Origin of the sequence: Xanthomonas sacchari, assembly GCF_024266585.1 — a bacterium.
Taxonomy (GTDB): Bacteria; Pseudomonadota; Gammaproteobacteria; order Xanthomonadales; family Xanthomonadaceae; genus Xanthomonas_A; species Xanthomonas_A sacchari_C.
Genome location: NZ_CP100647.1, coordinates 4257456 through 4314069, shown reverse-complemented (window position 1 = coordinate 4314069; position 56614 = coordinate 4257456). Strand labels below are relative to the sequence as shown.

General features: G+C 70.7%; 51 protein-coding genes, 1 other RNA gene and 1 riboswitch (2 of these 53 only partly in view). Of the genes, 41 read left to right on the top strand and 11 right to left on the bottom strand.

Annotated features, from left to right (window positions below):
* Both NKJ47_RS18145 and NKJ47_RS18140 read left to right on the top strand, forming a co-directional pair.
* Positions 1 to 335, top strand: the end of a protein-coding gene (locus tag NKJ47_RS18145; protein ID WP_254459138.1) for a cellulose synthase subunit BcsC-related outer membrane protein. 4147 nt of this gene lie to the left of the window's left edge; the window shows 335 of its 4482 coding nt (coding positions 4148–4482); its start codon lies beyond the left edge, outside the window; it ends in the stop codon at positions 333 to 335.
* A gap of 466 nt (positions 336 to 801) precedes the next feature.
* On the top strand, positions 802 to 1317 hold the full coding sequence (locus NKJ47_RS18140; RefSeq protein WP_254459137.1) for a peptide deformylase: 516 nt from the start codon (positions 802 to 804) through the stop codon (positions 1315 to 1317).
* Between the two features lie 356 nt (positions 1318 to 1673).
* Here the strand turns inward: NKJ47_RS18140 and ettA are convergent, their stop codons facing one another.
* Both ettA and NKJ47_RS18130 read right to left on the bottom strand, forming a co-directional pair.
* Positions 1674 to 3335, bottom strand: a complete 1662-nt coding sequence (gene ettA / locus NKJ47_RS18135) for an energy-dependent translational throttle protein EttA (protein ID WP_254459136.1) — start codon at positions 3333 to 3335, stop codon at positions 1674 to 1676.
* Positions 3336 to 3472: 137 nt separating this feature from the next.
* The gene (locus NKJ47_RS18130; RefSeq protein ID WP_254459135.1) at positions 3473 to 4939 is read right to left on the bottom strand and encodes an MFS transporter; all 1467 of its coding nucleotides are present in this window, start codon (positions 4937 to 4939) and stop codon (positions 3473 to 3475) included.
* A 212-nt stretch (positions 4940 to 5151) separates the two neighbouring features.
* Between NKJ47_RS18130 and NKJ47_RS18125 the strand changes: the two genes are divergently transcribed.
* The 22 genes from NKJ47_RS18125 (at position 5152) to NKJ47_RS18020 (ending at position 29527) form a co-directional block, all read left to right on the top strand.
* Positions 5152 to 6075: a helix-turn-helix transcriptional regulator gene (locus NKJ47_RS18125; protein ID WP_254459134.1), complete on the top strand. Its 924-nt coding sequence runs from the start codon at positions 5152 to 5154 to the stop codon at positions 6073 to 6075.
* Between the two features lie 110 nt (positions 6076 to 6185).
* Positions 6186 to 6701, top strand: a complete 516-nt coding sequence (locus NKJ47_RS18120) for an RcnB family protein (RefSeq protein ID WP_254459133.1) — start codon at positions 6186 to 6188, stop codon at positions 6699 to 6701.
* Between the two features lie 123 nt (positions 6702 to 6824).
* Positions 6825 to 8093, top strand: a complete 1269-nt coding sequence (gene glyA, locus NKJ47_RS18115; RefSeq protein ID WP_254459132.1) for a serine hydroxymethyltransferase — start codon at positions 6825 to 6827, stop codon at positions 8091 to 8093.
* 103 nt (positions 8094 to 8196) lie between these two features.
* Positions 8197 to 8727, top strand: coding sequence for a transcriptional regulator NrdR (nrdR, locus tag NKJ47_RS18110; RefSeq protein ID WP_254459131.1), 531 nt, complete (start codon positions 8197 to 8199; stop codon positions 8725 to 8727).
* Between the two features lie 2 nt (positions 8728 to 8729).
* Positions 8730 to 9212: a GNAT family N-acetyltransferase gene (locus NKJ47_RS18105; RefSeq protein WP_254459130.1), complete on the top strand. Its 483-nt coding sequence runs from the start codon at positions 8730 to 8732 to the stop codon at positions 9210 to 9212.
* On the top strand, positions 9209 to 10309 hold the full coding sequence (ribD, locus tag NKJ47_RS18100) for a bifunctional diaminohydroxyphosphoribosylaminopyrimidine deaminase/5-amino-6-(5-phosphoribosylamino)uracil reductase RibD (RefSeq protein ID WP_254459129.1): 1101 nt from the start codon (positions 9209 to 9211) through the stop codon (positions 10307 to 10309). The genes NKJ47_RS18105 and ribD overlap by 4 nt, the downstream gene beginning before the upstream one ends.
* Positions 10310 to 10391: 82 nt before the next feature.
* Entirely contained in the window at positions 10392 to 11231 is an 840-nt protein-coding gene (locus NKJ47_RS18095; protein WP_254459128.1) for an AraC family transcriptional regulator, read from the top strand.
* Positions 11232 to 11318: 87 nt separating this feature from the next.
* Positions 11319 to 11708 carry a cupin domain-containing protein gene (locus NKJ47_RS18090; RefSeq protein ID WP_254459127.1) on the top strand — a complete coding sequence of 130 codons (390 nt, stop codon included), beginning with the start codon at positions 11319 to 11321 and terminating at the stop codon, positions 11706 to 11708.
* Between the two features lie 175 nt (positions 11709 to 11883).
* Positions 11884 to 12047: riboswitch (FMN riboswitch) on the top strand.
* A 79-nt stretch (positions 12048 to 12126) separates the two neighbouring features.
* A complete protein-coding gene (locus NKJ47_RS18085; RefSeq protein WP_254459126.1) occupies positions 12127 to 12726 on the top strand; it encodes a riboflavin synthase in 600 nt (199 codons plus the stop codon).
* Between the two features lie 106 nt (positions 12727 to 12832).
* Complete coding sequence (ribB, locus tag NKJ47_RS18080; protein ID WP_254461467.1) at positions 12833 to 13960, top strand: 3,4-dihydroxy-2-butanone-4-phosphate synthase; 1128 nt, start codon at positions 12833 to 12835, stop codon at positions 13958 to 13960.
* 108 nt (positions 13961 to 14068) lie between these two features.
* Complete coding sequence (ribH, locus tag NKJ47_RS18075; protein WP_254459125.1) at positions 14069 to 14536, top strand: 6,7-dimethyl-8-ribityllumazine synthase; 468 nt, start codon at positions 14069 to 14071, stop codon at positions 14534 to 14536.
* Positions 14533 to 15003: a transcription antitermination factor NusB gene (gene nusB, locus NKJ47_RS18070; protein WP_254459124.1), complete on the top strand. Its 471-nt coding sequence runs from the start codon at positions 14533 to 14535 to the stop codon at positions 15001 to 15003. Before ribH ends, nusB begins: the two co-directional genes overlap by 4 nt.
* 134 nt (positions 15004 to 15137) lie before the next feature.
* Positions 15138 to 16112: a thiamine-phosphate kinase gene (gene thiL / locus NKJ47_RS18065; protein WP_254459123.1), complete on the top strand. Its 975-nt coding sequence runs from the start codon at positions 15138 to 15140 to the stop codon at positions 16110 to 16112.
* Positions 16113 to 16338: 226 nt separating this feature from the next.
* A complete protein-coding gene (locus tag NKJ47_RS18060) occupies positions 16339 to 17922 on the top strand; it encodes a CocE/NonD family hydrolase (protein ID WP_429002453.1) in 1584 nt (527 codons plus the stop codon).
* Between the two features lie 1148 nt (positions 17923 to 19070).
* Positions 19071 to 20579 (top strand): outer membrane beta-barrel protein, encoded by a 1509-nt coding sequence (locus NKJ47_RS18055; protein WP_343237519.1) that lies wholly within the window; start codon positions 19071 to 19073, stop codon positions 20577 to 20579.
* Between the two features lie 308 nt (positions 20580 to 20887).
* The gene (locus NKJ47_RS18050; RefSeq protein ID WP_010341961.1) at positions 20888 to 20980 is read left to right on the top strand and encodes a potassium-transporting ATPase subunit F; all 93 of its coding nucleotides are present in this window, start codon (positions 20888 to 20890) and stop codon (positions 20978 to 20980) included.
* Positions 20981 to 20996: 16 nt separating this feature from the next.
* On the top strand, positions 20997 to 22682 hold the full coding sequence (gene kdpA, locus NKJ47_RS18045) for a potassium-transporting ATPase subunit KdpA (RefSeq protein WP_254459121.1): 1686 nt from the start codon (positions 20997 to 20999) through the stop codon (positions 22680 to 22682).
* Between the two features lie 10 nt (positions 22683 to 22692).
* On the top strand, positions 22693 to 24762 hold the full coding sequence (kdpB, locus tag NKJ47_RS18040) for a potassium-transporting ATPase subunit KdpB (protein WP_254459120.1): 2070 nt from the start codon (positions 22693 to 22695) through the stop codon (positions 24760 to 24762).
* Between the two features lie 39 nt (positions 24763 to 24801).
* Complete coding sequence (gene kdpC / locus NKJ47_RS18035; RefSeq protein WP_429002452.1) at positions 24802 to 25431, top strand: potassium-transporting ATPase subunit KdpC; 630 nt, start codon at positions 24802 to 24804, stop codon at positions 25429 to 25431.
* A 60-nt stretch (positions 25432 to 25491) separates the two neighbouring features.
* Positions 25492 to 28170: a sensor histidine kinase gene (locus NKJ47_RS18030; protein ID WP_254459119.1), complete on the top strand. Its 2679-nt coding sequence runs from the start codon at positions 25492 to 25494 to the stop codon at positions 28168 to 28170.
* The gene (locus NKJ47_RS18025) at positions 28160 to 28888 is read left to right on the top strand and encodes a response regulator (RefSeq protein ID WP_254459118.1); all 729 of its coding nucleotides are present in this window, start codon (positions 28160 to 28162) and stop codon (positions 28886 to 28888) included. The genes NKJ47_RS18030 and NKJ47_RS18025 overlap by 11 nt, the downstream gene beginning before the upstream one ends.
* Positions 28889 to 29026: 138 nt before the next feature.
* Complete coding sequence (locus NKJ47_RS18020; RefSeq protein WP_254459117.1) at positions 29027 to 29527, top strand: AAA family ATPase; 501 nt, start codon at positions 29027 to 29029, stop codon at positions 29525 to 29527.
* 470 nt (positions 29528 to 29997) lie between these two features.
* On the opposite strand, the gene NKJ47_RS18015 is transcribed toward NKJ47_RS18020, so the two are convergent.
* Genes NKJ47_RS18015 through NKJ47_RS18000 form a run of 4 tightly spaced genes read right to left on the bottom strand, consistent with a single transcriptional unit; the run spans position 29998 to position 34015 of the window.
* Complete coding sequence (locus tag NKJ47_RS18015) at positions 29998 to 31383, bottom strand: FAD-binding oxidoreductase (protein ID WP_254459116.1); 1386 nt, start codon at positions 31381 to 31383, stop codon at positions 29998 to 30000.
* Complete coding sequence (locus tag NKJ47_RS18010; protein ID WP_254459115.1) at positions 31380 to 31931, bottom strand: metal-dependent hydrolase; 552 nt, start codon at positions 31929 to 31931, stop codon at positions 31380 to 31382. The genes NKJ47_RS18015 and NKJ47_RS18010 overlap by 4 nt, the downstream gene beginning before the upstream one ends.
* 1 nt (position 31932) lies before the next feature.
* On the bottom strand, positions 31933 to 32301 hold the full coding sequence (locus NKJ47_RS18005) for a YraN family protein (RefSeq protein ID WP_254459114.1): 369 nt from the start codon (positions 32299 to 32301) through the stop codon (positions 31933 to 31935).
* Positions 32291 to 34015, bottom strand: a complete 1725-nt coding sequence (locus NKJ47_RS18000) for a penicillin-binding protein activator (RefSeq protein ID WP_254459113.1) — start codon at positions 34013 to 34015, stop codon at positions 32291 to 32293. Before NKJ47_RS18000 ends, NKJ47_RS18005 begins: the two co-directional genes overlap by 11 nt.
* An 81-nt stretch (positions 34016 to 34096) precedes the next feature.
* Between NKJ47_RS18000 and rsmI the strand changes: the two genes are divergently transcribed.
* Entirely contained in the window at positions 34097 to 34921 is an 825-nt protein-coding gene (gene rsmI / locus NKJ47_RS17995; RefSeq protein ID WP_254459112.1) for a 16S rRNA (cytidine(1402)-2'-O)-methyltransferase, read from the top strand.
* A gap of 61 nt (positions 34922 to 34982) precedes the next feature.
* On the opposite strand, the gene NKJ47_RS17990 is transcribed toward rsmI, so the two are convergent.
* The 4 genes from NKJ47_RS17990 to NKJ47_RS17975 form a co-directional block, all read right to left on the bottom strand.
* Positions 34983 to 35447 (bottom strand): DUF2442 domain-containing protein, encoded by a 465-nt coding sequence (locus NKJ47_RS17990; RefSeq protein WP_254459111.1) that lies wholly within the window; start codon positions 35445 to 35447, stop codon positions 34983 to 34985.
* Entirely contained in the window at positions 35444 to 35674 is a 231-nt protein-coding gene (locus NKJ47_RS17985; RefSeq protein ID WP_254459110.1) for a DUF4160 domain-containing protein, read from the bottom strand. The genes NKJ47_RS17990 and NKJ47_RS17985 overlap by 4 nt, the downstream gene beginning before the upstream one ends.
* Positions 35675 to 35820: 146 nt before the next feature.
* An RNA gene (rnpB, locus tag NKJ47_RS17980) (RNase P RNA component class A) lies at positions 35821 to 36187 on the bottom strand.
* 87 nt (positions 36188 to 36274) lie between these two features.
* Positions 36275 to 37081, bottom strand: a complete 807-nt coding sequence (locus NKJ47_RS17975) for an NRDE family protein (protein ID WP_254459109.1) — start codon at positions 37079 to 37081, stop codon at positions 36275 to 36277.
* A 326-nt stretch (positions 37082 to 37407) separates the two neighbouring features.
* Between NKJ47_RS17975 and mraZ the strand changes: the two genes are divergently transcribed.
* The 15 genes from mraZ to lpxC all read left to right on the top strand — a co-directional run bounded on the left by mraZ (position 37408) and on the right by lpxC (position 55130).
* A complete protein-coding gene (gene mraZ / locus NKJ47_RS17970) occupies positions 37408 to 37854 on the top strand; it encodes a division/cell wall cluster transcriptional repressor MraZ (protein WP_026144304.1) in 447 nt (148 codons plus the stop codon).
* Between the two features lie 14 nt (positions 37855 to 37868).
* The gene (gene rsmH / locus NKJ47_RS17965) at positions 37869 to 38981 is read left to right on the top strand and encodes a 16S rRNA (cytosine(1402)-N(4))-methyltransferase RsmH (protein WP_254461464.1); all 1113 of its coding nucleotides are present in this window, start codon (positions 37869 to 37871) and stop codon (positions 38979 to 38981) included.
* A complete protein-coding gene (gene ftsL / locus NKJ47_RS17960) occupies positions 38978 to 39241 on the top strand; it encodes a cell division protein FtsL (protein ID WP_254459108.1) in 264 nt (87 codons plus the stop codon). The genes rsmH and ftsL overlap by 4 nt, the downstream gene beginning before the upstream one ends.
* Positions 39238 to 41103, top strand: a complete 1866-nt coding sequence (locus NKJ47_RS17955) for a peptidoglycan D,D-transpeptidase FtsI family protein (RefSeq protein ID WP_254459107.1) — start codon at positions 39238 to 39240, stop codon at positions 41101 to 41103. Before ftsL ends, NKJ47_RS17955 begins: the two co-directional genes overlap by 4 nt.
* Positions 41104 to 41111: 8 nt before the next feature.
* Positions 41112 to 42584: a UDP-N-acetylmuramoyl-L-alanyl-D-glutamate--2,6-diaminopimelate ligase gene (locus NKJ47_RS17950; protein WP_429002550.1), complete on the top strand. Its 1473-nt coding sequence runs from the start codon at positions 41112 to 41114 to the stop codon at positions 42582 to 42584.
* On the top strand, positions 42581 to 44074 hold the full coding sequence (locus tag NKJ47_RS17945) for a UDP-N-acetylmuramoyl-tripeptide--D-alanyl-D-alanine ligase (protein ID WP_254459105.1): 1494 nt from the start codon (positions 42581 to 42583) through the stop codon (positions 44072 to 44074). Before NKJ47_RS17950 ends, NKJ47_RS17945 begins: the two co-directional genes overlap by 4 nt.
* A complete protein-coding gene (mraY, locus tag NKJ47_RS17940; RefSeq protein ID WP_010344435.1) occupies positions 44064 to 45149 on the top strand; it encodes a phospho-N-acetylmuramoyl-pentapeptide-transferase in 1086 nt (361 codons plus the stop codon). Before NKJ47_RS17945 ends, mraY begins: the two co-directional genes overlap by 11 nt.
* Positions 45149 to 46468: a putative lipid II flippase FtsW gene (gene ftsW, locus NKJ47_RS17935; protein ID WP_209032373.1), complete on the top strand. Its 1320-nt coding sequence runs from the start codon at positions 45149 to 45151 to the stop codon at positions 46466 to 46468. The genes mraY and ftsW overlap by 1 nt, the downstream gene beginning before the upstream one ends.
* On the top strand, positions 46465 to 47730 hold the full coding sequence (murG, locus tag NKJ47_RS17930; RefSeq protein ID WP_254459104.1) for an undecaprenyldiphospho-muramoylpentapeptide beta-N-acetylglucosaminyltransferase: 1266 nt from the start codon (positions 46465 to 46467) through the stop codon (positions 47728 to 47730). The genes ftsW and murG overlap by 4 nt, the downstream gene beginning before the upstream one ends.
* Positions 47727 to 49163: a UDP-N-acetylmuramate--L-alanine ligase gene (gene murC, locus NKJ47_RS17925; protein WP_254459103.1), complete on the top strand. Its 1437-nt coding sequence runs from the start codon at positions 47727 to 47729 to the stop codon at positions 49161 to 49163. Before murG ends, murC begins: the two co-directional genes overlap by 4 nt.
* Positions 49160 to 50101 carry a D-alanine--D-alanine ligase gene (locus tag NKJ47_RS17920; RefSeq protein WP_254459102.1) on the top strand — a complete coding sequence of 314 codons (942 nt, stop codon included), beginning with the start codon at positions 49160 to 49162 and terminating at the stop codon, positions 50099 to 50101. The genes murC and NKJ47_RS17920 overlap by 4 nt, the downstream gene beginning before the upstream one ends.
* 121 nt (positions 50102 to 50222) lie before the next feature.
* Positions 50223 to 51077 (top strand): cell division protein FtsQ/DivIB, encoded by an 855-nt coding sequence (locus NKJ47_RS17915; RefSeq protein WP_254459101.1) that lies wholly within the window; start codon positions 50223 to 50225, stop codon positions 51075 to 51077.
* Positions 51074 to 52309 (top strand): cell division protein FtsA, encoded by a 1236-nt coding sequence (gene ftsA / locus NKJ47_RS17910; protein ID WP_010340121.1) that lies wholly within the window; start codon positions 51074 to 51076, stop codon positions 52307 to 52309. Before NKJ47_RS17915 ends, ftsA begins: the two co-directional genes overlap by 4 nt.
* Positions 52310 to 52599: 290 nt before the next feature.
* Positions 52600 to 53826: a cell division protein FtsZ gene (gene ftsZ / locus NKJ47_RS17905; protein WP_254459100.1), complete on the top strand. Its 1227-nt coding sequence runs from the start codon at positions 52600 to 52602 to the stop codon at positions 53824 to 53826.
* 389 nt (positions 53827 to 54215) lie between these two features.
* Complete coding sequence (lpxC, locus tag NKJ47_RS17900; RefSeq protein WP_254459099.1) at positions 54216 to 55130, top strand: UDP-3-O-acyl-N-acetylglucosamine deacetylase; 915 nt, start codon at positions 54216 to 54218, stop codon at positions 55128 to 55130.
* A gap of 143 nt (positions 55131 to 55273) precedes the next feature.
* On the opposite strand, the gene NKJ47_RS17895 is transcribed toward lpxC, so the two are convergent.
* Positions 55274 to 55750, bottom strand: coding sequence for a DUF721 domain-containing protein (locus NKJ47_RS17895; protein WP_254459098.1), 477 nt, complete (start codon positions 55748 to 55750; stop codon positions 55274 to 55276).
* Positions 55751 to 55760: 10 nt separating this feature from the next.
* Here NKJ47_RS17895 and NKJ47_RS17890 point away from each other — a divergent pair, with 10 nt between their 5' ends.
* On the top strand, positions 55761 to 56614 hold the 5' portion of the coding sequence (locus tag NKJ47_RS17890; protein WP_254459097.1) for a M23 family metallopeptidase. 94 nt of this gene lie beyond the right edge of the window; only the first 854 of its 948 coding nucleotides appear in the window; it begins with the start codon at positions 55761 to 55763; the stop codon falls past the right edge of the window.

Genomic DNA, 56614 nt, shown 5'->3' with positions numbered 1-56614 from the left:
GCAGCGACGACAGCCCGTACTTCCCGACCAGCGCGCAGATGCAGCAGGCCGCCTACGACGCCGCTTCGCTGGCCGCGCTGCTGGGCCTGACCGACCGCTACGTCGCGCCGGTCTATGCCGGGCAGAGCAAGACCGGCATGTCCTACAACATCGCCGGCGCGGCCGAATGGCAGATCGCCCCCCAACTGTTCCTGGGCGGCCGCCTGCTGTTCAACAACGCGCGCGACTACACCCAGTTCAGCACCAACCTCTACGTGCGTTTCGTGCTCGACCGGCTCGGCGCCGGCCTCGGCCGCCGCCCGCAGGTGCTGGCCTCGCCGTACGTGCCGGAGTAGGGCGCGCCGCGCGGATACCGGCGCAGGAGTCAACTGTCATGCAGCGGCGACAAGCGAGGCCGAAAGTCGACTGACACCCTCCGTCGTCGGGACTGAAGTCCCTCCCACAAGGATGTCCAGCCCATCCTGTGGGAGTGACGTCAGGCGGGCGTCACGTGTGGACATCCGTCTGGGCGGATGGCCCACGGCGATGTGGAACCACTTGTGATGGAACGCGCGATACGTTGGCTGGGTGCACTGTGGGAGGGACTTCAGTCCCGACGCATTGCGTCATCGGGAAGCGCGCCACGCCGCGCGTCGCGGCTGCATGACAGTTCACTCCTGCAGAATGTCGCCAGCGCTTCGCCGCAACGCGGGGATTGCACCGCGGCAGGCCGCAGTTGGGGCAGGGGACGCCGCCGCCCCGCTGCACGCGCCGCCGCCACGGCGGATAATCGCGGCCATCCCCATTGCCAGGAGCCCGCACATGATCCGCGACATCATCCGCATGGGCGACCCGCGCCTGCTGCGCCAGGCGCCGCCGGTCACCGACTTCGACAGCGCGCAACTGCATGCGCTGGTGGCCGACATGTTCGAGACCATGGACGCCGCGCGCGGCGTCGGCCTGGCCGCGCCGCAGATCGCGGTGGACCTGCAACTGATGGTGTTCGGCTTCGAGCGCAACGCGCGCTATCCGGACGCGCCGCCGGTGCCGCGCACGGCCCTGGCCAACGTGGAAATCGAACCGCTGTCCGACGAACTGGAGGACGGCTGGGAAGGCTGCCTGTCCATTCCTGGCCTGCGCGCGGTGATTCCGCGCTACCGGCACATCCGCTACCGCGGCGTGCTGCCGGACGGCACCCCGCTGCAGCGCGACGCCGAGGGTTTCCATGCCCGCGTGGTGCAGCACGAGCACGACCATCTGATCGGCCGGCTGTATCCTTCGCGCATCCGCGACTTCGACAAGTTCGGCTTCGAGGACGTGCTGTCGTACGACTTGTAGCGCGCGGGATGCGTGGCGTGGCCGACGCAAGCCTGGCCGTCCGCGCCGCATGCACGCGGTGCAGCGTTCCTTGTAGGAGCGACTTCAGCCGCGACCGGCTTTACCGGTAGAGCCCGTCGCGACTGAAGTCGCTCCCACAGGGGCTTGCGGCGAGTTCGCCGGGTGCACTGTGGGAGGGACTTCAGTCCCGACGCATGGCGCCATCGGAAAGCACGCCACTTCGCGCGTCGCGGCCGCATGACGGTTGACTTCCACCGGGCTCCCGGAGCCCGAACGCGTCCCAAGCCAGCCGTCGCCCAAAACGCACACGGCCCGCACGAGGCGGGCCGTGGCGGGGACAACGTGGGGCGAGCGGCTTACTTCAGCGCCTTGAAACGCAGGCGCTTGGGACCGGCGTCGTCGCCCAGGCGGCGCTTCTTGTCTTCCTCGTACTCGCGGTAGTTGCCCTGGAAGAACTCCACGTGCGAATCGCCCTCGAAGGCGAGGATGTGGGTGGCGATGCGGTCCAGGAACCAGCGGTCATGCGAAATGACGAAGGTGTTGCCCGGGAACTCCAGCAGCGCGTCTTCCAGCGCGCGCAGGGTTTCGATGTCCAGGTCGTTGGACGGTTCGTCGAGCAGCAGCACGTTGCCGCCCTGCAGCAGGGTCTTGGCCATGTGCAGGCGGCCGCGCTCGCCGCCGGACAGCGAACCGACCATCTTCTGCTGGTCCTGGCCCTTGAAATTGAAGCGGCCGATGTAGGCGCGCGACTGGATCTCCACGCCGTTGATGTTGAGGATGTCCAGGCCGCCGGAAATCTCCTGGAACACGTTGTGGTTGCCTTCCAGCTTGTCGCGGCTCTGGTCCACGTACGACAGCTGCACGGTCGGGCCGACCACGATCTCGCCCGAGTCCGGCTTCTCCTGCCCGGTGATCATCTTGAACAGGGTCGACTTGCCGGCGCCGTTGGGGCCGATGATGCCGACGATGGCGCCCGGCGGCACGATCATCGACAGGTTGTCGATCAGCAGGCGGTCGCCGAACTTCTTGGAGACGTTCTTGAACTCCATCACCGAGTTGCCCAGGCGCTCGCCCGGCGGGATGAAGATTTCATTGGTCTCGTTGCGCTTCTGGTAGTCCACCGACTGCAGTTCGTCCAGGCGCGCCAGGCGCGCCTTGCCCTTGGAGCGGCCGCCCTTGGCGTTCTGCCGCGCCCACTCCAGTTCCTTCTGGATCGCCTTCTGCCGTGCCTTTTCCTGGTTCTCTTCCTGCTTCAGGCGCTCGTCCTTCTGCATCAGCCATTCGGTGTAGTTGCCCTTCCACGGAATGCCGCGGCCGCGGTCCAGTTCCAGGATCCACTCGGCGGCGTTGTCGAGGAAGTAGCGATCGTGGGTGACCGCCACCACGGTGCCGGTGTAGCGCGCCAGGAACTGCTCCAGCCACTCCACCGACTCGGCGTCGAGGTGGTTGGTCGGTTCGTCGAGCAGCAGCATGTCCGGCTTCTGAAGCAGCAGCCGGCACAGCGCCACGCGGCGCTTCTCGCCGCCGGACAGATTGGCGATCTTGGCGTCCCACGGCGGCAGCCGCAGCGCGTCGGCGGCCACGTCGAGCTGGTTCTCCAGGGTGTGCGCATCGCCGGCGGCGAGGATCGCCTCCAGGCGCTCCTGTTCCTTGGCCAGCGCATCGAAGTCGGCGCCTTCCTCGGCGTAGGCGGCGTACACCGCTTCCAGCGCGGCCTGCGCCTGCAGCACTTCGCCCACGCCTTCCTCGACCGACTCGCGCACGGTCTTGTTCGGGTCCAGCTCCGGCTCCTGCGCCAGGTAGCCGACCTTGGTGCCGGGCTGCGGACGCGCCTCGCCTTCGAAATCGGTGTCCACGCCGGCCATGATCTTCAGCACGGTGGACTTGCCGGCGCCGTTGAGGCCGAGCAGGCCGATCTTGGCGCCGGGGAAGAACGACAGCGAGATGTCCTTGATGATCTGGCGCTTGGGCGGCACGGTCTTGCTGACCCGGTTCATGGTGTAGATGTATTGCGACATGGCGGCTCCAAAGGCGCAGGGCGCCCGCCGGCCGGCGGCCGGAGGGCGTCGAAAGGGATGGCGGATTATAGCCGCACGGCCGCCGCCAAGCTGGGCCGCACGGGTGCGCGCCAGCACGCGCGGGCCGCGCCGCGCGGCTACTCGGCGATCGGCGGCAGCGTCGCGGTCGTCGCCGTCGCCGATGCGCCCGCACGGCGCTGCCGGCGCAGGTAGAACACCGCGCAGAGCACCAGCAGCAGCATCGCCAGCCACTCGCTGGTCAGCGCCGCCTGCATCGCCGCCAGGCTGCCGCCGCCGCGGGCGTGGGCATAGATCGCGCCGAGCGCCGCCGGACCCAGGCCCATGGCCGCCTGCAGGATGGTGGAGAGCATGGCGCTGCCCGCGCCAGCGTGTTCGGTGGGGACCTGCGACAGGCCGATGCGGTAGAAGCTGGCCACGATCCAAGCCTGGCCGGCGCCGATCAGCGCCGTCGCCGGGGCCAGGTTGAGCGCGCCCGGATGCGGCCACACGGCGTGCAGCGTCCACGCCAGCGCCAGCAGGCCCAGCATCTGCAGCATGCAGCCGAGCAGCAACGTGGGCACCGGGCCGCAGCGCGCCGCCACGCGGGCGCTGACCAGCGCGGAGACGAAGTAGGCGGCCCCCAGCACGATGAAGGCGTTGCCCGAGTGCAACGGCGAGAGCCCGGCGCCGGTCTGCAGGGTCAGCGCCAGCACGAACATGAAGCCGCTCCAGCAGGTGAAGAACACCCCGCCCAGCAGCAGCGCGAAGCGCACGCTGGGCAGCCGCAGCAAGGCCGGCGGCAGCAGCGGCGTGCGCCCGCGGCGTTCCTGCCACAGTTCCACCCGCGTCAGCGCCGCCAGCAGCGGCAGGCAGGCGGCTAGCACCGCCAGGCACGCCGGCGGCCAGTGCAGCGCCGGGCCCAGCGCCAATGGCAGCAGCAGGCAGGCCAGGAACAGCCCCAGCAGCCCGGCGCCGGCCAGGTCGGGCGGCATCCGCCGCGCCGCGCGGGTCTCCGGCACGGCGCGCAGGCTGGCCAGCGCCAGCACGCAGAACGGCAGGTTGATCAGGAACACGCTGCGCCAGCCGGAGCCGCCGATGTCTGCGCTGACCAACGATCCGCCCAGCACCTGGCCGATGACGAAGGCGATGCCGCCCAGCGAGCCGTACAGCGCCAGCGCCCGCGCGTGCGCCTTGCCGTGCAGGCTGACGTGGATGGTGGCGAGAATCTGCGGCACCGCCAGCGCCGCGCCGAGTCCCTGCAGGACGCGGCCGGCCAGCAGCGCCGTCACCGAACCGGCCACCCCGCACAGCAACGAGGCCAGGCCGAACAGCAGCACGCCGGCGCCGAACACGCGGCGCCGGCCGAGGTTGTCGCCGAGCCGGCCACCGGCCGCCAGGCCCACCGCGAAGGCGACGCCGTAGACGGCCACGATCAGCTCCAGTTGCATCGCCGAGGCATGCAGCGTGCGCGCGATCGAGCCGAGCGCGACGTTGAGAATGGAGAAGTCGATCAACGGCAGCATCTGCCCGATCAGCAGGATGCCGAGGCCGCGGTGGCTCAGGGTGGGGGAAGGGACGAGGGCGGGGGAGGAAGGCGTGGTCATGGCGCGCAGTATGGAGCGCGGATAAACTGGTACAAGGAGTGATTTATCCTGGTACTGAAGCTACCTCCCTGGGGGCCGGATGTGCGCTCGGCGGCGCAACCGACGCGTCGTCGGCGACCGCCGCCGGCCATGCCTGGCGGGGCGCCGCGGCCGCCGAATCATCCGGCGCGCGGGCGATCGGCCTGCGCGGCCGCCGAACAACGGAGAACATCATGCAAGTGCAGGTCGAGCGTTCCCTCCCCACGCCGCCGCCCGCGGCGGCGCCCAGCGACACCGGGCCGGCCCTGGCCGCCGAGCGCGCCCGTGCGCTCGGCGCCTTCCTGCGCGCGCGCCGCGAGAGCCTGGACCCGGCGCGGCTGGCGCTGCCGCGCGGCGGCAGGCGCCGTACCCCCGGCCTGCGGCGCGAGGAGGTGGCCCTGCTCGCCGATGTCGGCGTGACCTGGTACACCTGGCTCGAACAGGGGCGCCCGGTCCGCGCCTCCGCGCGCGTGCTGACCGCCATTGCCGCGGCCTTGCAGTGTTCGGAGGTCGAAACCGCGCATGTGCTGGCGCTGGCCGGCGTGGGTGGGGCGGCGGCCGCGGCGGCGCCGCGGTGCCAGCGCCTGACCGGCACCGCGCGCATGTTGCTGGACCAGCTCGGGCCATGGCCGGCGATGCTGCAGACCCCGCGTTTCGACATCCTCGGCACCAATCCGGCCTTCGAGCGCCTGATGGGCGTGACCCTGGCCGACCTGCCGGACGCCGACCGCAACTGCGTCTATCAGGCCTTCACCAATCCGCGCTGGCGCGACGCGCTGCTCGATCGGCAGGAGGTGCAGCAGCACATGGTGGCGTTGCTGCGCGCGGCGATGGCCGAGCATCTGGGCGAGCCGGAATGGGAGGCGTTGCTGGCGCGCTACCGCGCCGCCTCGCCCGAGTTCGATGCGCTGTGGCGGCAGCGCCGCGAGGTGCGCGCCGTGGAGAACCAGCTCAAGCGCTTCCGCCACCCGCAGGCCGGCGAGCTGCGCCTGCAGCAGGTCAACTGGTGGTCGGCGCCGCGCAACGGCAACCGCCTGGTGGTCTATTTGCCAGCCGACGACACCGCGCAGGCGGCGCTGTTGCGCTTGCACGCGCAGGCCGGAAACGCCGCTGGATGAACGCTTTCTTAGCCCGATCTGGAAAGCTGAATAGGTAACCGATTCCAGCAGGAGGCGGTTCAGACGGCAACGGTCTAAATGCGATCGCCACACCACGTGACGGAGTTGCCATGAACATGAAACGCCTTGCCACAATCGCCCTCTCGTCCGCGCTGGCGCTGGGTTTCATGGCGCCGCCCGCCTTCGCCTGGGGTCCCGCTGGTCCGGGGCCGGGCCCTGGTCCCGGGCCGGGCTGGGGCCCGCCGGGGCCGCCGCCCCCGCCGCCGCCGCCGGGTCCCGGCCCGCGTGCGGACCGCGACTACGACCGCGGTTACCGCGACGCCGATCGCGAGCGCTACTGGCGCGACCGCGAGCGCGACCGCCGCGATGCCCGTCGCGCCTACGACCGCGGCTACCGCGACGGCTACCGCAACGGGCCGGACGTCGTCTACTACCGCCCGGGCCCGCCGCGCTGGGCGCGCGGCCAGCGCTATTACGGCCCGAACTACGTGGTCTACGACTACGACCGCTACCAGCTCCGGCGCCCGCCCTACGGCTACCGCTGGGTGCGCGACGACGGCGGCAACCTGCTGATGGTGGCCATCGCCACCGGCATCATCGCCGACCTGGTGCTCAGCGGCCGCTGAGCACGGCCGCGGCACACCGCCAGACGGCCTCCTTCGGGAGGCCGTCTGCGTTTTGGTTCGCCCTCGGGCGCGCGCGGGGCTTAAACTAGTCGTCTGCCTTCTGTCCATGCCCCTGGAGACCCGATGTTCCCGCGCGACGCCCGCATCGAAACCTACGATCCCGACCTGGCCCGCGCCATCGCCGCCGAAGCCGGCCGCCAGGAAGACCATGTCGAGCTGATCGCCAGCGAGAACTACTGCAGCCCACTGGTGATGGAAGCGCAGGGCAGCCAGCTGACCAACAAGTACGCCGAAGGCTATCCGGGCAAGCGCTACTACGGCGGCTGCGAATTCGTCGACGTCGCCGAGCAGCTGGCGATCGACCGGGTCAAGCAACTGTTCGGCGCCGACTACGCCAACGTGCAGCCGCACAGCGGCTCGCAGGCCAACCAGGCGGTGTACTTCGCGCTGCTGCAGCCAGGCGACACCATCCTCGGCATGTCGCTGGCGCACGGCGGCCACCTGACCCACGGCGCCAAGGTCAACGCCTCCGGCAAGCTGTTCAACGCCGTGCAGTACGGCGTCAACGACCAGGGCCTGATCGATTACGACGAAGTCGAGCGGCTGGCCCTGGAACACAAGCCGAAGATGGTGGTGGCGGGCTTCTCCGCCTACTCGCAGGTCATCGACTGGGCGCGCTTCCGCGCCATCGCCGACAAGGTCGGCGCGTACTTCTTCGTGGACATGGCGCACGTGGCCGGCCTGGTCGCCGCCGGCGTCTATCCGACCCCGCTGCCGCATGCGCACGTGGTCACCTCCACCACCCACAAGACCCTGCGCGGCCCGCGTGGCGGCATCATCCTCGCCAGCGCCGCCGGCGCCGGCGACACGCTCGAGGACCTGTCCAAGAAGCTGCAGTCGATCGTGTTCCCCGGCATCCAGGGCGGCCCGCTGATGCACGTGATCGCGGCCAAGGCGGTGGCGTTCAAGGAAGCGCTGGAGCCGGGGTTCGCCAGCTACCAGCAGCAGGTGGTGAAGAACGCGCAGGCCATGGCCAAGACCCTGATCGCGCGCGGCTACAAGATCGTCTCCGGCGGCACCGAGAACCACCTGATGCTGGTGGACATGATCGGCCGCGACGTCTCCGGCAAGGACGCGGAAGCGGCGCTGGGCAAGGCCCACATCACCGTCAACAAGAACTCGGTGCCCAACGACCCGCGCTCGCCGTTCGTGACCTCGGGCCTGCGCCTGGGCACCCCGGCGATCACCACCCGCGGCTACCAGGAACAGGACTGCGTCGACCTGGCCAACTGGATCGCCGACGTGCTCGACGCCCCGGCCGACGACGCCGTGCTGGCGCGCGTGCGTGACGCGGTGACCGCGCAGTGCCGCAAGTATCCGGTGTATGGCTGATGCGGGAATGGAGAATGGAGAATCGGGAATGGTCAGAAGCGCTAAGCTGGCGCTGTTGACGTTCCCATTCTCCATTCCCGTTTCCCCATTCCCGGCCCCCTGAATGCACTGCCCCTTCTGCCAGCACACCGATACCCGGGTGATCGATTCGCGCGTGTCCGAGGACGGCGCGACGATCCGCCGTCGTCGCGAGTGCGAGGCCTGCGGCGAGCGCTTCAGCACGCTGGAGACGATCGAACTCAAGCTGCCGACGGTGATCAAGAGCGACGGCGGCCGCGAGGCGTTCGATGCGCGCAAGCTGCGCACCAGCTTCGATCGCGCGCTGCAGAAGCGGCCGGTGTCCGAAGAGCAGATCGAGGCGGCGGTGCGCGCGGTGGTGCACCAGCTGCGCATGTCCGGCGAGCGCGAACTGCCCTCGATCCGGGTCGGCGAGTACGTGATGGCCGAATTGCGCAAGCTCGACCACGTCGGCTACGTGCGCTTCGCCTCGGTGTACCGCAGCTTCCAGGACGTGGCCGATTTCCGCGAGGAGATCGAGAAGCTCGAGCGCGAGTTGCCGGTGGGCAGCGAGCAGTTGCCGCTGCTGGACCTGGTGCGCGCGGCCAAGCCGGGCGACAAGGCCGGCAAGCGCTGAGCATGCGCATCGTCTGTCTGGCCGAGGCCGCGCAGCACATCCCCGCGCTGGCGCAGGAGCATTTGCAGGCGTTCGGCCCGCTGCTGCCGGAATGGAACGTGGTGGAGGCCGAGGCCGACCTGCGCAGCCATCGCGACGACACGCGCATCCCCACCACCTGGATCGCGCTCGATGGGCAGGACTGGCTGGGTTCGGTGAGCCTGCTGCAGAACGACGACGAACGCATCCGCCAGTTCTCGCCGTGGCTGGCCACGTTGTACGTTCGGCCGCAGGCGCGCGGTGCCGGCGTCGGCGCCGCCCTGGTCGCGCACTGCGTGCAGGCTGCCGCGCGCTTCGGCGTGCAGTGGCTGTACCTGTACTGCGAGCCGGTGCTGGTCCCGTTCTACGAGCGGCTCGGCTGGCAACGCCACGCCGACCTGCCGCTGGGGCCGCTGCAGATCGTGGTGATGCGCCGCGACGCCGGCGCTGCTGCCGCATCCACATGAGCGCCGACGCCGTTCCCGGCTTCTCGGCCGAGGACCATCGCTGGATGGCGCAGGCCCTGCGCCTGGCCGAGCGCGGTGCCTACACCACGCGGCCGAACCCGATGGTCGGCTGCGTGATCGTGCGCGACGGCGCGGTGGTCGGCGAGGGCTTCCACCAGCGTGCCGGCGGCCCGCACGCGGAGGTGTTCGCGCTGCGCGCTGCCGGCGAACGCGCCCGCGGCGCCACCGCCTACGTGACCCTGGAGCCGTGCGCGCACTACGGCCGCACCCCGCCATGCGCGCTGGCGCTGATCGAGGCCGGCGTGGCGCGGGTGGTGGCGGCGATGGCCGACCCGTTCCCGCAGGTCAACGGCGGCGGTTTCGCGCTGCTGCGCGAGGCGGGTATCGCGGTGCAGGCGGGCCTGATGGAAACGCAGGCGCGGGCGCTCAACCGCGGTTTCCTGTCGCGGTTGGAGCGCGGTCGGCCGTGGCTGCGGATCAAGCTCGGCGCCAGCCTGGACGGACGCACCGCCCTGGCCAGCGGCGAATCGAAATGGATCACCGGCGCGGCGGCGCGCCAGGACGTGCAGCATTGGCGCGCCCGCGCCGGCGCCATCCTCACCGGCGCCGGCACCGTGCTGGCCGACGATCCGGCGCTGACCGTGCGCCTGGATGCGGCGACCGCAGTGGAGCCGCCGCTGCGCGTGGTGCTGGACGCGCAACTGCGCAGCCTGGCGCAGGCCAAGGTCCGCGACGGCAGCGCGCCCACGCTGTACCTGCACGCGCCGCACTGCGTGCCGCCGACGCTGGATCACGCCGCGTTCGCCGCGGTGCCACAGCACGACGGCCGCTGCGACCTGCACGCGGCGTTGCGCCTGCTCGGCGAGCGCGGCATCAACGAGGTGCAGGTCGAGGCGGGGGCGACACTGAGCGGCGCACTGCTGCGTGCCGGCCTGGTCGACGAGCTGCTGGTGTACATGGCGCCGCTGCTGCTGGGCGACAGCGCCCGACCGCTGCTGGCCGGGCTCGGTATCGATACGATGGCGCAGCGCGTGCCGCTGCAATGGCAGGACGTGCGCCAGCTTGGCGATGACCTGCGCCTGCTGCTGCGGCCCTGAGCGCTCCGGCGCGGCGGCGTTCGCCGTTGCCGCAGTGCCGGCTACCGCGCCGAACGCGGCGCGATCCTGGAGGGAATGAAGCATGGCGCAGACCATCGTGGGACGCGACGGCGGACTGCCGGGCCAACGCGACTGGGTGCATCGCGTCGCCTCGACCAGCAGGCTGGAGCGCATCGAGGCGTTCTTCGGCGGCCATGGCTATGCCATGCACCGGCACGACACTTACGCGATCGGCCGCACCCTGGCCGGTGTGCAGAGCTTCCACTATCGGCGCGCCATGGCCCACGGCACGCCCGGCGCGACGATCGTGTTGCATCCGGACGAGCCGCACGACGGCCATGCGGGCACGCAGGCCGGGTTCCGCTATCGGATGGCGTATATCGAACCGGCATTGATCCAGCGCGTGTTGGGCGGCGTGGCACTGCCGTTCATCGCCATGGGGACCTCGCAGGATCGGCGCCTCGGCGCGGCCGCGGGTGCGCTGCTGCAGTCGCTGGACGCGCTGGATCCCTTGCAGGAAGCCGATGCCCTGTTCGATCTGGCGCACGCCCTGGCCGCTGCCGCCGGCGTCCGCCGGGCCCGTGCCGGCGTGGACTATCGTGCGGCCGAACTGGCCCGCGGCTACCTGCTCGACTGCCTGGAACAGCCGATCGCGCTGCAGGATCTGGAGCGGGTCAGCGGCCGCGATCGCTGGCGCCTGTCGCGGGATTTCAGGGCGCTCTACGGCACCAGTCCCTATCGCTACCTGACGATGCGGCGGCTGCAACGGGCGCGCGATCTGGTCGCGGCGGGCCGGACGCTGGCGCAGGCGGCGCTGCTGGCCGGTTTCACCGACCAGAGCCATCTGACGCGGCAGTTCGTCCAGGCCTACGGAATGGCGCCGGGACGCTGGTCGCGGATGCTGCGGCCAGCGCGCGCCTGAGCTGCGGCGCGGCGTGCACGATCGTACAAGACCATCCTGGGACGCGACGCCAGACTGGGCCTCCGCCGTCCAGACCAGGTCCAGCCCATGCCCGCGTCCCCGTCCGCCGCTGCGCCATCGCGCGCCATCAACTTCGCCCACAAGCTCGGCCTGATCGCCGAACACTGGCAGCCGCGGGTGATCGCCGAGCTGAACGACTACCAGTTCAAGCTGGTCAAGATCCTCGGCGATTTCATCCTGCACACGCATGCGCACACCGACGAGGCCTTCCTCGTGCTGCAGGGGCGGCTGCGGATCGACTTCGTCGATCGCCACGTGTTCGTCGACGCCGGCGAACTGTACGTGGTGCCCCGGGGCGTCGCGCACCGCACGTCCGCGCTGGAAGAGGTCAGCATGTTGCTGATCGAGCCGCGCGGCGTGGCCAATACCGGCGAGCAGGGCGGCAGCCGCACGGCGCCGAACGACGTGTGGATCTAGCCGGCCGGCGCGTCCCTGCCGAAACGTGCGCGACCGCCACACAAGCGTTTCGCGGCCACGTGCACGGGGGTTGCCGTCGTCGCCGCGACGCTTTGTCCCATGCGCGGCGCGCTGGCGGCGGCAGGCGGCCGGGCCACGCCTGCTAGAATGCCCAGGCCGGTTCGCCGGCGACCACAAACGTCTTCAGGGCGGGGTGCGATTCCCCACCGGCGGTAGGTGCGTTCGCGCACGAGCCCGCGAGCGCTTCCCGGTGCCGGCGCGACCCGCCGAATCGGGAAGGTCAGCAGATCCGGTGCGATGCCGGAGCCGACGGTATAGTCCGGATGAAAGAAGACGGCCTTCGCGCAGCCTCGCGGCTGTGCGCGTGCCTGTTTGCCTTGTGGCGTTTTTCGCTCACCCCATTGCGAGAAACGTAGCTATGTTCACCGGAATCATCGAAGGCGTCGGCCATCTCGCCGCACGCCAGCCGCAGGGCGGCGATCTCCGCTTCACCTTCGCCACCGGCAGCCTGCCGTTCGCCGACGTGCGCCTGGGCGAGAGCATCGCGGTCAACGGCGTGTGCCTGACCGTGATCGCCTTCGACGCCGCCTCGTTCCAGGCCGATGCCTCCACCGAAACCCTGGCGCTGACCACGCTCGGCCGCCTGGCCGAGGGCGCGGCGCTGAACCTGGAGCGGGCGATGCGCCCCAGCGACCGCCTCGGCGGGCATCTGGTCAGCGGCCATGTCGACGGGCTCGGCGAGGTGCTGTCGATCCACGACGACGCGCGCGCGCAGCGCTGGCGCTTCGCCGCGCCGGCGGCACTGCTGCGCTACATCGCCAAGAAAGGCTCGATCTGCGTGGACGGGGTCAGCCTTACCGTCAATGCGGTCGACGCGGAAGGCTTCGAGGTCGCGCTGATCCCGCACACCGTGGCGCACACCGCGTTCGCGCACACCGCGGTCGGCGCGGCGGTGAACCTGGAGATCGACCTGGTCGCGCGCTACGTCGAACGCCTGCTGCAGGGCCGCCAGGACTGATCCTGGCCGCGTCCATCCTTCCGCCACGCGGCGCCGCTGCCTGCGGCGCGCGCGGCATCCTCCGTCTTTGCCGAGTGTCCGCATGTCGCCTTCCGTCACCCCGAGCCTGAATTTCGCCTCCGTCCCCGAACTGCTGGAAGAACTCCGCGCCGGCCGCATGGTGGTCATCGTCGACGACGAGGACCGCGAGAACGAGGGCGACCTGATCATGGCCGCCGAGCTGGTCAAGCCCTCGGACATCAACTTCATGGTCACCCACGCGCGCGGCCTGGTGTGCCTGTCGCTGACCCGCGAGCGCTGCGCGCAGCTGGGCCTGGCGCCGATGGTCCAGCGCAACACCGCGCAGTTCCATACCAACTTCACCGTCAGCATCGAGGCCGCCGAGGGCGTGACCACCGGCATCTCCGCCTACGACCGCGCCCACACCGTGCGCACCGCGGTCAAGCCGGACGCCAAGCCGCACGACCTGAGCCAGCCCGGCCACATCTTCCCGCTGATCGCCCAGCCGGGCGGGGTGCTGACCCGCGCCGGCCACACCGAGGCCGCCAGCGACCTGCCGATGCTGGCGGGGCTGGAGCCGGCCGGCGTGCTGGTGGAGGTGCTCAATCCCGACGGCAGCATGGCGCGGCGTCCGCAGTTGGAGGAATTCGCCCGCACGCACGGCCTGAAGATGGGCTCGATCGCCGACCTGATCGCCTACCGCCTGGCCACCGAGCACACCGTCGAGCGCATCGACGAGCGGCCGATCGACACCGAGTTCGGCGGCTTTACCCTGGTCACCTATCGCGACCGCATCGCCCACGACCTGCATTTCGCCCTGGTCCGCGGCACCCCGGACGCCGAGACGCCGACCCTGGTGCGGGTGCAGGTGGAGAACCCGCTGGCCGACCTGCTGCACTGGCGCCGCGAGGACTTCGGCGTGGCCGCCAGCGATGCGCTGCGCGCGATCGCCGCCGCCGACCGCGGGGTGATGGTGGTGCTGTCGGCCCCGCGCGACAGCGAAGCGCTGCTGGCGCGGCTGCGCGCGCAGCCGGAGGCGGCGCACGGCAAGGACGTGGGCCAGTGGCGGCGCAACGGCGCCGGCAGCCAGATCCTGGCCGACCTGGGCCTGGGCAAGCTGCGCGTGCTCGGCACCCCGCGCCGGCAGATCGGGTTGGCCGGGTTCGGGTTGGAGGTGGTGGAGCATGTGGAGCCGGGAATCGGGAATCGGGATGGGGGAATTGGTAAAAGCTGATTCCGCGCGATTCCCGCCATTGGCGGTCTGCACGGCCCCCAGACCGCTTTCCCGGGGCGCGGCCCCACCGCCTGCTAAACTCTCCCACCCCCTCAAGCTGCCACCGCCATGTCCCACTACGAAGGCGACCTCCGCACTCCCGAGTCGGCGCGTTTCGCGATCATCGCCAGCCGCTGGAACGCCCGCATCACCGACGTGCTGGTCGCCGGCGCGCGGCAGAGCCTGGCCGGCAACGGCATCGCCGAGGACGCGGTGGACGTGATCCGCGTGCCGGGCGCGTGGGAACTGCCGCTGGCCGCCGCGCGCCTGGCCGCGGCCGGCAAGCATGCCGCGATCATCGCCCTGGGCTGCGTGATCCGTGGCGATACCCGCCACTACGAACACGTCGCCGACGGCTGCGCCGAGGGCCTGCTGCGCGTCTCGCTGGACTTCCGCATCCCGGTGCTCAACGGCGTGCTCGCCGTGGAGCAGGTCGAGGATGCCGAGGCGCGCGCCGGCGGCAGCCACGGCAACAAGGGCGAGGAAGCGGCGCTGAGCGCGCTGGAGATGGTCAACCTGCTGGAGCTGCTGCCGTGAACAAACCCGCTGGCCACAAGCACCCCCCACGCCGCGACGGCGTCGATCCGGTCCTGCGTTCGCGCGCGCGCCGGCGCGCGCTGCAGGCGATCTACGCCTGGCAGATTTCCGGCGGCAACGCCCAGCACGTGATCGCGCAGTTCGCGCACGAGCAGGCGCACGAGATCGCCGACCTGGTGTACTTCGAGAACCTGGTCGAAGGCGTGCTCAAGCACCGCGCCGAACTGGACGAAGCGCTGGTCGGCTACCTGGACCGCACGGTCGAGGAAGTGGACGCGATCGAACGCGCGGTGCTGCGCCTGGCCGCCTACGAACTGCTGCACCGCATGGACGTGCCGTACCGCGTGGTGATCAACGAAGCGATCGAGACCGCCAAGCGCTTCGGCTCCGAACACGGCCACACCTACGTCAACGGCGTCCTGGACCGCGCCGCGCTGCAGTGGCGCGCGGTGGAGTCGGGGGGCTGAGGGGCCGGGAATGGGGAAACGGGAATGGGGAATGGCAAAAGCAGATGCCGTTCTCCTTCGAGATCGCCGACGTTCCGGCTTTCGCTCCTGCTTCTCACCATTCCCGACTCCCCATTCCCGATTCCCAGCCCCCAATGCCTGAATTCGATCTGATCGAGCGCCTGCGCGCACGCAGTCGGGCGCGTGCGGACCTGCCGCTGGGCATCGGCGACGATGCGGCGCTGCTGCTGCCGCCGGCGGGGGAGTTGCTGGCGATCACCACCGATACGCTCAATGCCGGGGTGCATTTCCCGGCCGAGACCGCGGCCGCCGACATCGGCTGGAAGACCCTGGCGGTGAATCTGTCCGACCTGGCGGCGATGGGCGCGCAGCCGCGCTGGTGCACCTTGTCGCTGTCGCTGCCGCAGGTCGACATGGCCTGGGTCGATGCGTTCGCTGAGGGGTTCTTCGCGCTTGCCGACGCGCACGCCATCGGCCTGGCCGGCGGCGACACCACGCGCGGGCCGCTGGCCTTGTCGGTCACCGCGATCGGCAGCGTGCCGGCGACGGCGGCGCTGCGCCGCGATGCCGCGCAGGCGGGCGACGAGGTCTGGGTGACCGGGCAGCCGGGCGAGGCTGCCGCGGCGTTGGCGCTGTGGCAGGCCGGGCGGTTGGGCGTGGCCGCGCCGGCCGCCGATCCGGTGCACGAACACCTGCGCCAGCGCCTGCTGCGGCCGACGCCGCGCGTGCAGGCCGGCCTGCGCCTGCGCGGCCTGGCGCGGGCCTGCGTGGACGTCTCCGACGGCCTGCTGGCCGACCTGGAGCACATCTGCGCGCGCAGCGGCGTCGGCGCCGAATTGGACCTGGCCGCGCTGCCGGCGGTCGCCGCGCCGAGCGATGCGGATGCGGCGCAGGTGCACGCCTGGCAACTGGGCGGCGGCGACGACTACGAACTGTGCTTCACCGCCGACCCGGCGCAGCGCGCGGCGATCGTGCAGGCGCTGCAGGCGGTCGGCGTGACGGCGACGCCGATCGGGCGCATCGTCGCCGGCCGCGGCATCGTGGTGCGCGATGCCGGTGGCCGGCCCTGGCAGCCGCCGCGGCGCGGCTACGAGCACTTTCTGAGCTGATCCGGCCTGCGCCTGCGCGCAGCGGCCCTGTCAATGGCGCTGCCCGTGGGGCGGATGCCGCAGCGGCAGCCTCCCTTTCCATACCGTGCCGCACTGCGGCGTGAAAACGTCCGTACCTGGTGGTACGGTCCGCCTGCCCGGCTCCGTGTCGAGCGTTCGTCACCGTTCTGGCGTAACCGTTCCGGCAGCCGGCCATTCCGGTCCGGCGCCGCTTGGGAGGCAGTCCATGCGTATGTCCGTGTCACGTCGCATCGCCCTGTGCGCGATGCTGCTGGTGTTCTCCGCCGCCGCGTCCGCGGCCGGCTTCAGCAAGCAGTACCAGCGCATTTCCAGTTTCGACGGCACCACGCTCGGTGCGCTGGTCCTGGTACCGCAGGGGCAGGGACCGGGGCCGTTCCCGCTGGTGGTGATGCCGGCCAGTTGGTCGCTGCCCAACCTGGAGTACGTGGGCCGCGCCAGCGAGCTGGCCAACGACGGCTACGTGGTGGTCAGCTACACCTCGCGCGGCTTCTGGGATTCCCAGGGGCTGATCGACATCGCCGGGGCGCCGACGGTGGAGGACGTCAGCGCGGTGATCGACTGGGCGCTGGCCAATACCCCGGCCGACGCCAAGGCGATCGGCGTGTCCGGCATCTCCTACGGCGCCGGCACCAGCCTGCTCGCCGCCGCCCGCGACCCGCGGATCAAGGCGGTGGCCGCGCTCAGCGGCTGGGCCGACCTGCAGGCTTCGCTGTACGCCAACAGCACGGTCAGCCAGCAGGGCGTCGCCCTGCTGGTCGGCGCCGGCACGCTCACCGGCCGGCCCGGTCCGGACTTGGCGCGGATCACCGCGCACGTGGCGGTGGGCGACTACGACGGCGCGGTGCAGGGCTTCCTGCCCAAGGCCGCCGAGCGCGGGGTGATCAACGAGCTGCAGGCGCTCAACCGCAACGGCCCGGCGGTGCTGATGGCCAATGCGTTCAACGACGGCCTGTTCCCGCCGAACCAGTACATCGACCTGTACAACCGGCTGAGCGTGCCCAAGCACCTGATGTTCAGCCAGGGCGACCATGCCACCGCCGAGTTGCCGGGCGCGCTGGGCCTGCCGAACCAGGTCTACACGGTCGCCACGCGCTGGTTCGACCATTACCTGAAGGGCCGCGACAACGGCGTGGACCGCGACGCGCCGGTGCAACTGTCCACCGTCGGCGGCGACTGGCTCAGCTACGCCGACTGGAACAGCGTGCAGGCCGGCGCCACCCGCTACGGCCTGAGCGGTCCCAGCGGCGTGCTGCTGCCGACCGGGGCGCTGACCAGCGGCAACAGCAGCGGCTGGACCTACCGCATCGCCACCGGCGTGCCGACGCTGGCCGATTCCGGCGTGGTGCTGGTCAGTGGCCTGTTGCAGGGCTTCGGCCAGCCGGTGACCACCTCGATTCCGCTGGTCAGCCGGGTGGGCGCCGCGGTGTGGAGCGGCCCGGTGCTGCCCAGCGCCAAGCGCCTGGTCGGTGCGCCGTCGCTGCGGTTGACGGTGACCCCGAGCCAGCCGAACGTGTCGCTGTTCGCTTATCTCTACAGCATGGACGGGGCGGGTTCGGCGCAATTGCTGAGCCATGTGCCGTACACCCTGCGCAACGCGACCCCGGGCACGCCGGTCACCCTCGACCTGGCGCTGCAGGCGACCGCGGCCGAGATCCCGGCCGGCCGCCGCCTGGTGCTGGTGGTGGACACCACCGATCCGCGCTACACCTCGGCCAGCCGCTTCGGCGGCACCGTGAGTTTCAGCTCGCCGGCGGCGACGCCGTCGTTCCTGAGCGTGCCGCTGCACTGAGGCAGTTCGCTTCTCCCTTCGGGACCATGGCCCCGAAGGGGGAAGGTGCCCCGCAGGAGCGGATGAGGGTACGGGTGAAGCGGCGTGTGGACAGATCGACGTGGCGCTGCGCGCGCCGACCCTCACCCCAACCCCTCTCCCGGCGGGAGAGGGACTTTGGCTTCTCCCTTCTCCCCTCGGGAGAAGGTGCCCCGCAGGGGCGGATGAGGGTACGGGTGAAGTGGCGTGTGGACAGATCCACGTGGCGCTTCGCGCGCCGGACCCTCACCTCAACCCCTCTCCCGGTGGGAGAGGGGCTTTGGCTTTTCCCTTCTCCCCTCGGGAGAAGGTGCCCCGCAGGGGCGGATGAGGGTACGGGCGCAGCGGCGCGTGGACAGATCCACGTGGCGCTGCGCGTGCCGGACCCTCACCCAAACCCCTCTCCCGGCGGGAGAGGGGCTTTGACTTCTCCCTTCTCCCACCGGGAGAAGGTGCCCCGAAGGAGCGGATGAGGGTACGGGCGCAGCGGCGCGTGGACAGATCCACGTGGCGCTGCGCGCGCCGGACCCTCACCCCAACCCCTCTCCCGGCGGGAGAGGGGCTTTGGCTTCTCCTTTCTCCCCTCGGGAGAAGGTGCCCCGCAGGGGCAGATGAGGGTACGGCGCACCCCATGGCCCAAACGCAACGCGCCACGCCCGTTCTACACGGGAATTTACGCAGGTTTTATTCGAACCAGCGCGCGCTTTGCAACGAAGATATCCGGCGATTCCTATACTTTCCGCGCTGACGACGGGGATGGGTGCGTGGACTCGATGGCTGCAATCTTGAGCATGGCGCCGCCCGCAACGGTCGACTGCAGGCGCCATCCGCGGCATCCGCTGGCGGATGGCTGGCCTGGTGTCCGCATCTGGATCGCCGCGAGCCCACCCGCGTCGCGCCGCCGCCATGGCTGCCGCAGCGCATTGCAGCATCCGCCGCCACGCTGCCGCGCGCGTTCACTGCACGCGCATTGACCCGCTGACGCCGCCGCCGCGGCGCTGCATTCCACCTCTCTCCCTGCGACGCGCCACCAAGTGCGTCGCCTGCGATGGCGTGTGCGCGTGAGGCGGCGCGCTGTCGTTGCCTCCCTCCACCCACAGAAGGACGGCTCGTTGCGAGCCGAAGTCGCGATGTCCATGAAGCTCCATCCCCTGTTCCTGCCCCTGGCCCTGCTGTGCGCCGGCCACGCCGCCGCCGCGGGCCTGGCTGCGCCCATGTCGGAGGCGATGCCGGCGTCGCAGGCCGCCACGCCGCCGCCGGCGCGCAGCGCCGACTGTTCCGACGGTTTCTTCTCGCGCCTGGCCTCCGCCTACCGCGAGGATGCGCAACCGGCCGATCCCGAGGCGCCGACGCCGGCGCGCCGCGGTCTGGCGGCGCCGTTCTCCTCGCCGCCGTTCCCGTCGGCCGAATGGCAGCTGGGCGCGGTGGACTACCCGGTCGGCGTGCCCAACGAGAATGCGCAGTACCCGGTGGAAAAGGCACTGGCCTGCACGCGCGTGGGGCAGTGGATGCAGCGCAACCGCATCGAGCTGTACGGCTGGATCAATCCCTCGCTCAACGCCAGCACGTCCTCGCGCAGCAACTATCCGTTGTCCTACTCCACGCGGCCCAATCGCGGCGAGTTCAACCAGGCGCTGATCCGCCTGCAGCGCGTGCCGGACACGGTGCAGACCGATCATGTCGACTGGGGCTTCCACCTCGACGACCTGTACGGCTACGACTACCACTACACCACGATGAAGGGCGTCACCAGCGACCAGTTGCTGCACCACCCACAGCCCAACAGTGCGCTCAACGGCAAGATCTACGGCAACGATCCGATGATCGCGCATGTGGATGTGTACCTGCCGTCGGTGGCGCAGGGCATGCTGGTCACGGTCGGCCGCTATCTGTCGCTGCCGGACATCGAGGCGCAGTTCTCGCCGAACAACTACCTGTTGACCCATTCGATCCTGTACACGGTCGATGCCTATACCAACATGGGCGTGCTCACCACCACCAAGCTCAACGACCAGTGGACGCTGCAGCTCGGCGTGCATGGCGGCGACGATTCGGCGATCTGGGACGCGACCAGCCGCCTGAGCGCGCAGGCCTGCCTGCGCTGGGTCTCCAAGAGCAACGACGACATGCTGTATCCGTGCGTGGAGTCGTACAACAACGCCGCGCAGACCTACAACAACCTGCAGGAGTTCGTGCTGACCTGGGGCCATCGCTTCTCGCCGAGGGTGCACATGCTCACCGAGGCCTATCACCTCTACGTGCGCGACCAGGCGCTGGCCACCGATCCGTCGCAGTCGCACGCGCCGACCGGGCGCCCGGGCTATGCGCTGGGCGAGGCGCCGGACTTCCCGCTGGGACGCAGCAGCGCCGACGCCATCGTCAACTACGTCAACATCCAGCTCGGCGCATCGGACATGCTGGCGATCCGCAACGAGTTCGTGAATGACCACGACGGCCAACGCACCGGCTTCGCCACGCGCTACTCCAGCCACACCATCGGCCTCACCCATTGGGTATCGCAGGACCTGGAGATCCGCCCGGAGCTGCGCTACGAGCACGCCTACGATTTCCCGGCCTACGACGGCGGGCGCCGCAATCATCAGGCCACGGCGTTGATCGACGCGATCCTGCACTACTGAACTGAGGATGGCGCACGCGGTGCCGGCCGCGTCGCGCGGCAACGCGCGCTGCCGGCGCCGACCATGGCGATGCGCCTGCAACGTGCGGTTTTACGCAGAATTTATGCGCGCCGCGCGGCTTCGCCACGGAGAGTTTATGGCGCCGGCTTCGATAATGCCGGCCTGGGCCAGAAGGCCTGTCCGACCCGGCGTGCGTCGCCATGTTGCGCTTCCCTTCTGCCACCGTGCGCGCGTCGCGCGCGGTGGTGTTCCCATGCGATTGCGGCCTGCCGTGCGGCGGGCCGTCCCTTTGTTTCGGAGTTGAGACCATGAGCGGTTGGCTTTCGTTCGTTTGCGGCGTGGCGGTGATCGTCGCGGCCGGTTACCTGCTGTACGTGATCCTGCGCCCCGAAGATTTCTGAGCCGAGTGCCACTTCCATGATCGATACATTGCTTGTCTATGCGCTCGCGCTGCTGCTGGGATGGCCGCTGGGCCTGTACCTGGCCAAGGTGATGCGCGGGGCGCCGATGCGCGGCGACGCGTTGTTCGGCTGGATCGAACGCCCGCTGTACCGCCTGCTCGGCACCGACCCGGCGCGCGGCATGCACTGGCGCGCCTACGCCGGCGCGTTCCTGGCCAGCAACCTGGTGCTGGGCGTGCTGGTGTTCGTGCTGTTCGTCACCCAGGCCTGGCTGCCGTTCAATCCCGACGCGGTGCCCAACATGCGCTGGGACGTGGCCCTGCACACCATGGTCTCGTTCCTCACCAACACCGACCAGCAGCACTACTCGGGTCAGGCGCAGCTGTCGTACCTGTCGCAGGCGGTGGGCGTGGTCGGCCTGCAGTTCATCACCCCGATGATGGGCCTGGCGCTGGTCGCGGCGACGCTGCGCGGCCTGTTCGGCGGGCGCGGCCACGACGCGGCGCAGGATGTGGATCTCGGCAACTACTGGGCCGACGTGATCCGTCCGACCCTGCGTTTCCTGCTGCCGCTGTGCCTGCTGTGGACGTTGCTGCTGACCCAGCAGGGTGTGCCCTCGACGCTGGCCGCCGGTCCGGTCGCCACGCCGCTGGACGCCAGCGCCGGGCAGCAGACGCAGAAGATCCCGCTCGGTCCGGTCGCGGCGATGGTGGCGATCAAGCAACTCGGCACCAACGGCGGCGGCTGGTACGGCCCCAACAGCGCGATGGCGCTGGAGAATCCCACGCCGTTCTCCAACCTGCTGGAGGTGCTGGCCATCGTGCTGATCCCGGTGGCGGTGGCGTTCATGGTCGGCCCGTTCACCGGGCGCCGCAAGTTCACCGCGCTGGTGTTCGGCAGCATGCTGGTGATGTCGCTGGCGTCCACCGCGGTGTCGTTGTGGGCCGAAGGCCATGCGCCGGGCAGCGCCGCGCTGATGGAAGGCAAGGAGGTGCGCTTCGGCGTCGATGCGTCGGCGGCCTGGTCGTCGCTGACCACGCAGACCTCCAACGGCTCGGTCAACGCCATGCACGATTCGCTGGCGCCGCTGACCGGCGGCGTGGCCATGGTCAACATGCTGATCAATGCGATCTGGGGCGGCATCGGTTGCGGCCTGCAGCAGTTCCTGGTGTATCTGCTGCTGAGCGTGTTTCTGGCCGGACTGATGACCGGGCGCACCCCGGAGTTGTTCGGGCGCAAGATCGAGGCGCCGGAAGTGCGTCTGCTGGCGCTGCTGATCCTGCTGCAGCCGCTGGTGCTGCTCGGCTTCACCGCGGTCACCCTGGCGCTGCCGGCGGCGATCTCGGCGACCTCCAATCCCGGCTTCCACGGCATCAGCCAGGTATTCTACGAGTACACCTCGGCGTTCGCCAACAACGGCTCCGGCTTCGAGGGCCTGGGCGACGGCATTCCGTGGTGGAACCTGAGCTGCACCGTGGTGCTGCTGCTGGGCCGCTATCCGGCGCTGATCGTGCCGCTGATCGTGGCCGCGCAACTGGCGCGCAAGCGGGTGGCGCCGGAAACCGGCGGCAGCCTGCAGGTGGAAACCCCGACCTTCGCATTGACCCTGATCGCGGTCATCGCGGTCCTGACCGTTCTGCAATTCACGCCGGCTTTGGTGTTGGGACCGATCGCCGATCACCTGACCCTGGCCGCGCACTGAGACGACGACGATGAGCACCCCGCTTCCTTCTACTTCCGTGGCTTCTTCGCCGGCGCGCCGGCCTGGGTTGTTCGATGCCGCGGCGCTGCGCGCGGCCTTGCGCGACAGCGTGCTGAAGCTGTCGCCGCGGCACCTGCTCGGCAGCCCGGTGATGGCCGTGGTCTTCGCCGGCACGCTGCTGTCGGCGCTGATCACCGTGTCCGGCCAGGGCCCGGCCGGCTTCGGCTGGGCGGTGACCGCGATCCTGCTGGTCACCGTGCTGTTCGGCAACTTCGCCGAAGCGGTGGCCGAGGCCCGCGGCCGCGGCCAGGCCGCCTCGCTGCGGCGCGCGCGCAAGGACCTGGTGGCGCGCCGGGTCGCCAGCGCGCGGCTGGATGGCGAGACCAGCGTGCCCGCCGCCGAACTGCGCCCGGGCGACCTGGTGGTGGTGTCGGCCGGCGAGCTGATCCCGGCCGACGGCGAGATCGTGCACGGCCTGGCCACGATCAACGAGGCCGCGGTCACCGGCGAATCCGCGCCGGTGCTGCGCGAGGCCGGCACTGATCGCTCCGGCGTCATCGGCGGCACCAAGGTGCTGTCCGACGAGATCCTGGTGAAGGTCACCGCCGAGCCGGGCCACAGCTTCCTGGACCGGATGATCGCGCTGGTGGAAGGCGCCAACCGGCAGAAGACGCCGAACGAGATCGCCCTGACCATGCTGCTGGCGGCGATGACCCTGACCTTCCTGATCGTGGTCGCCACGCTGCCGGCGATCGCCGGCTTCGTCGGCGTGCACGTGGACCCACTGCTGCTGATCGCGCTGCTGGTGTGCCTGATCCCGACCACCATCGGCGGGCTGCTGCCGGCGATCGGCATCGCCGGCATGAACCGCGCGCTGTCGGCCAACGTGCTGGCCAAGTCGGGCAAGGCGGTGGAAGTGGCCGGCGACGTCGACGTGCTGCTGCTGGACAAGACCGGCACCATCACGCACGGCGACCGCCAGGCCACCGTGTTCCATGCGCTCAGCGGCGTGGACGTGGCGCAGCTGCGCGAGGCGGCGATGCTGTCGTCGCTGGCCGACCCGACCCCGGAGGGCAAGTCGATCGTGCGCCTGGCGCGCGAGCAGGGGCTGCCGCCGGCCGATCCGGCGGGCGCCGAGTTCGTCGCCTTCACCGCGCAGACGCGCATGTCCGGCGTCGACCTGCCGGCCGTCGGCATGCAGCCGCCGCGGTCGATCCGCAAGGGCGCCGCCGATGCGCTGATCCGCCACGTCACCGCGCTGGGCGGGCAGGTGCCGGCGGAACTGAAGGGCCGGGTCGAGCAGGTCGCGCGCAGCGGCGCCACGCCGCTGGTGGTGGCCGAGGGCCGGCACGTGCTGGGCGTGGTCGAGCTGTCGGACGTGGTCAAGCACGGCGTACGCGAGAAGTTCGCGCGGCTGCGCGCGATGGGCGTCAAGACGGTGATGATCACCGGCGACAATCCGCTCACCGCCGCGGCCATCGCCGCCGAGGCCGGCGTCGACGACTACATCGCCGAGGCCACGCCCGAGGACAAGCTGGCGCGCATCCGCCAGGAGCAGGCCGGCGGACGCCTGGTGGCGATGGTCGGCGACGGCACCAACGACGCGCCTGCGCTGGCGCAGGCCGACGTCGGCCTGGCGATGAACTCCGGCACCCAGGCGGCCAAGGAGGCCGGCAACATGGTCGATCTGGATTCGGATCCGGCCAAGCTGCTGGCGGTGGTCGAAGTGGGCAAGCAGCAACTGATCACCCGCGGCGCGCTGACCACCTTCTCGCTGGCCAACGACGTGTCCAAGTACTTCGCGATCCTGCCGGCGCTGTTCGCCGCCTCGATCCCGCAGATGGCCGCGCTGAACGTGATGCACCTGTCCAACCCGACCAACGCGGTGCTGGCGGCGCTGATCTTCAATGCGCTGGTGATCCCGGCGCTGATCCCGCTGGCGCTGCGCGGCGTGCGCTTCACCCCGTCCTCGGCGACCTCGCTGTTGCGCCGGAACATGCTGATCTACGGCGTGGGCGGCGTGCTGCTGCCGTTCGTCGGGATCAAGGTCATCGATCTGTTGCTGGTGGCGCTGGGCTGACCCCGGCGCCGACTCTCACGCTCTTTCGGAATTGCCTCCATGACTGTGTCCTCCGTTTCCCCCCGCGAACCGATGCGCTGGCGCGCCGTGCTGGTGCTGCCGCTGCTGGTGCTCGCGTCCGCGGCGCTGTACTCGCTGCTGGCCACCATGCTGGCCGGCGCGCTGTTCCCCGAGCAGGCCAACGGCAGCCTGCGCACCCACGACGGCCGCGTGGTCGGCTCGGCGCTGGTGGCGCAGCCGTTCGCCGCTGCCGGCTACTTCCAGCCGCGTCCGTCCGGCGCCAAGTATGACCCGATGGCGGCGGCCGGCAGCAACCAGGCGCGCAGCAATCCCGACCTGCGCAAGCGCCTGGACGACACCCGCCAGGCGGTGGCCGCGCGCGAGGGCGTCGACCCGGCGCAGGTGCCGGACGACCTGATCACCCAGTCCGGCAGCGGCATGGATCCGGACATCAGCGTCGCCGCGGCGCAGCTTCAGGTGGCGCGCGTCGCCGCCGCGCGCGGCCTGCCGCCGCAGACCGTGGCCGCCCTGGTCGCCGCGCAGACCCAGCCGCGCCAGTTCGGCGTGCTCGGCAGGCCGCGGGTGAACGTGCTGGCGCTGAATCTGGCCTTGGACGCGGCCGGGAATGGGGAAACGGGAATCGGGAATGGGAGGGAGCAAAAGCGGTAAGGCGCGCCGCGCTGTAGGCTTTGCGATTCCCCATTCCCTATTCCCCATTCCCAGCTCCAAATGCCCGACCCCCGCACCCAGCAGGCCGATGCGCTGATCGGCGAACTCCAGCGCGCGCGCGGCGGGCGCCTGACCGTGTTCCTCGGCGCGGCGCCGGGAGTCGGCAAGACCTACGCGATGCTGTCGCGCGCGCGGCAGTTGCAGCAGCAGGGCCATCGGCTGGTGGTCGGCGTGGTCGAGACCCACGGCCGCGCCGAGACCGCGGCGCTGCTGGAAGGCCTCACCGTGCAGCCGCGGCGGCGGCTGGAGTATCGCGGCCGCACCCTCGACGAGATGGACCTGGATGCGCTGCTGGCGCTGCGCCCGCCGCTGGTGCTGGTGGACGAACTGGCGCATCGCAACGCGCCCGGCAGCCGCCACGAGCGGCGCTGGCAGGACGTGCAGGAACTGCTCGACGCCGGCATCGACGTCTACAGCACGGTCAACATCCAGCACCTGGAAAGCCTCAACGACGTGGTCCATCGCATCACCGGCGTGCGCGTCAGCGAGACCGTCCCCGATGCGATCTTCGACCGCCTGCGCGACATCGTGCTGGTCGACCTGCCGCCGCGCGAACTGATCGAGCGCCTGCAACAGGGCAAGGTCTACCTGCCCGAGCAGGCCGGGCAGGCGCTGCAGGCGTTCTTCTCGCCGTCCAATCTGGCCGCGCTGCGCGAGTTGGCGATGCAGACCGCCGCCGACCGCGTCGACAACGACCTGCGCGACGTGCAGGCCGCGCAGGGCCGCACCAGCGTCGCGCTGCGGCGCACGGTGATGGTGGCGATCGACGGGCGCGGCCAGTCCGACTACCTGGTGCGGGTGGCGCGGCGCCTGGCCGAACGCCGCGGCGCGCCGTGGACGGTGGTCACCGTGCAGACCCAGGCGCAGCCCGATGCCGACTGGCAGCTGGAGATCGACCGCGCCTTCGCGCTGGCGCGGCGGCTCGGCGGCGAGGCCGCGCTGCTGCACGGCGCCAACGTCGCCGACACCCTGCTCGACCACGCCGCGCGCAGCGGCGTATCCACCCTGGTGCTGGGCCGCACCCGCGAGCGCCCGCTGGCGCGGATGATCAACCGCACGCTGACCCAACAGCTGCTGCAACGCGGCGCCCACTACGAGCTGGTGATCATCAGTTCGCCGGAAGCGCGCGCCCGTGCGCGGCGGCGCTGGCGCAGCCCGGGGCATTGGCTGTCGCGCGACGACCTGGTGTTCGCCACGGTCGCCACGCTGGCGGCGGTCGCGGTGGGCTGGCTGGCCGAGCGCTGGGTCGGCATCGACGACCTGTCGATGGTGTTCATCGTCGCGGTGGTGATGGTCGCGGCGAAGACGCGGATGGCCGCGGCGGTGCTGGCCGCCATCCTGAGCTTCCTTGCCTACGATTTCTTCTTCATCGATCCGCGCTACACCCTGCACATCGGCGCGCGCCAGGGCCTGGTCACGGTGCTGCTGTTCCTGGTCGCGGCGCTGGTCGCCGGGCGCCTGGCCTCGCGCCTGCGCATGCAGGTGCTGGCGCTGCGTGCGGCCAACGCGCAGACCACCGCGCTGCAGCGGTTGGGCCGCGAGCTGGCCAGCGCCGCCGACCTGGGCCAGGTGCTGGAGGCCGGGCGCCGCGCGCTCGCCGGCACGCTCGAGGCCGAGGCCTGGCTGCGCCTGCAGCCGCTGGAGCGCGCGCACGCCGGCGCCGACGACTACGCGCCGTCGATGGCCGCGGTGGACCGCAGCGCCGCCGACTGGGCGCAGCGTCACGGCCAGGCCACCGGCCGCTTCACCGACACCCTGGCCGGGGCGAGCTGGTGGTTCCTGCCGGTGCGCCACGAGCGCGGCGCGATCGGCGTGGTCGGCCTGCGCTTCGGCGCCGGCGTGCAGCGCCCGGGCCTGGAGCAGCAGCGCCTGGCCGAGGCGATGGTCGAGGACATCGGCCAGGCCGCGCTGCGCACGCGCCTGGTCGCCGATTTGGAGAGCGCGCGGGTCAGCGGCGAGACCGAGCGGCTGCGCTCGGCGCTGCTGTCCTCGGTCTCGCACGACCTGCGCTCGCCGCTGGCGGCGATGATCGGCGCGGCCAGCAGCCTGTCCAGCTACGGCAAGGCGATGGACGCGGAGGACCGCCGCAGCCTGCTCGACACCATCCAGATGGAAGGCGAGCGCCTGGACCGCTATATCCAGAACCTGCTGGACATGACCCGGCTCGGCCACACCGGGCTGACCTTGAACCGCGACTGGATCGGCGTGGACGAACTGATCGGCTCGGCCGCGCGGCGCCTGCAGCGCTACCAGCCGCAGGTGCGCCTGGACATCGCCCTGGCCGCCGAGCTGCCGACGCTGTGGGTGCACCCGGCGCTGGTCGAGCAGGCGATCTTCAACGTGCTGGAGAACGCGGCCAAGTTCTCGCCGGCGGACGCGGCGATCCGCGTCGCCGCCGGCATGGTCGAGGGCCGCCTGCGCATCGACATCAGCGACCGCGGCCCGGGCATTCCCGAGGACGAGCGCGCGCGCATCTTCGACATGTTCTACAGCGTCGAGCGCGGCGACCGCGGCCGCCACGGCACCGGCCTGGGCCTGACCATCTGCCAGGGCATGATCGGCGCGCACGGCGGCAGCGTCGAGGCGCTGCCCGGTCCCGATGGCCGCGGCACCACGATCCGCATTACCCTGCCGCTCATCGAACCCGCCGCGCCGCCGTCCCGCCCCGATGCCGACTGAGTCCCACGCCGATCCGATTCCGCCGCCGCGCGTGCTGGTCATCGACGACGAGCCGCAGATCCGCCGCTTCCTCGACATCAGCCTGCGCGCGCAGGGCTACCGCGTGCTGCAGGCGGACACCGGCGCCGCCGGCCTGGCGCAACTGGCCGCGCACGGCGCCGAACTGGTGGTGCTGGATATCGGCCTGCCCGACCAGGACGGGCACAGCGTGCTGCGCGAACTGCGGCAATGGTCGTCGGTGCCGGTGATCATGCTGACCGTGCGCGCTGGCGAGGCGGAGAAGGTGCAGGCGCTGGATGCCGGCGCCAACGACTACGTGACCAAGCCGTTCGGCGTGCAGGAACTGATGGCACGCATCCGCGTGCTGCTGCGCATGCAGCCGGTGGCCGGCGAGGCCGAGCCGGTGTTCGACGACGGCCACCTGCATATCCACCTGGGCCTGCGCGAGGTGCGCCTGGACGGCGAGGCGCTGCCGCTCAGCCGCAAGGAGTACGCGCTGCTCGCGCTGCTGCTGCGGCACAGCGGCCGCGTGGTGACGCAGCCGCAACTGCTGCGCGAACTGTGGGGCCCCACCCACCAGGACGACACCCACTACCTGCGCATCCTGGTCGGCAAGCTGCGGCAGAAGCTCGGCGACAGCGCCGTGGCCCCGCGCTACATCGCCACCGAGCCGGGCGTGGGGCTGCGCTTCATCGGCGTGCCGTGTCCGTCCGCGTGATGCGCCGTGGCTGCCTCCCCGGCTGCCCGTAGGAGCGGCTTCAGCCGCGACCGGGAACGCCGCCGTGGCGACCAAGCCGCGCCTGCACCGGCAATGCGTGTGTTCGAGGGCGGCGGGCCGAGATAGCCGGAAGAACAGATGCCCTTGTCCTCACTGCCTATCGTGATCAACCCGGACCGCTTCCTGCAAACGGAACATGGTCGCGTCTGGACGCCGGAACGCAACCGAGCCGCGTGGCGGCAAAGCTACGATGCCCTCAAGGCCATCCTCGCCGGTGCGCGCGAATCCGCCGCAACCTGGACGGTCGTGATCGTCTGCGGCCTGCAGGGCGCGGGCAAGACGACATGGATTGCGCGGCAACCGATCAGCCCATGCACCGTCTACTTCGACGCGGCGCTGCCCGGAGCCCGGCATCGGGCGCCGATCGTCGCCATTGCGAAAGCGGCCGGCGCCCGGATCGAGATCGTCTGGCTCAAGGTGGCGTTGGATGTCGCGATCGCGCGCAACCTGCAGCGGGCAGAGGATGAGCACGTTCCCGAGGAGTCGATCCGATCGGTGGCCGATCTCTTCGAAGCGCCGACGCTCGCCGAAGGCGTTGATCACGTCCGCGTCGTCACCCCTGCCGAATGGGCGCCATGAAGCGTTGCCTCCGTGGCAGGAACGCCCCGCAGGGCGGACATCGTCGCCGCGCCGCGCGAGCCGCTGCTGGAGACGCGGGCAAGGGCTGAGGCCGAGGTCGGCACTTGCGCCGTGCCGTGTTCACCCGGCCAGCCAGGGCGCCCAGTGCTTGCTTCGGCGTTCGCAGCGCGCAGCCCGGCCCTTGCGATGACCGATTGGAGAAATCGCCATCGCGGTGGATCGTCCCGCGACAGAGACGCTGGCGATGGCCCGGGTGGTGCAGGCGGTCTCCACAAGGCATGTAGGAGCGGCTTCAGCCGCGACGGGCGTGATCGGACACGCTGCGGTCGCGGCTGAAGCCGTTCCTACGACGGCAGGGCGGCATGGCGACGTTGCACCGCATCCGCTCGCGAAAGACGCTGTTGCGATTCCCGATTCCCGATTCCCGATTCCCGATTCCCGATTCCCGATTCCCGATTCCCGATTCCCCCTCAAGGCTCCGGCAACACCTTCCCCGGATTGAGGATCCCATCCGGATCCAGCGCCCGCTTGATCGCGCGCATCGCGTCCAGGGTGGCGGCGTCGAAGGCCTGGTCCATGTAATCGCGCTTGGCCACGCCGATGCCGTGTTCGCCCGACAGCGTGCCTTCCAGCGCCAGCACCAGCGCGAACAGCCGCGGCAACGCCGCATGCGCGCGCGCGGTCTCGGCGGCGTCGTCCGGCGCGTACATGATGTTGACGTGCAGGTTGCCGTTGCCGGCATGGCCGAAGGCGACGATCGGCAGGGCGAACTCGGCGGCCAGCGCTTCCACGCCGGCGACCAGCTCGGGGATGCGCGATACCGGCACCACCACGTCTTCGTTGATCTTGCCCGGGCGGATCGTGCGCAGCGCCGGCGACAGCGCGCGGCGCGCCGCCCACAGGCGGTCGCGCGCGCTGCCGTCGGCGGCCACGTCCAGCGCCAGCAGGCCCTCGCCCTCGGCCGCCGCGCCCAGCGCCTGCAGCGCGTAGGGCAGGGTGTCGTGGTCGCCGTCGGCTTCGATCAGCAGCATCGCGCCGGCCTCGGGCACGTCGCTGCCGTTGCGGCGCAGCAGCGCGATCGCGCTGCGGTCCATGAACTCCAGCATGGTCGGCGTGCTCGGCTGCGCCATCAGCCGCGACACCGCCGCCGCGGCACTGGCGGCGTCGCGGTACAGCGCGCGCAGCCCGGCCTGCGCCAGCGGCCGCGGCGACAGTTTCAGCGTCGCTTCCACGATCAGCGCCAGGGTGCCTTCGCTGCCGACCAGCAGGTGGGTCAGGTCGTAGCCGGTGGCGTCCTTGGTGTAGGCGCCGCCGCAGCGGATCAGCTCGCCGCTGCCGGTCACCGCGACCAGGCCGAGCACGTTGTCGCGGGTGGCGCCGTACTTCACCGCGCGCGGCCCGCCGGCATTGGTGGAGAGGTTGCCGCCGACGCTGCAGATCTCCGCGCTGGACGGATCCGGCGGCCAGAACAGCCCGTGCGGCGCCAAGGCCTGTTGCAGGTCGCCGTTGAGCACGCCGGGCTCGACCACCGCGCAGCGGTCGGCCGGACGCAACTGCACGATGCGGTTCATGCGCGCGAACGACAGCACCACGCCGCCGGCGAACGGCACCGCGGCGCCGGCGGTGCCGGTGCCGGCGCCGCGCGCCACCAGCGGCACGCGGTGCGCGCGGCAGGCGCGCACGATCGCCTGCACCTGCTCGCGGGTCTGCGGCAGCGCCACCGCGTCGGCCAGCGCCCAGCGCCGCGAATCGTCCTCGCCGTAGCTGCGCCGGCTGTCGGGGTCGGTGCGCCAGCCCTCGGCGCCGAGCAGGGCGGACAGTGTGTCGGTAAGCGCGGTGGGCAAGGCGGTGGTCATGGCGAAGGCGGCGGCGACGAAGTGGAGGGCGAGGGCGGCTGCAGCAGTTTCCAGGTGAGCACCGCCAGCGCCAGCGGCAGCCACACCCAGCGCAGTTCCGACAGCAGCGTGGCCACGCCGCGCGCACTGAAGAAGCCGTTGGCGAACGGCGAGACGCGGATCGGCCGCCACGGCGCGAACCAGCGCTGCTCGCTCCACGGCCAGGCCAGGGCCACGCCCAGGCCGCCGGAGGTCAGCGCGTCGAGCAGCGGATGCGAGACGGTGCAGACGAACATCCATGCGGCCGCCTGCAGCGCGCCGGCGCGCAAGGGCCGGTGCAGCGCCGCGCCGAGCGCGCCCAGCACGGCGGCGAACAGCAGCGAGTGGCTGGCGCCGCGGTGGCCGAAGGCGTCGGCATAGGGAATGTGCAGGGCGAAGCCGAGCACGTCGGCGTCGGGCAGCATCGTCGCGACGATGCCGGCGCCGAGCAGGCGCGTGGAGATGCGCCCACGATCGGCGGCGGCCCACAGCGCCAGCGGCACCGCGGCGTGGGTGAAGATGCTGGGCACCTCAGCAATCCTCGGCGCGGAACGCGTCGCGCAGCCAGGTCAGCCGCGGCGGATCGCCTTCGGCCTCGACCACGTCGAAGCGGCATGGCCAGCTGGCGTATTGCGGATGCGCGGCCAGGAACAGTTGCGCGGCCAGCAGCAGGCGGCGGCGCTTGCGCAGGTCCACCGAGGCCGCGCCGCCGCCGAACGCGGCGTTGCGCCGGTAGCGCACTTCGACGAACACCAGGCTCTGGGCCTGCTGCATCACCAGGTCCAGCTCGCCGCCGCGGAAGGCCACGTTGGCGGCGATCAGACGCAGGCCGGCGCGCTCCAGTTCGGCGCGCGCCGCCGCTTCCACCGCGTTGCCGCGTCGGCGCCGCTCAGTTTCCATCGGGCAGCGGGGTCGGACGCCCGCCGCTGAAGGTGGACCAGGCGGGGGTACGCACGATGTTGCCGAAGCCGTCCAGGTGCAGCTCGCCGGTGGCGCCGCGCAGGCCGCTGTCCTTGGCGGTCGCCAGCTTCTCCAGGTAGGCGGTGATCTGCCAGGCGTCGTAGCCGAAGGCGAACAGGCGCCCGGCCGGGCCGCGCGCGGTCGGCAGCATGTCGGCCACGCTGGCCGCCGCCGGCAGGCCGCCGACGCCGCGCACGTTCCACAGTTCGCTCGGGTAGACGATGCCGTCCAGCACCAGGTCGTCCTCGGGCTTGCCGGTGCCCAGTACCAGCTGCGAGGTCGCCACCCGGGTCTTGCCGGCGAAACCGGCCAAGGCCAGCTGCGGCGCCAGCGCGCGGGCGGTATTGCCCTTGACCGCCAGCAGCACCGAGTCGGCGGCGCCGGCATTGCGCAGTTGCGCGGCGATGTCGCCGGGCGTCTCGGCCACGCTGATGCTGCCGGCGACCTTGCCGCCGCGCTCGCTGAAGCGGTCGCGGAACGCGGCCACCGCACGGCGGCCGTTGTCGTCGTTGCTGCCGATCACCAGCGTATTGCCGCGCTCGTGCGCCAGCAGGTACTCGGCGGCGGCGATGCCGTCGTCTTCCGGGGCCAGCGAGAAGCCGGCGCTGCCGCCCGGCGGGGCCTGGGTGCCGCGGTTCAGCGCCAGCACCGGCACCGGCAGCGCATCGCGCGCGAACAGCGCGGTGACCTCGTCGCGGCCGAGCGGGCCGACCACGAAATCGGCGCCGCCGTCGACCGCCTTCTGGTAGGCGGCCAGCGCCCCGGCCGGGGTGCCGGTGGTGTCGATGAAGTCGATCGGCGGGCGCCGCCGGGTCTCGCCGTAGTAGCCGGCGAGCAGGCCGTCGCGCACCGGCGCGGCCGCGGTGGCCAGGCTGCCGCTCAGCGGCAGCAGCACTGCCAGCTTGGCCGGCGGGCGGTAGCCGTCGCGTTCGGCCGGCGGCCGCTTGCTGGTGTCGAAGCCCCATTGCTCGCCGCGGTCGAACGGGCGCGGCAGCGCCAGGCCGCGGCTCAGCAGCGCGCGGCCGACGAAGTTGTACAGCGGGTCGCCGGCCGGCAGCGCGGCGGCGCGCGCCTGCAGGGTGGCGTCGTTGAGCGTGGCCAGCTGGCGCACGATGGCGCGCTGGTTGTCGCTGCGCGCCTGGCCGTTGAGGCCGTTGTCGGCGCGGGCGCGTTCGTCCAGCGCCGCGGTGGCGTCGCCGGTGCCTTCCAGCGCCTGCGCGCGGGCCAGGTGCCAGCGCGCACGCAGGTTCTGCGGCACCGCCTGCGGATCGTTGCCCAGCGCCTGCAGCGCCTTGGCCGGCTGGCGGTCGGCCAGGGCCAGCTCGGCCTCGACCAGCGCCGCCCGTACCTTGCTCGGGGTCGGCAGTTGCCGCAACTGCACCTGCGCCAGCAGGCTGCGCGCGCGCGCGGTGTCGCCGGCCTCGTACCAGGCGAAGGCGGCATCGGCCAGCAACTGGTTGCGGGCGCTGCCGGCGGCGCCGGCGGCCTGCGCCTCGAGCTGCTGCGCCGCCTCCCGCGGCTTGCCCTGATCCAGCAGCGCCAGCGCCGCCGACTGGGCCGGCGAGGCGCTCGGCGTCACGCTGGTGGTGGCGCAGCCGGCGACGAGCAGCGCCAGCAGCGACAGGGCGGAAATCCTTGCGAATCGCTTGTTCATTTCTGGTCCATTCGGCTGGGCACGCCAGGCGCGCCGGGGAAAACCGCTACGATTCTACCCTTGACCATGGAAAGCCCGTAGATGAGCGCCCAGCCCGGAACCCTGCATGTCGTCGCCACGCCGATCGGCAACCTCGCCGACCTGACGCCGCGCGCCCAGGAGACGCTGCGCACGGTGGCGGCGATCTGCGCCGAGGACACTCGCCGCAGCGGCCAGTTGCTGGCCCACTTCGGCATCGAGCGGCCGCTGCTTGCGCTGCACGAACACAACGAGGAGGCGCTGGCCCAGCGCATCGTCGCGCGGCTGCTGGAGGGCCAGTCGCTGGCCCTGGTCAGCGATGCCGGCACCCCGCTGGTCAGCGATCCGGGCTACCGCCTGGTGCGCGCGGCGCGCGCGGCCGGGGTGCGGGTCAGCCCGGTGCCCGGCGCCTGCGCGGCGATCGCCGCGCTCAGCGTGGCCGGCCTGCCCAGCGACCGCTTCGCCTTCGAGGGCTTCCTGCCGGCCAAGGCCTCGGCGCGCCGCGAGCGCCTGGCGCGGCTGGCCGGCGAGCCGCGCACCCTGGTGTTCTACGAAGCTTCGCACCGCATCGCCGAGTCCCTGGCCGACTGCTGCGCCGCCTTCGGCGACGCCCGCCCGGCGGTGCTGGCGCGCGAACTGACCAAGCTGTTCGAGACCGTGCTCGACGGCACCCTGGCCGACCTGCACGCCCGGGTCGAGGCCGACGACAACCAGCGCAAGGGCGAGTTCGTGCTGATGGTGCAGGGCGCCGGCGACGACGCCGATGCGCAGCTGGCCGAAGGCCGCCGCGTTTACGCCAAGCTCAGCGAGCACCTGCCGCCGTCCACCGCCGCCAAGCTGGCCGCCGAGCTGACCGGTGCTTCGCGCAAGGCCTTGTACGGTGGCTGAGGCGACACGAAACGCCCCGAGAGGAGCGATCGCCGGCCAGTTGTCCTAGGCGACCGCGCTGTTAGGCGACTTTTGAATAATCAAACCCTGCCTGTTCGGCCTCCCATCCCAGCATTGCCAAGCCGATGCTCTTGGGGACAGGCTTTTCGCCGCTGCGGTAGTAGGCGAGCATGCGCCGGCTCAGGCCCAATGCTTCGGCGGCCGAATCCAGCGTCATATCGTGGCGATGCATCCAGGCGATGATCTGCTGGTGGGAATAGTCACCGGCTTGCTCGATCGCGAGTGCGCGCAGGTTATCGCTGGCGAGCGCCAACTCGTCGTTGCCGCCGAAGATGACGCCGCGCTGCCATTCGTCGAGCGAGACCTTATGAAAGACATGCGGCAGCCGTGCCTTCTTCAGCGAGGGATGCGAGGCCAGAACGTCGCTGAGGTCGACGGTGCAAGTGAAGCCGTCGGCAAAGGTCAGCGCAAGTTCGCGCGCCGCGACTGCCTTCACCTTGGTAATGACGAATTGAGGTTGGTTCATGGATTCAATTCCTGCCATCGGGCGATGAGGGTGGCTTTGTTCGCCGCGGCCCATTCAAGCGCGGCACTCAATTCACGTCGGCTCAAGCGGCCGGAAAGCACCACCAGGGTGTCGATGACGATCAGGGCTTCCCGACCATCCCGGGTTCGGACGTGGAAGTGAGGCGGCAGATGGTCGGCCGCATACATCGTGACAACGCTGTTGGCGAAACGGACGATCGTCGGCATGTGCCGAACATAGTGCAATGATTGCACTTTCGCAAGGCGTGCCTGCTTGCAACGCGTCGGAGGCTAGAAGAACGTCACTCCCTACGAACGCCCGGCGCTCCACGCCCCCAGGGAGATCTTTGGAGTTTTCGACGTTTGGGAGAAAGTGGCGGAGCCGGCCGATAAGCCGGGTTCTGTCGTGGACAGTCATTCTTCTAGGCGCACCGTCACCGGTACGCTCAAGCAACCTACCCGGACCCGACGCGGGCCGCGCCATGAGGTCCCTATTTGGTCTTGCTCCAGGTGGGGTTTGCCGTGCCGGTCCGTTACCGGACTCGCGGTGCGCTCTTACCGCACCATTTCACCCTTACCGGCCTGCTTGCGCAGACGTAGGCGGTATCTTTCTGTTGCACTAGTCCGTCGGCTCGCGCCGCCCAGGCGTTACCTGGCACCTTGCCCTATGGAGCCCGGACTTTCCTCGGCATCCCCTCGCACCGAAATGCGCGGGGATGACGCGACTGTCTGGCCGACTCCGCCGCGCGCATTGTCGCATGTTAAGCCGGGACCCGGGAAAGCGATGGCGATGCGGACAGCCATGGTTGCCGTCGGCTGCATAGCCCATCACAGGTGCGGCTGCGGCATTTCCGGGTCCCCGGTCCCGGGCCCCGGGCCATGGTTTTCCAAGCGCGTCTCCCCCAGGAACACCCCGTCCGGGCCGAACCGGCGCTCGTGGATCCAGCCGTGGCCGGCGGCGTCCACCGCGACGATGGTGCTGGCGCGGGTGCCGTAGTCGTGGCCGCGGATGAAGGCCGGCGACAGCCGCCGTTCCAGGTCCGGACCGACCCCGGTGTCGGGCAGGTCGGCCGGATCGGCCAGGGTCGCGTCGGCCAGCGCCCGCCAGAGCGGCGCCAGGGCGTCGTCGCCGGCGGCGATCCAGGCGGTCACCGCCGCCTGCAGGCGCCGGGTCTTCGGCCAGGGCGCGTCCAGGGCGCCGTTGGACATGCCGTGGACGCCCGGTTCCAGGGCGCTGCGGCCTGGCGGATGGTTGCCCACGTAGGCGGCGCCGGCGGCATCGGCCAGCAGCAGGTTGAACGGCGGGTAGGCGTCGGCGCGCGCCGCCAGCGCGTCGGCGAAGGCCGCGGCCGGCTGCGCGCCGGTCAGGTAGTCGGCGATCAGGGCGCCGCGCGAGGCGCCGGACATCGAGGCCAGCGGGTCGCGCACGTTGGTGACCACGGCGCAGCGGCCGGCGTCGTCCAGCCCCACCCAGGTGCCGCCGGAACGCAGGTCGCGCCCAGCCAGCAGGCGCTGCGCCGGGGCCGGCCAGCGCTGCAGCGGCGCGGTCGGGCGGGCGTGGAACTCGTCGCGGTTGCCGACCAGCAGCAAGCGCCATCGCGGGTGCGCAGCGTGCGCGAGAACGACCAGACACATGCGTTGCAGTGTGCGCGCTTGCGCAAGCCGGCGCGAGCCCAGGCGCCATGTCGACGGGGGGTGACGGCCGCCTTAACGCCCCGTACACAGGCCTGAATTTCCGTTCAATCTCAAAATTTGAGACGAAACAGTAACTTGTGGATAAGCCTTGAACAAGTCTCTAAAGATCGTTGCAAACCATTGATCCCGCTAGCGATTTACCGCTCGCAAAGTTGTTGACAACCCGTTGCGCACTGCTAAGGTGGGCACTTGAGGGGAAACCGGGTTTTTTGTGGTTTTTCGTGGTTCAATGACCGCCCAGGCGGATTCGGAAAGGTGTAGGCGTCGTGTTTCAGGGCGAGACCGCAATCACTGTGGACGACAAGGGGCGTATGGCGGTTCCCACCGCGTACCGCGACCTTGTCGCGCGCGTGAGCGGCAATCGGCTGGTGCTGACCTACAACCCGTTCGAGGCCGGCTGTCTGTGGCTGTATGCCGAGAAGGAATGGGAGCGGGTCCGCGACGACGTCATGGCCAAGCCCAACACCCAGCGCGTGGTGCGGGTCCTGCAGCAGAAGCTGGTGGGTTCGTCGGCGGCGCTGGAGCTGGACGCCAACGCCCGCATCACCATCCCGCCGAGCCATCGCGCCGCGGTGGGCATTGAAAAGCGCGCCGTGCTGTTGGGCATGGGCGACAAGTTCGAACTGTGGAGCGAGCAGGCTCATCGCGCACTGATCCAGCAGACGTTGTCTGACGAGGATCTGGGCGATGGATTGCTCGATCTGAAGTTGTGAGTCGGGGTGTCCGGATGCGCGGACAGGCGCAGGCCGGTCACCTCCCGGTGTCGCAACCATCGGCGGCGCATGTGCCGGTGTTGTTCGCGCAGGTCATGGACGGGCTGCAGGTGATCGAGAACGGAACCTATCTGGATGGCACGTTCGGGCGTGGCGGACACGCGCGCGGGGTGCTGCACAACCTCGGCCCAGGAGGCCGGCTGCTGGTGATGGACAAGGATCCCGAGGCGATCGCCGAAGCCGAACATGCGTTCGGCGGCGACGCGCGCGTGTCCATTTATCGTGGCAGCTTCGCCGAGCTGGGCCAGTGGGACGCGGCCGCTGCCCTGGACGGGGTGCTGTTCGACCTGGGCGTGTCCTCGCCGCAGCTGGACGTGGCCGCGCGCGGCTTCTCCTTCGGCAAGGACGGCCCGCTGGACATGCGCATGGACCCGGACGCCGGCGAGAGCGCGGCGCAGTGGCTGGCGCGCGCCGAGGAGCGCGAGATCGCCGACGTGCTGTGGACCTACGGCGAAGAGCGGCAGAGCCGGCGCATCGCCCGCGCCATCGTCGCCCGCCGCGACAAGCAGCCGTTCACCCGCACCGCCGAACTGGCCGAGCTGATCGCCTCGGTGATGCCGCGCGGCGACAGCAAGACCCATCCGGCCACCCGCAGCTTCCAGGCCATCCGCATCCACATCAACCGCGAGCTGGCCGATCTGGAAACCGGCCTGGACGCGGCGCTGGCCCGGCTCAAGCCCGGCGGCCGCCTGGCGGTGATCAGCTTCCACTCGCTGGAAGACCGCATCGTCAAGCAGTTCATGCAGCGCCACGCCAAGGCCCCGCCGAGCAACCGCCGCCTGCCGGAGGCCACCCCCTTCGTACCGACCCTGCGCCTGCACGGCGGCGCGATCAAGGCCGACGCCGACGAACTGGCGGCGAACCCGCGCGCGCGCAGCGCGGTGTTGCGGGTGGCCGAGAAGCTGGGAATCGGGAATCGGGAATCGGGAATCGGTAGAAGCGAAAGCGAGAGCCGGCCTTCTGGCGCGGACGATTCCCGTGCGCAGGACACCAGCTTTTCCCCATTCCCCATTCCCGGTTCCCCATTCCCGCCGGCCCATGGCGCGCTCCACCGGAGCGCCCCATGAGCCGGCTGCTGCTGCTCGTGCTACTCGCCTGCACCATCGCCTCGGCGATCGGGGTGGTGTACATGCGCCATCGCCATCGCCAGTTGTTCGTGGAGTTGTCGCGGCTGGAGCACGACCGCGACGAGCTGAACATCGAATTCGGCCGGCTGCAGCTGGAGCAGGCGACCTGGGCCGAGAGCAATCGCGTCGACCAGGTCGCGCGCGAGCGGCTGGGGATGAAGTTCCCCGAGACCGGCGACATCGTGGTGGTACGGCCGTGAACAAGAGCGGCCGCAACCGTCCCCGCAGCAACTTCAACCTGCGCGGCCGCCTGGCGCTGGTCGGCGCGGCGCTGGGCCTGTGCTCGGTGACGCTGATCGGCCGTGCGGCCTACGTGCAACTGATCAACAGCGACTTCTACCAGCGCCAGGGCGAGGCGCGCTACCTGCGCGAACTGCCGATCGCTACCTCGCGCGGCATGATCACCGACCGCAACGGCGAGCCGTTGGCGGTGTCCACGCCGGTGGAGTCGATCTGGGTCAATCCGCAGGAACTGCTGCGCAGCCCGGACCGCATCCCGCAGCTGGCGCAGGCGCTGGAATTGCCGGTCGACGAACTGACCGCCAAGTTGTCGCAGAAGGCGGACAAGGAGTTCATGTACCTCAAGCGCCGGATCAATCCGGACAAGGCGCATGCGGTGGTCGCGCTGGGCATCCCCGGCGTGTTCTCGCAGCGCGAGTTCCGCCGCTTCTACCCGCAGGGCGAAGCGATGGCGCACGTGCTGGGCTTCACCAACATCGACGACCGCGGCCAGGAAGGGCTGGAGCTGGCGTTCGATTCCTGGCTGCGCGGCAAGCCGGGCGCCAAGCGGGTGATCCGCGACCGCAAGGGCGCGATCGTCGAGAGCATCGACCTGGTCAAGCCGGCGCAGCCGGGCAAGGACCTGACCCTGAGCATCGACCGCCGCATCCAGTTCCTGGCCTACAAGGAGCTGCGCAACGCGCTGGTCGAGAACAAGGCCGCCGGCGGCTCGATCGTGATCATGGACGTGGCCACCGGCGAGATCCTGGCCATGGTCAACCTGCCGACCTACAACCCCAACGCGGTCAACGGGGTCAACCCGGACGTGCGCCGCAACCGCGCGGTCACCGACCTGGTCGAGCCGGGCTCGACGATGAAGCCGCTGACCATCTCCACCGCGCTCAAGGCCGGGGTGGTGACCAAGGACACCCTGATCGACACCAACCCCGGCTACATGTCGGTGGGCCGCTTCACCATCAAGGACGTGCCGCGCAACAACGGCGTGCTGACCGTGACCGGGGTGATCACCCGCAGCTCCAACATCGGCGCGGCGAAGATCGCGGCCAAGCTGCCGGACCAGACCTTCTACGACCAGGTCCACAGCTACGGCTACGGCAGTTCCCCGCACAGCGGCTTCCCCGGCGAATCGGCCGGCGTGTTCCCGTCGCCGGCGCGCTGGAATGGTGCCTCCAAGACCACCATGTCCTACGGCTACGGCCTGTCGGTGACGCCGTTGCAGATCGCCCGCGCCTATTGCGCGCTGGGCAACGGTGGGCGCCTGGTCACCCCGACCTTCGTCAAGGGCCAGCACGAGGACAGCAAGCAGGTGCTGGACCCGGCGATCGCCAAGGAAGTGGTGGCGATGATGGAGACCGTGGTCACCCAGGGCGGCGCCAAGGGCGCGGCGATCCTGGGCTACCACGTCGCCGGCAAGACCGGCACCGCGCGCAAGGCCGGCCCCGGCGGCTACGAGCGCGGCCACTACAACGCGCTGTTCGCCGGCCTGGTGCCGGCGAGCAACCCGCGCTTTGCCACGGTCATCGTCATCAACGATCCGCAGGGCGCCAAGTACTACGGCGGCCTGGTCTCGGCGCCGGTGTTCCACAACGTGATGGAAGGAGCGCTGCGGCTGATGGACGTGCCGCCGGACGACATCCAGTCGTGGCTGGCTGCGCAGGCCGCCGGCAAGAGCGGCCATGCGCCGCCGCCGGCGCCGGTGGAGCCGGATCCGGCCATCGTGCCCGACGCCGCCGCCGAGGTCGATGCGGCGCTGCCCAGCGCGCGCGCCGTGGCGCCGCCGCCGGCCGCGTTGCCGGCGCCGCTGCAGGAGACCCGCCAGTGACCCGCGCCATGTCGCTGTCGCAACTGTTGCCCGGCGTGGCGCTGCCGCACGACGTGCGGGTGTCCGGGCTGGTCATGGACAGCCGCGCGGTGCGCCCGGGCGATGCCTTCGTGGCGATCGCCGGGTTCGGCGCGCACGGCCTGGGCTTCGTCGAGCAGGCGCGCGGCAACGGCGCCGTCGCCGTGCTGTACGAACCGCCGGCCCCGGCCGAGCTGCCGGCGCCGGCTGACGCGATCGCGGTGCCGGGCCTGCGCGCGCGCATGGGCGCGATGGCCGACCAGTTCCATGGCCATCCGTCGCAGACCATGACCATGGTCGGGGTCACCGGCACCAACGGCAAGACCTCCACCGTGCAGCTGCTGGCGCAGGCCTGGCACCTGCTGGGCACGCGCAGCGGCAGCATCGGCACGCTCGGCGCCGGCTTGTACGGGCAGGTGCAGCCGACCGGCTTCACCACGCCGCTGGTGCTGCCGCTGCACGCGCTGCTGGCGCAGCTGCGCGACGCCGGCGCGCAGGCGGTGGCGATGGAAGTCAGCTCACACGCGCTCGACCAGGGCCGCGTGGACGCCGTGCACTTCGACGTGGCGGTGTTCACCAACCTCACCCGCGACCATCTCGACTACCACGGCGACATGGCCGGCTACGGCGCGGCCAAGGCGCGCCTGTTCGCCACGCCGGGGCTGAAGTCGGCGGTGATCAACCTGGACGATGCGTTCGGCCGGCAACTGCTGGGCACGCTGGATCCGGCGCTGCGCCGCATCGCGGTCAGCTCGCGCGGCCACGACGGCGCCGACGTGCGCGCCGAGGCGTTGCACCTGGATGCGCGCGGCATCGGTTTCACCCTGGCGATCGGCGAGGAGCGGCATCCGCTGCAGTCGCCGTTGCTGGGCCGTTTCAACGTCGACAACCTGCTGGCGGTGGCCGGCGCGCTGCATGCGCTGGACGTGGCGCCGGTGCGCATCGCCGCTACCCTGGCGCAGCTGCAGCCGATCCGCGGGCGCATGAACCGGCTCGGCGGCAACGGCGCGCAGCCGCTGGTGGTGGTCGACTACGCACACACGCCCGACGCGCTGGAGCAGGCGCTGCAGAGCCTGCGCGCGCACGCGCAGGGCCGCATCACCTGCGTGTTCGGTTGTGGCGGCGAGCGCGATACCGGCAAGCGCCCGCAGATGGCGGCGATCGCGCAGCGCCTGGCCGAGCGCGTGGTGGTCACCGACGACAACCCGCGCGGCGAGGACGGCGACCGTATCGTCGCCGACATCCTGGCCGGCTTCGACGGCCTGCAGGCGGTGCAGGTGCAGCGCGACCGCGCGCAGGCGATCGCCATGGCCGTCGCCGACGCCGGCGCCGAGGACATCGTGCTGATCGCCGGCAAGGGCCACGAGCCCTACCAGGAGATCGCCGGCGTGCGCCATCCGTTCGACGACACCGAGGTCGCCGCGCAGGCCCTGCGCGCGCATGCGGCGGAGGCGGCCCGATGAAGCGCCTGCCGTTGTCGATGATCGCGCACTGGGCCGGCGCCGAACTGCACGGCGACGACGTGGCGATCGATGCGATCAGCCACGACACCCGCAGCTTGGCCGCCGGCAGCCTGTATGTGGCGCTGCGCGGCGAGCGTTTCGATGGCCACGCCTTCGTCGCCGATGCCGCCGCGCGCGGCGCCAGCGCCTTGCTGGTCGAGCGCGTGCAGCCGCAGATCGAGTTGCCGCAGATCGTCGCCGCCGACACCCAGCTGGCGCTGGCGCGGATCGCCGCCGGCATGCAGCGCGGCCGTGCCACCCGCGTGGCCGCGATCACCGGCAGCAACGGCAAGACCAGCGTCAAGGCGCTGCTGCTGGCGATCCTGCAGCATGCCTGCCGCATCGACGGCGGCAGCGTCTACGCCAACCCCGGCAACCGCAACAACGAGATCGGCCTGCCGCTGGCGGTGATCGAGGCGCCGGACGATGCCGACTACGCCATCTACGAAATGGGCGCCGGCAAGCCGGGCGACATCGCCTATCTCACCGACATCGCGCCGCCGCAGGTGTCGCTGGTCAACAACATCGCCGCCGCGCATCTGGAACGCATGCGCAGCCTGCTCGGCGTGGCGCAGACCAAGGGCGCCATCTACACCGCGCTGCCGGCCGACGGCACCGCGGTGATCAATGCCGACGACGCCTTCGGCCTGTGGTTCGAGCAGCGCCTGGCGACGGGCGAGGCGCGGCCGCAGGTGCTGCGCTTCGGCCTGCAGCCGGGCGCCGAGGTCGGTGCCGCGCAGGTGCGCATGGCCGCCGACCGCACCCAGTTCGTGCTGACCACCCCGCGCGGCGACGTCGAGGCGACACTGCCGTTGCCGGGCCGGCACAACCTGCAGAACGCCCTGGCCGCAGCCGCGCTGGCGCTGGCGCTGGGCGTGGCGCCGGCGCGCATCGCCGCCGGCCTGGCGCAGGTGCAGCCGGTGCCGGGCCGGCAGATCACCCACACGCTGCCCGACGGCGCGGTGCTGATCGACGACAGCTACAACGCCAACCCCGGCTCGCTGGCGGCGGCGATCGACGCCCTGGCCGCGGCCGGCGGCGAGCGCTGGCTGGTGCTGGGCGACATGCGCGAACTCGGCGCCGGCGCCGAGGCGCTGCACGCCAGCGGCGGGCGCCGCGCGCGCGATGCCGGGCTGACCCGGCTGTACGCGCTCGGCCCGCTCAGCGCCCACGCCGCGCAGGCGTTCGGCGAGAACGGCCGGGTGTTCGACAGCCACGCGGCGCTGATCCAGGCGCTGCAGCGCGATCTGGCCGCAGCAGCCGGGACCCGGGAACAGCAGGATCAAGAGCAGGAAGTGACGCAAATGCATGAGAACACCGGCGCGCCGTCCGTTGGCGCGCTTTCGCCGGTCCCGACCACGCTGCTGATCAAGGGCTCGCGCGGCAGCGCCATGGACACCGTGGTGCGCGCGCTGCTGAACCAGGCACAGGAGGCGCCGCATGCTGCTTGAACTGGCGCGCTGGCTGCAGCAGCTCGAAAGCATGTTCGGGCTGTTCGGCTACCTGACCTTCCGCGGCATCCTCGCGGCGCTGACCTCGCTGTTCCTGTCGCTGTGGCTGGGCCCGGCGGTGATCCGCAAGCTGGCGCAGTTCAAGGGCGGCCAGCCGATCCGCCAGGACGGCCCGCAGACCCACTTCTCCAAGGCCGGCACCCCGACCATGGGCGGTTCGCTGATCCTGCTCACCGTGCTGCTGTCGGTGCTGCTGTGGGGCGACCTGCGCAACCGCTACGTGTGGCTGGTGTTGGCGGTGATGCTGGCGTTCGGCGTGATCGGCTGGTACGACGACTGGATCAAGATCGTGCGCCGCGACCCGAACGGGTTGAAGTCGCGCTGGAAGTACCTGCTGCAGTCGATCTTCGGCCTGGCCGCGGGCCTGTTCCTGTACTACACCGCCGACGTGCCGGCGGCGATCACCTTCTACATCCCGATGTTCAAGTCGATCGCGCTACCGCTGGCCGGGATCAGCTTCGTCGCCATCGCCTACTTCTGGATCGTCGGCTTCTCCAACGCGGTCAACCTGACCGACGGCCTGGACGGCCTGGCGATCATGCCGACGGTGCTGGTGGCCTGCGCGCTGGGCGTGTTCGCCTATGCCTCGGGCAACGCGGTGTTCTCCGCCTACCTGAAGATCCCCACCATTCCCGGCGCTGGCGAACTGATCATCATCTGCGCGGCGATCGCCGGCGCGGGCCTGGGCTTTCTGTGGTTCAACACCTACCCGGCGATGGTGTTCATGGGCGACATCGGCGCGCTGGCGCTGGGCGCGGTGCTCGGCACCATCGCGGTGATCGTGCGCCAGGAACTGGTGCTGGTGATCATGGGCGGCGTGTTCGTCATCGAGACCCTGTCGGTGATGATCCAGGTCGCCTCGTTCAAGCTCACCGGCAAGCGCGTGTTCCGCATGGCGCCGATCCACCACCACTTCGAGCTGAAGGGCTGGCCGGAGCCACGGGTGATCGTGCGCTTCTGGATCATTTCGGTGGTGCTGGTGCTGGTCGGCCTGGCCACGTTGAAGGTGCGCTGATGAACGACGCTGCCCGCCAAGCGACCCGCCTGGAGGCCATCGGTGGCCGCTACGACCCGTGGCTGCTCGGCGCCGCGGTGGCGCTGGCGTCGCTGGGCGTGGTGATGGTCGGCTCCAGTTCGATCGAGCTGACCACCAGCCCGTTCTACTACCTGAGCCGCCACTTGCTGTTCCTGGCCGGCGGCATCGGCCTGGCGTTCTGGGCGATGCGCACCGAGCTGAAGAACATCGAGCAGTACAACCAGTTGCTGCTGCTGGCCTGCTTCGGCCTGCTGCTGGTGGTGTTCGTGCCCGGCCTGGGCAGCACCGTCAACGGCGCGCGGCGCTGGATCAACCTGGGCATCTCGCGCTTCCAGACCGTGGAAGCGGTGAAGGTGCTGTACATCGTGTGGCTGTCCAGCTACCTGGTGCGCTTCCGCGACGAGGTCAACGCGACCTGGCCGGCGATGCTCAAGCCGCTGGGCGTGGCGGTGGCGCTGGTCGGCCTGCTGCTGCTGCAGCCGGACTTCGGCTCCTCCACGCTGCTGCTGGCGATCACCGCCGGCATGCTGGTGCTGGGCGGGGTGAACCTGCCGCGCATGTCGATGCCGATCGTGATCGGTCTGCCGGTGTTCGCCTTCATCGCGATCCTCGAGCCGTACCGCCTGCGCCGCATCACCTCCTTCCTGGATCCGTGGGCCGACCAGCTCGGTTCCGGCTACCAGTTGTCCAACGCGCTGATGGCGGTGGGTCGCGGCGAACTGTTCGGGGTCGGCCTGGGCGGCTCGGTGCAGAAGCTCAACTATCTGCCGGAAGCGCATACCGACTTCATCTTCTCGGTCATCGCCGAAGAGCTGGGTTTCGTCGGCGTGTGCCTGATCATCTCGCTGTACGCGCTGCTGGTCGGCCGTGCGTTCTGGCTGGGCATGCGCTGCGTGGAAATGAAGCGCCACTTCTCCGGCTACATCGCCTTCGGCATCGGCCTGTGGATCAGCCTGCAGAGCTTCGTCTCGGTCGGCGTGAACCTGGGCATCCTGCCGACCAAGGGCCTGACCCTGCCGCTGATCTCCGCCGGCGGTTCCAGCGTGCTGATGACCTGCGTGGCGATGGGCCTGCTGCTGCGCGTGTCCTACGAACTCAACCGCGCCGAGCGCCAGGTGGCGCTGGTGCGCAGCGACGCGGCGATGCCGGTCAAGCAGACCGTGGACAACGCCGAGGACCTGCACGCCGCGCGCGAGGCCAGCGCCAGCGCGGTCGCCGCGGCGATCCAGGGCGCCCCGGGGCGCGGCACCAGCCGCATGCAGCCGCGGGTCGAACCCACGTTCGGGAGGCTCGGATGAGCGCCTCGGCGTCTGCCTCCGCTCCCGCCTCCGCCGCACCGGTGATGATCCTCGCCGGCGGCACCGGCGGACACATCTTCCCCGCGCTGGCCGTGGCCAAGGTGCTGCGCGCGCGCGGCGTGCCGGTGGTGTGGCTGGGCGCGGCCGGGCGCATGGAAACGCGGCTGGTGCCGGAGCACGGCATCGAGCTGGACACCATCGAGATCGGTGGACTGCGCGGCAAGGGCGCACTGGCCCTGTTCGGCGCGCCGATGCGGGTGATGCGCGCGGTGCGCGCCGCCGGCTTCGTGCTGCGCCGGCGTGCGCCGCGCGCGGTGATCAGCTTCGGCGGCTTCGCGGCCGGTCCCGGTGGCCTGGCCGCGCGGCTGCTCAAGCTGCCGCTGCTGGTGCACGAACAGAACCGTGCGCCAGGCCTGACCAACAAGGTGCTGGCGCGGGTCGCACGACGCGTGCTGACCGGCTTCCCCGGCAGCTTCGCCACGCGCGAGGAAGCGGTGGGCAACCCGGTGCGCGCCGAGATCGCCGCGCTGGCGCCGCCGGCGCAGCGCCTGGCCGCGCGCCACGGCGCGCCGCGGCTGCTGGTGCTGGGCGGCAGCCAGGGCGCACGCGTGCTCAACCAGGCGTTGCCGCAGGCGCTGGCCGCGCTCGGCGTGGCCGTCGAGGTGCGCCACCAGTGCGGCGAAGCGCTGCGCGAGGAAGCCGCGCGCGCCTACGCCGACGCCGGCGTCGCCGCCAGCGTCGAAGCCTTCATCGGCGACATGGCCGGTGCCTACGCCTGGGCCGACCTGGTGGTGTGCCGCGCCGGCGCCTCGACCCTGGCCGAACTGTGCGCGGTCGGCATCGGCAGCGTGCTGGTGCCGTTCGCCGCCGCCGTCGACGACCACCAGACCCGCAACGCCGAATACCTGGTCGAGCGCGGCGCCGCCGTGCTGCTGAAGCAGGACGACGCCCTCGCCGACCACCTGCAGCGCGTGCTGCGCGACCTGCTGGCGCAGCCCGCGCAGCGCCTGGCGATGGCCGAGGCCGCACGCCAGCTGGCCAAGCCGGATGCGGCCGAGCGGATTGCGGACATCGTCTTGGAAGAGGCCGGGAGTGGTGAATCGGGAATGGGGAATGGGTACAAGCACAATCAAGGGCAGACGCACGCAGTGACACACGCAGACACGAACACGCGGCAGGCGCGGATCGCCGCCAGCGCTTCGCTTTTCCCCATTCCCGATTCCCGATTCCCCAATCCCGCCTCCGCAGGAGGCCGCCCGTGATCCGCCGCCTCCACGACACCGGCGATCTGGTCCGCGCGTTCCCGCGCGTGCATTTCGTCGGCATCGGCGGTACCGGCATGAGCGGCATCGCCGAGGTCATGCTGACCCTGGGCTATGAGGTCTCCGGCTCGGACAACGCCGACAACGCCGCCACCCGGCGCCTGGTCAAGCTCGGCGCGCGGGTGATGCGCGGGCACTCGGCGGCCAACGTGCTCGGCACCGACTGCGTGGTGGTGTCCAGCGCGATCCGCGAGGACAACCCGGAACTGATGGAGGCGCGCAGCCAGCGCATTCCGATCATGCCGCGCGCGGCGATGCTGGCCGAGCTGATGCGCTTCCGCCGCGGCATCGCGGTGGCCGGCACCCACGGCAAGACCACCACCACCAGCCTGGCCGCGGCGGTGCTCAGCGAAGGCGGGCTGGACCCGACCTTCGTGATCGGCGGGCAGCTGCTCGCCGCCGGCGCCAACGCCAAGCTCGGCGGCGGCCAGTGGCTGGTGGCCGAGGCCGACGAGAGCGACGGCAGCTTCCTGCGCCTGAATCCGCTGATCTCGGTCATCACCAACATCGATGCCGATCATCTGGAGAACTACGGCAACGACTTCGCGCGGGTCCAGGCGGCGTTCGCCGAGTTCCTGCAGCGCCTGCCGTTCTACGGCCTGGCGGTGCTGTGCATCGACGATCCGGAAGTGGCCGCGCTGGCGGCGAAGACGCCGCGCCACGTGATGAGCTACGGCCTCAGCGAGAACGCCGACGTGCGCGCCGAGGACGTGGTCCAGGACGGCCCGCGCATGCGCTTCACCCTGCGCCTGCCGGAAGGCAGCAGCATCCCGGTGACCCTGGCGCTGCCGGGCCGCCACAACGTGCTCAACGCGCTGGCCGCCGCCGCCATCGGCTGGCAGCTGGGCGTGGCGCCGGAGGCGATCGCCAGCGCCCTGCAGGGCTTCGCCGGCATCGGCCGCCGCTTCAACGACCTGGGCGAAGTGACCACCGCCGGCGGCGCGCGCGTGCGCGTGGTCGACGACTACGGCCACCATCCGCGCGAACTGGCCGCGGTGTTCGCCGCCGCCCGCGGCGGCTGGCCGGACAAGCGCCTGGTGGTCGCGTTCCAGCCGCATCGCTACAGCCGCACCCGCGACCAGTTCGACGCCTTCGCCGCGGTGCTGTCGGAAGTGGACGCGCTGGTGCTCAGCGAGGTCTACCCGGCCGGCGAGGCGCCGATCCCCGGTGCCGACGCGCGCTCGCTGGCGCGCGCGATCCGCGCGCGCGGCCGCAGCGAACCGGTGGTGGTCGGCCAGGTCGGCGAACTCGACCGCGTGCTGCCGGACGTGCTGCAGGACGGCGACCTGCTGCTGATGATGGGGGCGGGCGACATCGGCTACGTCGCCCAGCACATCGCCCAGCACGGCTTCGCCGGCGGAGCGGACGCATGAGCGCGCAGACCCTGCCGCCGCCGCGCGTCACCGACCCGGCCGTGTTCGGCCGCGTCGCCGTGCTGCTCGGCGGCACCTCCAGCGAACGCGAGGTGTCGCTGAACTCCGGCGCCAACGTGCTGGAGGCGCTGCGCAGCCGCGGCGTCGACGCGCAGCCGGTGGACGGCATTCCTGCGCTGCTCGAGCGCATCCGCGCCGGCGCGGTGGACCGCGTGTTCAACATCCTGCACGGCGGCGACGGCGAGAACGGCGTGCTGCAGGGTCTGCTGCGCGCCCTGCAGGTGCCGTTCACCGGCCCCGACGTGCTCGGCAGCGCGCTGACCCTGGACAAGATCCGCACCAAGCAGGTGTGGATCGCCGCCGGCCTGCCGACCCCGGGCTTCGCCCGCATCGACGCGCAGGCCGACCTGGCCGCGGCGGCCGCCGCGCTGGGCTATCCGCTGTTCGTCAAGCCGGCCTGCGAAGGCTCCAGCGTCGGCGTGTTCCGCGTCCTGTCCGAGGCCGACCTGGCGCCGGTGCGCGCCTTCGCCGCCGACTACCGCGGCGAACTGCTGATGGAGCAGATGGTGCAGGGCGAGGAATACACCGTCGGCATCCTCGGCGACGTCGCGCTGCCGTCGATCCGCATCGTCCCGGCCGGCGACTGGTACGACTACCACGCCAAGTACATCGCCGAGGACACCCAGTACCTGTGCCCGGGCATGGAGGGCGAGGACGAGACGCAGATCCGCCGGCTGGCCCTGCAGGCCTTCGCCGCGGCCGGCTGCAGCGGCTGGGGCCGCGTGGACGTGATGCGCGACCGCGTGCGCGGCCTGCAGCTGATCGAGGTCAACACCGCCCCGGGCATGACCAGCCACTCGCTGGTGCCCAAGGCCGCGGCGCAGCTGGGCGTGGATTTCGCCGGCCTGTGCTGGCGCATCCTGGAGCAGACGCTGTGAAGCCGGGAATCGGGAATCGGGAATGGGGTATCGGCAAGAGCGGTGCCGCGTGCGCGGCCGCTTGTGCTTTGCCCATTCCCCATTCCCGATTCCCCATTCTCGCGCACCGGACGGTGCGCCCATGAACGCCTCCCTGCGCATCCTCGCCTGGCTGCTGGCGCTGGCGCTGGTCGCGCTGCCGATCGTGGCCGTGCTCAACGGTTGGGTCGGCGCCGAGCGCTGGCCGTTGAGCCGGCTGCAGGTCAGCGGCGACTTCAAGCGCGTGTCCGCCGAGCAGTTGCGCCAGGTGGTGCTGCCGTACGCGCGCCGCGGCTTCTTCGCGGTGCGCCTGCAGGATGCGCAGAACGCGATCGAGCGGCTGCCTTGGGTGGAGAGCGCGCGGGTGCGCAAGCGCTGGCCGGACGTGCTGGAAGTGCGCGTCACCGAGCACCGCCCGTTCGCGCGCTGGGGCGCGGACCGCATGCTGTCCGAGCAGGGCCGCATCTTCGCCCTGCCCAACGAACTGCGCGACGTGGCGCTGCCGCACCTGGCCGGCCCCGACGCCAAGGCCGCCGACGTGGTCGCGCTGTACAACGCCTCGCGCGCGCTGTTCGCGCCGGTCGGTTTGCCGGTGCAGGGCGTGGCGCTGGACGCGCGCGGCAGCTGGTCGCTGGCGCTGGGCAATGGCGTGCAGGTGGTGGTCGGGCGCGACGACGCGCGCGCGCGCCTGGAGCGCTTCGCCCGGGTGCTGCCGCAACTGCTGCAGCCGGGCCAGCCGCCGCTGGCGCGCGCCGATCTTCGTTACACCAACGGATTCACGGTGGCATGGGTACCCGAGAGCAAAGAGCCGAGTAAGGAGCCGGGCAAGGAGAAGAAACCAGCGGCGCCGCCCCAGCCCACGCGCCATGCGGCACTGGTCGATCCACCATCCCCTCGCGCGCACCCGCTCTTCTCTATTCCCTATTCCCGATTCTCTATTCCCGGCTCCAAGACATGAACCGCAAAGGCGACAAATCCCTCATCGTTGGACTGGACATCGGCACCTCCAAGGTCGTCGCGCTGGTCGGCGAATACTCGCCCGGCAATCCGATCGAGGTGATCGGCATCGGTTCGCACGAATCGCGCGGGCTCAAGCGCGGCGTGGTGGTGGACATCGAATCCACCGTGCAGTCGATCCAGCGCGCGATCGAGGAAGCCGAGCTGATGGCCGGCTGCGAGATCCGCTCGGTGTACGCGTCGATCTCCGGCAACCACGTGCAGTGCAAGAACTCGCCGGGCATCGTCCCGATCCGCGACGGCGAGGTGACCTGGAACGACCTGGACCGCGTGCTGGAAGCGGCCAAGGCGGTGGCGATCCCGGCCGACCAGCGCATCCTCCACGCGATCCCGCGCGAGTACGTGCTGGACGATTCGCAGGAAGGCATCCGCAACCCGGTCGGCATGACCGGCGTGCGCCTGGAGGTGCACGCGCACCTGGTGGTGTGCGCGCAGTCGGCCGCGGCCAACATCAGCAAGTGCGTGCAGCGCTGCGGCCTGCAGGTGGACGATCTGATCCTGTCCTCGCTGGCGTCCTCGGTGGCGGTGCTGACCGCCGACGAGCGCGAACTGGGCGTGGTGCTGGTGGACATGGGCGCCGGCACCACCGACCTGGCGGTGTTCGTGCAGGGCGCGATCTGCCACACCGCCTCGCTGCCGATCGCCGGCGACCACGTCACCAACGACATCGCGCACATGCTGCGCACGCCGACCCCGGAAGCCGAGCAGATCAAGGTGCGCTACGCCTGCGCGCTGGCGCAGCTGGCCACCGCCGAGGAAAGCATCCAGGTGCCCAGCGTCGGCGACCGCCCGCCGCGGCGCATGCCGCGGCATTCGCTGGCGCAGGCGGTGCAGGGCCGCTACGAGGAGATCTTCGAGATGGTGCAGGCCGAACTGCGCCGCTCCGGCTTCGAGGAACTGGTGCGCGCCGGCATGGTGCTGACCGGCGGCGCCTCGAAGATGGAAGGCGTGGTCGAACTGGCCGAGGAAATGGTGCAGATGCCGGTGCGCGTGGGCATTCCCCAGCACGTCACCGGCCTGGGCGAGGTGGTCGGCAATCCGGTCCACGCCACCGGCGTGGGCCTGCTGCTGATGGGCAGCCAGATCGAACACCCGCGCCGCCCGTCGCTGCCGACCGGCCGCGCCGGCAGCTTGTTCAAGAAATTGAAGAACTGGTATCGCGGCGAGTTTTGAGGGCCGGGAATGGCGAACCGGGAATTGGGAATGGGTAAGTGCAAAAGCAAAAGCGGTGCTGCGGTGAGATAGGTGGAGAGCGGTGAGGGGTAGATAGGTGTGGTTTTTTTGTAGTTCCGCTGAGGAACAGGTGCCGGGCTGGAGACGCTGTTGCGATTCCCCATTCCCGGTTCCCCATTCCCAGCTTCCAAACAACAACACTCGCCGAAATGCGGGTGTCGGGACAGCGAACGGAGCGATCCGATTCCCCATTCCCGATTCCCCATTCCCGGCTCAAAGAGGAAACGGACATGGCGCATTTCGAACTGATTGAAAAGATGGCACCCAATGCAGTGATCAAGGTGGTCGGCGTGGGCGGCGGCGGCGGCAACGCGGTCGCGCACATGGTCAGCAGCAGCGTGGACGGCGTGGAGTTCATCACCGCCAACACCGACTCGCAGGCGATCAAGAACTGCGGCGCCAAGCTGCAGCTGCAGCTCGGCACCAACGTCACCAAGGGCCTGGGCGCGGGCGCGAACCCGGAAGTCGGCCGCCAGGCCGCGCTGGAAGACCGCGAGCGCATCATGGACGCGCTGCAGGGCGCGGACATGGTGTTCATCACCGCCGGCATGGGCGGCGGCACCGGTACCGGCGCGGCGCCGGTGGTGGCGCAGCTGGCCAAGGAAATGGGCATCCTGACCGTAGCCGTGGTCACCAAGCCGTTCCCGTTCGAAGGCCGCCGCCGCATGCAGGTGGCGCTGAAGGGCATCGAGGAACTGAGCCAGCACTGCGACTCGCTGATCACCATTCCCAACGAGAAGCTGATCACCGTGCTCGGCCGCAACGCCACCATGATCCAGGCGTTCCGCGCCGCCAACGACGTGCTGCAGGGCGCGGTGCAGGGCATCGCCGACCTGATCGTGCGTCCGGGCCTGATCAACGTCGACTTCGCCGACGTGCGCACGGTGATGTCGGAAATGGGCCTGGCGATGATGGGCACCGGCTCGGCCCGCGGCGACGACCGCGCGCAGGCCGCGGCCGAAGCGGCGATCCAGAACCCGCTGCTGGACGACGTCAACCTGGCCGGCGCCAACGGCATCCTGGTCAACATCACCGCCGGCCCGGACTTCACCATGGCCGAGTTCGACGAGATCGGCCGCACCATCGAGGGCTTCTCCTCCGAGGACGCCACCGTGGTGGTCGGCACCGTGCTGGATCCGGACATGCAGGACGAAGTGCGCGTGACCGTGGTCGCCACCGGCCTGAACCGCGCGGTGTCGCGCCAGTCGCAGCGTCCGGAGCAGCGCGCGCCGATCAAGCTGGTGCGCAACGCCACCACCGGCCAGCCGGAGTTCGGCGACTTCGACCACGGCGGCGACGCCGTGTCCAAGGCGGTCGGCGGTGCGATGGGCCTGGGCCTGCGCCGTCCGAGCGGCGACGGCATGGGCGCGGCGGCGTCCGCCCCGGCACCGGCCGCGGCCGACCTGCCGAGCGACTACCTGGATATTCCGGCGTTCCTGCGCCGCCAGGCCGACTGATGCCGTCCCTGGCGCAGCCGTCCGGCTTGCGGATGGGCCTGCCCGGCCATCCATGGCCGGGCGCGGGGCCGCTCGCGAAGCGGTGCTTCGCAAGCAAGCGGCCCGCCCTGCGCCGCCAGGCCGACTGAGGTCGACGTGTCATCGGCCGGCGTGCGCGCCGGCCCGCAACACGCAACACCGCCGTCCGGGAGCGCCTCCCTGGCCGGCGTGCCGTGTCCCTTGCTGCCGGGTCCCCGCGACCCGGCAGGTTTTTGCGACGGCGACGCCGGCACGGGCCAGCGTTGCACCCATGGGATGCTGTGACCGCTTTGTTAAAATTTGGCTAAACGCGTGATATTCTCGTTGTCTGTTCAGTTCCCGTGCGAACAGACGTTTCCAGACTGTCTGCCATGACCCAGCAACGCACTCTCAAGAACACGATCCGCGCCACCGGCGTGGGCCTGCACAGCGGCGACAAGGTCTACATGACCCTGCGCCCCGCACCGGCCGACCACGGCATCGTGTTCCGGCGCGTGGACCTGGATCCGGCGGTGGACGTGCCGGCCGATGCCGAGCTGGTCACCGAGACCACGCTGTGCACCGGCCTGAGCCGCGGCCAGGCCAAGATCCAGACCGTGGAACACCTGATGTCGGCGATGGCCGGCCTCGGCGTGGACAACGCGATCGTCGAACTGTCCTCGGCCGAGCTGCCGATCATGGACGGCTCGGCCGGTCCGTTCGTGTTCCTGCTGCAGTCGGCGGGCATCGTCGAGCAGGACAAGGCCAAGCGCTTCATCCGCATCAAGCGCGAGGTGGAAGTGCGCGACGGCGACAAGGTCGCCCGCTTCATGCCGTACGACGGCGGCTACAAGCTCGGTTTCACCATCCAGTTCGACCACCCGATGATCCCGGCCAAGCAGTCGCGCCAGGAGATCGAGTTCTCGACGATGGCCTACATCAAGGAAATCTCCCGCGCGCGCACCTTCGGCTTCATGCGCGACCTGGAGTACATGCGCGAACGCAACCTGGGCCTGGGCGGGTCGATGGACAACGCCATCGTGCTCGACGAGTTCCGCGTGCTCAACGACGACGGCCTGCGCTACGCCGACGAGTTCGTGCGCCACAAGATCCTCGATGCGATCGGCGACCTGTACCTGGCCGGCGGCGCGATCCTGGGTGCTTACGAGGGCTACAAGTCCGGCCACGCGCTCAACAACAAGCTGGTCCGCGCGCTGCTCGCCGAGCAGGCGGCCTGGGAATGGGTCAGCTTCGAATCCGCCGCGCAGCAGGCGCCGGTGGCCTATGGGGCGGCGGCTTACGCCTGAACCCATTCAGCCCGGCCGATCGGCCGGGTCGGTATCACGGAATCGGCAATCGGCCGTTCCTTCTTTTTCCCTTAACGTCGATTTAACGAATCGATAACGACCTGACGCCCGGCGCCCGCTAGGATGCGTCGGTCGCGGCGTGTCTACGTACGTCGACGGCCGCGGTCGGAGCCCGTGGTCGCATCGGGCGTTGCGGAGCCAACGTCTTGCAGGGAAGCCAGGGCCTCGCGCAAACCCTTGTGCGTGGCCGCGGACACCGGAGCTGGCGTGCTTCTTGCCTGATGCATTGGGGAATGCGCGGGCGCAGTCGCCGTCTTGACGGTCACTTTGGTGGCTTTCAGCCCGAGGGAACGGGCCGCAGCAAGGATGTCGGCCTCGGCCAGCCTGACCCGGGCGTGCCAGACCGGAGACTCAACGAGAAAAACGAGCTGTTCGCCGTTCACATTGGCCAACCGGCAACGGGAGGCCAGGTTCGGCGGCAGATGGGGGCGTAACTGCCGGTCCAGCGCGTCGAGCCACAAGGCGCGGCGCAACGGGTCGCCCGCCTTGTCCGCCAGTGCGGCGTCCAACGCCGGCTGCGGCGTAGCGGTATGGCCTTCGCCGGACTTTCGCTTAGACATGAAAACTCATATGACGTTCAAGAAGATCGTAATCCGTTCCAGTGAAAAGGGGGTCAAAACGTTGCCGTGGCGATTGCGCGAGTACGCCGATCGTCGCCCCCTCGCCGCGCTCGGTGCGGTGCTCGGCCTCGGCATGGTACTCGGCATCGGCGTCGGCGCCGCGGCGGGGTGGGGTGGTTCGGCGCAGATGCGCGCCAAGCTGGAGCGGCAGGACCAGGAGCTGGCGCAGGTGCGCCGCGACGCGCAGACCCAGGTCAACGCCCTGGCGGCGCGGCTGGGCGAGCTGCAGGCGCAGGCGACCCGGCTCAACGCGCTCGGCGAGCGCCTGACCCGCATGGGCAAGTTGCAGGACGGCGAGTTCGATTTCGACCAGCCGGTCGGCGTCGGCGGCGGCGACGACGAACCCAGCCACGACATGCCCGCGCAGCAGCTGGGCAAGGAACTGGACGGGCTGCAGCAGAAGTTCGCCACCTCCGGCCAGCAGTTGTCGGTGCTCGAGTCGCTGCTGTTCGACCACCAGTTGGACCAGAACGCGGTGCCTTCGCGGATGCCGATCCGCAACAGCTACATCACCTCGGCCTTCGGCGGCCGCGCCGATCCGTTCGGCCGCGGCACCGGCAACCACAAGGGCATCGACTTCCACGCCAACGTCGGCGACCCGGTGCTGGCGGTGGCCGACGGCGTGGTCAGCTACTCCGGGGTGCGCGGCGGCTACGGCAACGTGGTCGAGGTCGACCACGGCAACGGCTATGTCACCCGCTACGCGCACAATTCGCGGCTGTCGGTGAAGGTCGGCGACCTGGTGCGGGCCGGCCAGGAAGTGGCCAAGGCCGGCTCCACCGGCCGTTCCACTGGCGCCCACGT

Excerpts from the sequence above, each read along its gene's own strand:
- NKJ47_RS18055 (WP_343237519.1), top strand. The coding sequence starts at position 19,071 with ATGTCCATGAAGCTCCATCCCCTGTTCCTGCCCCTGGCCCTGCTGTGC.
- NKJ47_RS18125 (WP_254459134.1), top strand. The coding sequence starts at position 5,152 with ATGCAAGTGCAGGTCGAGCGTTCCCTCCCCACGCCGCCGCCCGCGGCG.
- rsmI (WP_254459112.1), top strand. The coding sequence starts at position 34,097 with ATGAGCGCCCAGCCCGGAACCCTGCATGTCGTCGCCACGCCGATCGGC.
- glyA (WP_254459132.1), top strand. The coding sequence starts at position 6,825 with ATGTTCCCGCGCGACGCCCGCATCGAAACCTACGATCCCGACCTGGCC.
- NKJ47_RS17950 (WP_429002550.1), top strand. The coding sequence starts at position 41,112 with ATGTCGCTGTCGCAACTGTTGCCCGGCGTGGCGCTGCCGCACGACGTG.
- NKJ47_RS17895 (WP_254459098.1), bottom strand. The coding sequence starts at position 55,750 with ATGTCTAAGCGAAAGTCCGGCGAAGGCCATACCGCTACGCCGCAGCCG.
- ftsL (WP_254459108.1), top strand. The coding sequence starts at position 38,978 with ATGAGCCGGCTGCTGCTGCTCGTGCTACTCGCCTGCACCATCGCCTCG.
- NKJ47_RS18140 (WP_254459137.1), top strand. The coding sequence starts at position 802 with ATGATCCGCGACATCATCCGCATGGGCGACCCGCGCCTGCTGCGCCAG.
- NKJ47_RS18090 (WP_254459127.1), top strand. The coding sequence starts at position 11,319 with ATGCCCGCGTCCCCGTCCGCCGCTGCGCCATCGCGCGCCATCAACTTC.
- ftsZ (WP_254459100.1), top strand. The coding sequence starts at position 52,600 with ATGGCGCATTTCGAACTGATTGAAAAGATGGCACCCAATGCAGTGATC.
- NKJ47_RS18120 (WP_254459133.1), top strand. The coding sequence starts at position 6,186 with ATGAACATGAAACGCCTTGCCACAATCGCCCTCTCGTCCGCGCTGGCG.
- NKJ47_RS18050 (WP_010341961.1), top strand. The coding sequence starts at position 20,888 with ATGAGCGGTTGGCTTTCGTTCGTTTGCGGCGTGGCGGTGATCGTCGCG.
- NKJ47_RS17920 (WP_254459102.1), top strand. The coding sequence starts at position 49,160 with ATGAGCGCGCAGACCCTGCCGCCGCCGCGCGTCACCGACCCGGCCGTG.
- NKJ47_RS18030 (WP_254459119.1), top strand. The coding sequence starts at position 25,492 with ATGCCCGACCCCCGCACCCAGCAGGCCGATGCGCTGATCGGCGAACTC.
- NKJ47_RS18025 (WP_254459118.1), top strand. The coding sequence starts at position 28,160 with ATGCCGACTGAGTCCCACGCCGATCCGATTCCGCCGCCGCGCGTGCTG.
- NKJ47_RS18105 (WP_254459130.1), top strand. The coding sequence starts at position 8,730 with ATGCGCATCGTCTGTCTGGCCGAGGCCGCGCAGCACATCCCCGCGCTG.
- NKJ47_RS18085 (WP_254459126.1), top strand. The coding sequence starts at position 12,127 with ATGTTCACCGGAATCATCGAAGGCGTCGGCCATCTCGCCGCACGCCAG.
- rsmH (WP_254461464.1), top strand. The coding sequence starts at position 37,869 with ATGCGCGGACAGGCGCAGGCCGGTCACCTCCCGGTGTCGCAACCATCG.
- kdpB (WP_254459120.1), top strand. The coding sequence starts at position 22,693 with ATGAGCACCCCGCTTCCTTCTACTTCCGTGGCTTCTTCGCCGGCGCGC.
- lpxC (WP_254459099.1), top strand. The coding sequence starts at position 54,216 with ATGACCCAGCAACGCACTCTCAAGAACACGATCCGCGCCACCGGCGTG.
- NKJ47_RS17915 (WP_254459101.1), top strand. The coding sequence starts at position 50,223 with ATGAACGCCTCCCTGCGCATCCTCGCCTGGCTGCTGGCGCTGGCGCTG.
- NKJ47_RS18015 (WP_254459116.1), bottom strand. The coding sequence starts at position 31,383 with ATGACCACCGCCTTGCCCACCGCGCTTACCGACACACTGTCCGCCCTG.
- thiL (WP_254459123.1), top strand. The coding sequence starts at position 15,138 with ATGCCTGAATTCGATCTGATCGAGCGCCTGCGCGCACGCAGTCGGGCG.
- ftsW (WP_209032373.1), top strand. The coding sequence starts at position 45,149 with ATGAACGACGCTGCCCGCCAAGCGACCCGCCTGGAGGCCATCGGTGGC.
- NKJ47_RS18095 (WP_254459128.1), top strand. The coding sequence starts at position 10,392 with ATGGCGCAGACCATCGTGGGACGCGACGGCGGACTGCCGGGCCAACGC.
- NKJ47_RS17975 (WP_254459109.1), bottom strand. The coding sequence starts at position 37,081 with ATGTGTCTGGTCGTTCTCGCGCACGCTGCGCACCCGCGATGGCGCTTG.
- NKJ47_RS17990 (WP_254459111.1), bottom strand. The coding sequence starts at position 35,447 with ATGAACCAACCTCAATTCGTCATTACCAAGGTGAAGGCAGTCGCGGCG.
- NKJ47_RS18060 (WP_429002453.1), top strand. The coding sequence starts at position 16,339 with ATGCGTATGTCCGTGTCACGTCGCATCGCCCTGTGCGCGATGCTGCTG.
- NKJ47_RS17985 (WP_254459110.1), bottom strand. The coding sequence starts at position 35,674 with ATGCCGACGATCGTCCGTTTCGCCAACAGCGTTGTCACGATGTATGCG.
- kdpA (WP_254459121.1), top strand. The coding sequence starts at position 20,997 with ATGATCGATACATTGCTTGTCTATGCGCTCGCGCTGCTGCTGGGATGG.
- NKJ47_RS17945 (WP_254459105.1), top strand. The coding sequence starts at position 42,581 with ATGAAGCGCCTGCCGTTGTCGATGATCGCGCACTGGGCCGGCGCCGAA.
- kdpC (WP_429002452.1), top strand. The coding sequence starts at position 24,802 with ATGACTGTGTCCTCCGTTTCCCCCCGCGAACCGATGCGCTGGCGCGCC.
- ettA (WP_254459136.1), bottom strand. The coding sequence starts at position 3,335 with ATGTCGCAATACATCTACACCATGAACCGGGTCAGCAAGACCGTGCCG.
- NKJ47_RS18005 (WP_254459114.1), bottom strand. The coding sequence starts at position 32,301 with ATGGAAACTGAGCGGCGCCGACGCGGCAACGCGGTGGAAGCGGCGGCG.
- NKJ47_RS18000 (WP_254459113.1), bottom strand. The coding sequence starts at position 34,015 with ATGAACAAGCGATTCGCAAGGATTTCCGCCCTGTCGCTGCTGGCGCTG.
- mraY (WP_010344435.1), top strand. The coding sequence starts at position 44,064 with ATGCTGCTTGAACTGGCGCGCTGGCTGCAGCAGCTCGAAAGCATGTTC.
- NKJ47_RS18020 (WP_254459117.1), top strand. The coding sequence starts at position 29,027 with ATGCCCTTGTCCTCACTGCCTATCGTGATCAACCCGGACCGCTTCCTG.
- ribH (WP_254459125.1), top strand. The coding sequence starts at position 14,069 with ATGTCCCACTACGAAGGCGACCTCCGCACTCCCGAGTCGGCGCGTTTC.
- NKJ47_RS18130 (WP_254459135.1), bottom strand. The coding sequence starts at position 4,939 with ATGACCACGCCTTCCTCCCCCGCCCTCGTCCCTTCCCCCACCCTGAGC.
- ribD (WP_254459129.1), top strand. The coding sequence starts at position 9,209 with ATGAGCGCCGACGCCGTTCCCGGCTTCTCGGCCGAGGACCATCGCTGG.
- ftsA (WP_010340121.1), top strand. The coding sequence starts at position 51,074 with ATGAACCGCAAAGGCGACAAATCCCTCATCGTTGGACTGGACATCGGC.
- murG (WP_254459104.1), top strand. The coding sequence starts at position 46,465 with ATGAGCGCCTCGGCGTCTGCCTCCGCTCCCGCCTCCGCCGCACCGGTG.
- nrdR (WP_254459131.1), top strand. The coding sequence starts at position 8,197 with ATGCACTGCCCCTTCTGCCAGCACACCGATACCCGGGTGATCGATTCG.